46 protein-coding genes and 4 pseudogenes (1 of these 50 running past the window's edge) are annotated in these 52,078 nt (G+C 61.8%); 37 read left to right on the top strand and 13 right to left on the bottom strand.

Translation table 11 applies throughout. The features are described 5' to 3' along the window. Positions 1–417 precede the first annotated feature (417 nt). Together AB3X98_RS38190 and AB3X98_RS38185 are read left to right on the top strand one after the other, a co-directional pair. Positions 418–585, top strand: coding sequence for a hypothetical protein (locus AB3X98_RS38190; protein ID WP_176732991.1), 168 nt, complete (start codon positions 418–420; stop codon positions 583–585). Between the two features lie 178 nt (positions 586–763). After that, a complete protein-coding gene (locus AB3X98_RS38185) occupies positions 764–898 on the top strand; it encodes a metallophosphoesterase (RefSeq protein WP_176732992.1) in 135 nt (44 codons plus the stop codon). Positions 899–957: 59 nt separating this feature from the next. Here AB3X98_RS38185 and AB3X98_RS38180 read toward each other — a convergent pair whose 3' ends face one another. The 5 genes from AB3X98_RS38180 to AB3X98_RS38160 form a co-directional block, all read right to left on the bottom strand. Beyond that, positions 958–1,107, bottom strand: coding sequence for a hypothetical protein (locus AB3X98_RS38180; RefSeq protein ID WP_176732990.1), 150 nt, complete (start codon positions 1,105–1,107; stop codon positions 958–960). Between the two features lie 440 nt (positions 1,108–1,547). Continuing rightward, positions 1,548–2,549 (bottom strand): hypothetical protein, encoded by a 1,002-nt coding sequence (locus AB3X98_RS38175; protein ID WP_368605657.1) that lies wholly within the window; start codon positions 2,547–2,549, stop codon positions 1,548–1,550. A gap of 18 nt (positions 2,550–2,567) precedes the next feature. After that, positions 2,568–5,246 carry a DEAD/DEAH box helicase gene (locus tag AB3X98_RS38170; protein WP_368605656.1) on the bottom strand — a complete coding sequence of 893 codons (2,679 nt, stop codon included), beginning with the start codon at positions 5,244–5,246 and terminating at the stop codon, positions 2,568–2,570. Between the two features lie 187 nt (positions 5,247–5,433). Continuing rightward, positions 5,434–6,462 carry a UPF0149 family protein gene (locus AB3X98_RS38165; RefSeq protein WP_368605655.1) on the bottom strand — a complete coding sequence of 343 codons (1,029 nt, stop codon included), beginning with the start codon at positions 6,460–6,462 and terminating at the stop codon, positions 5,434–5,436. 754 nt (positions 6,463–7,216) lie between these two features. Beyond that, positions 7,217–8,020 (bottom strand): IclR family transcriptional regulator, encoded by an 804-nt coding sequence (locus AB3X98_RS38160; RefSeq protein ID WP_368605654.1) that lies wholly within the window; start codon positions 8,018–8,020, stop codon positions 7,217–7,219. Positions 8,021–8,159: 139 nt separating this feature from the next. On the opposite strand from AB3X98_RS38160, the gene AB3X98_RS38155 reads away from it, so the two are divergent. From AB3X98_RS38155 to AB3X98_RS38120, 8 genes and pseudogenes are all read left to right on the top strand, one after another. Next, positions 8,160–9,143, top strand: coding sequence for a hydroxymethylglutaryl-CoA lyase (locus AB3X98_RS38155; protein WP_368605653.1), 984 nt, complete (start codon positions 8,160–8,162; stop codon positions 9,141–9,143). Continuing rightward, positions 9,140–10,414, top strand: a complete 1,275-nt coding sequence (locus AB3X98_RS38150) for a CaiB/BaiF CoA transferase family protein (protein WP_368605652.1) — start codon at positions 9,140–9,142, stop codon at positions 10,412–10,414. Before AB3X98_RS38155 ends, AB3X98_RS38150 begins: the two co-directional genes overlap by 4 nt. An 81-nt stretch (positions 10,415–10,495) precedes the next feature. Continuing rightward, positions 10,496–11,809: an MFS transporter gene (locus AB3X98_RS38145; protein ID WP_368605651.1), complete on the top strand. Its 1,314-nt coding sequence runs from the start codon at positions 10,496–10,498 to the stop codon at positions 11,807–11,809. Beyond that, positions 11,806–12,936 carry an amidohydrolase gene (locus tag AB3X98_RS38140; RefSeq protein WP_368605650.1) on the top strand — a complete coding sequence of 377 codons (1,131 nt, stop codon included), beginning with the start codon at positions 11,806–11,808 and terminating at the stop codon, positions 12,934–12,936. The genes AB3X98_RS38145 and AB3X98_RS38140 overlap by 4 nt, the downstream gene beginning before the upstream one ends. 536 nt (positions 12,937–13,472) lie before the next feature. Further along, positions 13,473–14,253 (top strand): annotated as a pseudogene (locus AB3X98_RS38135) (hypothetical protein). 38 nt (positions 14,254–14,291) lie between these two features. Then, positions 14,292–14,738 carry a hypothetical protein gene (locus AB3X98_RS38130; RefSeq protein ID WP_342922176.1) on the top strand — a complete coding sequence of 149 codons (447 nt, stop codon included), beginning with the start codon at positions 14,292–14,294 and terminating at the stop codon, positions 14,736–14,738. Between the two features lie 54 nt (positions 14,739–14,792). Next, a pseudogene (locus AB3X98_RS38125) lies at positions 14,793–15,459 on the top strand (response regulator). Then, on the top strand, positions 15,435–16,793 hold the full coding sequence (locus tag AB3X98_RS38120) for a sensor histidine kinase (RefSeq protein WP_368605649.1): 1,359 nt from the start codon (positions 15,435–15,437) through the stop codon (positions 16,791–16,793). The pseudogene AB3X98_RS38125 and the gene AB3X98_RS38120 overlap by 25 nt, the downstream one beginning before the upstream one ends. A gap of 907 nt (positions 16,794–17,700) precedes the next feature. On the opposite strand, the gene AB3X98_RS38115 is transcribed toward AB3X98_RS38120, so the two are convergent. Next, positions 17,701–19,077, bottom strand: a complete 1,377-nt coding sequence (locus AB3X98_RS38115) for a hypothetical protein (RefSeq protein WP_069268395.1) — start codon at positions 19,075–19,077, stop codon at positions 17,701–17,703. After that, the gene (locus tag AB3X98_RS38110) at positions 19,041–19,697 is read right to left on the bottom strand and encodes a hypothetical protein (protein WP_368605648.1); all 657 of its coding nucleotides are present in this window, start codon (positions 19,695–19,697) and stop codon (positions 19,041–19,043) included. Before AB3X98_RS38110 ends, AB3X98_RS38115 begins: the two co-directional genes overlap by 37 nt. Positions 19,698–19,944: 247 nt before the next feature. Here AB3X98_RS38110 and AB3X98_RS38105 point away from each other — a divergent pair, with 247 nt between their 5' ends. After that, on the top strand, positions 19,945–20,532 hold the full coding sequence (locus tag AB3X98_RS38105; protein ID WP_368610409.1) for a hypothetical protein: 588 nt from the start codon (positions 19,945–19,947) through the stop codon (positions 20,530–20,532). 102 nt (positions 20,533–20,634) lie between these two features. On the opposite strand, the gene AB3X98_RS38100 is transcribed toward AB3X98_RS38105, so the two are convergent. Continuing rightward, positions 20,635–22,863, bottom strand: a complete 2,229-nt coding sequence (locus AB3X98_RS38100; RefSeq protein WP_368605646.1) for a ParB/RepB/Spo0J family partition protein — start codon at positions 22,861–22,863, stop codon at positions 20,635–20,637. 29 nt (positions 22,864–22,892) lie between these two features. On the opposite strand from AB3X98_RS38100, the gene AB3X98_RS38095 reads away from it, so the two are divergent. From AB3X98_RS38095 to AB3X98_RS38075, 5 genes are all read left to right on the top strand, one after another. Beyond that, complete coding sequence (locus AB3X98_RS38095; RefSeq protein ID WP_368605645.1) at positions 22,893–23,306, top strand: antirestriction protein; 414 nt, start codon at positions 22,893–22,895, stop codon at positions 23,304–23,306. A 44-nt stretch (positions 23,307–23,350) separates the two neighbouring features. Then, positions 23,351–24,178 carry a DUF932 domain-containing protein gene (locus tag AB3X98_RS38090; protein ID WP_368605644.1) on the top strand — a complete coding sequence of 276 codons (828 nt, stop codon included), beginning with the start codon at positions 23,351–23,353 and terminating at the stop codon, positions 24,176–24,178. Between the two features lie 50 nt (positions 24,179–24,228). Continuing rightward, positions 24,229–24,537 carry a hypothetical protein gene (locus AB3X98_RS38085; protein ID WP_254345480.1) on the top strand — a complete coding sequence of 103 codons (309 nt, stop codon included), beginning with the start codon at positions 24,229–24,231 and terminating at the stop codon, positions 24,535–24,537. A 63-nt stretch (positions 24,538–24,600) separates the two neighbouring features. Beyond that, a complete protein-coding gene (locus AB3X98_RS38080; RefSeq protein ID WP_368605643.1) occupies positions 24,601–24,831 on the top strand; it encodes a DUF3717 domain-containing protein in 231 nt (76 codons plus the stop codon). A gap of 701 nt (positions 24,832–25,532) precedes the next feature. Continuing rightward, positions 25,533–25,862, top strand: a complete 330-nt coding sequence (locus AB3X98_RS38075; protein WP_368605642.1) for an XRE family transcriptional regulator — start codon at positions 25,533–25,535, stop codon at positions 25,860–25,862. A gap of 45 nt (positions 25,863–25,907) precedes the next feature. Here the strand turns inward: AB3X98_RS38075 and AB3X98_RS38070 are convergent. Further along, a pseudogene (locus tag AB3X98_RS38070) lies at positions 25,908–26,422 on the bottom strand (transposase); the annotation flags it as partial. A gap of 26 nt (positions 26,423–26,448) precedes the next feature. Between AB3X98_RS38070 and AB3X98_RS38065 the strand changes: the two are divergent. From AB3X98_RS38065 to AB3X98_RS38050, 4 genes are all read left to right on the top strand, one after another. After that, the gene (locus AB3X98_RS38065) at positions 26,449–26,655 is read left to right on the top strand and encodes a hypothetical protein (protein WP_368605641.1); all 207 of its coding nucleotides are present in this window, start codon (positions 26,449–26,451) and stop codon (positions 26,653–26,655) included. 698 nt (positions 26,656–27,353) lie between these two features. After that, positions 27,354–28,577, top strand: coding sequence for a ParA family protein (locus tag AB3X98_RS38060; RefSeq protein ID WP_368605640.1), 1,224 nt, complete (start codon positions 27,354–27,356; stop codon positions 28,575–28,577). Then, a complete protein-coding gene (locus tag AB3X98_RS38055) occupies positions 28,561–29,571 on the top strand; it encodes a ParB/RepB/Spo0J family partition protein (RefSeq protein ID WP_368605639.1) in 1,011 nt (336 codons plus the stop codon). Before AB3X98_RS38060 ends, AB3X98_RS38055 begins: the two co-directional genes overlap by 17 nt. A 276-nt stretch (positions 29,572–29,847) precedes the next feature. Next, positions 29,848–31,005: a hypothetical protein gene (locus AB3X98_RS38050; protein ID WP_368605638.1), complete on the top strand. Its 1,158-nt coding sequence runs from the start codon at positions 29,848–29,850 to the stop codon at positions 31,003–31,005. 803 nt (positions 31,006–31,808) lie between these two features. Here AB3X98_RS38050 and AB3X98_RS38045 read toward each other — a convergent pair. Genes AB3X98_RS38045 through AB3X98_RS38035 form a run of 3 tightly spaced genes read right to left on the bottom strand, consistent with a single transcriptional unit; the run spans position 31,809 to position 33,558 of the window. Further along, positions 31,809–32,204, bottom strand: a complete 396-nt coding sequence (locus tag AB3X98_RS38045; RefSeq protein ID WP_368605637.1) for a hypothetical protein — start codon at positions 32,202–32,204, stop codon at positions 31,809–31,811. Then, positions 32,174–32,761: a hypothetical protein gene (locus AB3X98_RS38040; protein WP_368605636.1), complete on the bottom strand. Its 588-nt coding sequence runs from the start codon at positions 32,759–32,761 to the stop codon at positions 32,174–32,176. Before AB3X98_RS38040 ends, AB3X98_RS38045 begins: the two co-directional genes overlap by 31 nt. Next, positions 32,758–33,558 carry a hypothetical protein gene (locus AB3X98_RS38035; RefSeq protein WP_368605635.1) on the bottom strand — a complete coding sequence of 267 codons (801 nt, stop codon included), beginning with the start codon at positions 33,556–33,558 and terminating at the stop codon, positions 32,758–32,760. The genes AB3X98_RS38040 and AB3X98_RS38035 overlap by 4 nt, the downstream gene beginning before the upstream one ends. Before the next feature lie 293 nt (positions 33,559–33,851). Between AB3X98_RS38035 and AB3X98_RS38030 the strand changes: the two are divergent. Then, positions 33,852–34,076, top strand: a pseudogene (locus AB3X98_RS38030) (IS110 family transposase); the annotation flags it as partial. A gap of 333 nt (positions 34,077–34,409) precedes the next feature. Further along, the gene (locus AB3X98_RS38025; protein WP_368605634.1) at positions 34,410–35,084 is read left to right on the top strand and encodes a hypothetical protein; all 675 of its coding nucleotides are present in this window, start codon (positions 34,410–34,412) and stop codon (positions 35,082–35,084) included. 264 nt (positions 35,085–35,348) lie between these two features. On the opposite strand, the gene AB3X98_RS38020 is transcribed toward AB3X98_RS38025, so the two are convergent. Further along, a complete protein-coding gene (locus tag AB3X98_RS38020) occupies positions 35,349–35,747 on the bottom strand; it encodes a helix-turn-helix domain-containing protein (protein WP_368605633.1) in 399 nt (132 codons plus the stop codon). 613 nt (positions 35,748–36,360) lie between these two features. On the opposite strand from AB3X98_RS38020, the gene AB3X98_RS38015 reads away from it, so the two are divergent. The 15 genes from AB3X98_RS38015 to AB3X98_RS37945 form a co-directional block, all read left to right on the top strand. Further along, positions 36,361–36,573, top strand: a complete 213-nt coding sequence (locus AB3X98_RS38015; protein WP_368605632.1) for a hypothetical protein — start codon at positions 36,361–36,363, stop codon at positions 36,571–36,573. A 3-nt stretch (positions 36,574–36,576) separates the two neighbouring features. Then, a complete protein-coding gene (locus AB3X98_RS38010) occupies positions 36,577–36,870 on the top strand; it encodes a hypothetical protein (RefSeq protein ID WP_368605631.1) in 294 nt (97 codons plus the stop codon). Positions 36,871–36,907: 37 nt separating this feature from the next. After that, positions 36,908–37,579: a lytic transglycosylase domain-containing protein gene (locus tag AB3X98_RS38005; protein WP_368605630.1), complete on the top strand. Its 672-nt coding sequence runs from the start codon at positions 36,908–36,910 to the stop codon at positions 37,577–37,579. A gap of 12 nt (positions 37,580–37,591) precedes the next feature. After that, positions 37,592–37,936 (top strand): hypothetical protein, encoded by a 345-nt coding sequence (locus AB3X98_RS38000; protein WP_368605629.1) that lies wholly within the window; start codon positions 37,592–37,594, stop codon positions 37,934–37,936. Positions 37,937–37,942: 6 nt separating this feature from the next. Beyond that, positions 37,943–38,371: a VirB3 family type IV secretion system protein gene (locus AB3X98_RS37995; RefSeq protein WP_069268378.1), complete on the top strand. Its 429-nt coding sequence runs from the start codon at positions 37,943–37,945 to the stop codon at positions 38,369–38,371. Positions 38,372–38,563: 192 nt separating this feature from the next. Next, positions 38,564–40,963: a transporter gene (locus AB3X98_RS37990; RefSeq protein ID WP_368605628.1), complete on the top strand. Its 2,400-nt coding sequence runs from the start codon at positions 38,564–38,566 to the stop codon at positions 40,961–40,963. 242 nt (positions 40,964–41,205) lie between these two features. Continuing rightward, the gene (locus AB3X98_RS37985) at positions 41,206–41,823 is read left to right on the top strand and encodes a type IV secretion system protein (RefSeq protein ID WP_368605627.1); all 618 of its coding nucleotides are present in this window, start codon (positions 41,206–41,208) and stop codon (positions 41,821–41,823) included. 14 nt (positions 41,824–41,837) lie between these two features. Then, the gene (locus AB3X98_RS37980; protein WP_254320443.1) at positions 41,838–42,770 is read left to right on the top strand and encodes a type IV secretion system protein; all 933 of its coding nucleotides are present in this window, start codon (positions 41,838–41,840) and stop codon (positions 42,768–42,770) included. 22 nt (positions 42,771–42,792) lie between these two features. Beyond that, positions 42,793–43,152: a hypothetical protein gene (locus tag AB3X98_RS37975; RefSeq protein ID WP_254320442.1), complete on the top strand. Its 360-nt coding sequence runs from the start codon at positions 42,793–42,795 to the stop codon at positions 43,150–43,152. A 184-nt stretch (positions 43,153–43,336) separates the two neighbouring features. Beyond that, entirely contained in the window at positions 43,337–44,239 is a 903-nt protein-coding gene (locus AB3X98_RS37970) for a virB8 family protein (RefSeq protein ID WP_254320441.1), read from the top strand. After that, positions 44,236–45,072, top strand: coding sequence for a TrbG/VirB9 family P-type conjugative transfer protein (locus tag AB3X98_RS37965; protein ID WP_368605626.1), 837 nt, complete (start codon positions 44,236–44,238; stop codon positions 45,070–45,072). Before AB3X98_RS37970 ends, AB3X98_RS37965 begins: the two co-directional genes overlap by 4 nt. A 115-nt stretch (positions 45,073–45,187) precedes the next feature. Next, on the top strand, positions 45,188–46,273 hold the full coding sequence (virB10, locus tag AB3X98_RS37960) for a type IV secretion system protein VirB10 (protein ID WP_368605625.1): 1,086 nt from the start codon (positions 45,188–45,190) through the stop codon (positions 46,271–46,273). 21 nt (positions 46,274–46,294) lie between these two features. Then, on the top strand, positions 46,295–47,446 hold the full coding sequence (locus AB3X98_RS37955; RefSeq protein WP_368605624.1) for an ATPase, T2SS/T4P/T4SS family: 1,152 nt from the start codon (positions 46,295–46,297) through the stop codon (positions 47,444–47,446). Positions 47,447–47,543: 97 nt separating this feature from the next. Further along, positions 47,544–49,865 (top strand): type IV secretory system conjugative DNA transfer family protein, encoded by a 2,322-nt coding sequence (locus AB3X98_RS37950; protein ID WP_368605623.1) that lies wholly within the window; start codon positions 47,544–47,546, stop codon positions 49,863–49,865. After that, positions 49,858–52,078 carry the 5' portion of a DUF5710 domain-containing protein gene (locus tag AB3X98_RS37945; protein ID WP_368605622.1) on the top strand. 395 nt of this gene lie beyond the right edge of the window, so the window shows 2,221 of its 2,616 coding nt (coding positions 1–2,221); the start codon lies at positions 49,858–49,860; its stop codon lies off the right edge, out of view. Before AB3X98_RS37950 ends, AB3X98_RS37945 begins: the two co-directional genes overlap by 8 nt.

Below are 52,078 nucleotides of genomic sequence, written 5' to 3'. Positions count from 1 at the left end.
CATCCTATTGCCCCGCCGACGCGGCGCCGCCGGTGGTTCGTCGTCTCCGGCGGCTACGCCGCCTCCGACTCCTCACCACCGGCCAAAACAAACGTCAACGACCGGCCAAGATAATTGTCGCCGCCCATTGAGCCGCGCACCTGCATATGTCATATTGCGACATATTATTTATGGGAGCCTTACGGTGACCGGTACTGCGGTGGATGACAGTCTACGCAGAGACAGACGCGATTCACGTGGGCGGCGCATGGCCTTGAGGGAACTGCACCTAGCCCCGACCGACGCAATCCGGGCATCGTGAAGGCCTTGGCGGGGTCACGCGAGGGGATGGGACCGCGATCTCCGACGACAGTGAAACGCGATCGCACACGACCATCGCCGAACACATACCCGGTTCCAACATCCGGGAGCAATACGATGTTTGCCACACCGATGTTTCTCGTCGCCCTTTTCGCTTTAATTGTGGCCATGCACCGCGGCGTGACCCGCAAGGCAGACGCGAGCCTTCGCGCACAATTCGATGCGCAAGGCTCTGGCAGCGCAGTGTCGCGCCAGATGATGCGAGTTGCGGGATTTAGCGTCTGAGGACGGAAGCAGACCATCGCGTCCGGGTAGCTCACGCGAAAGGGAGAAAACGCGGGGCGCCTCGGCCCCGCGGTTGCGCTACTGGCGCGGCGCCAGCCATTTAGGTCCGCTCTAACATCTCTACTGCGAGCGCGGCGGTGGCGCGGCGTTCGCTACAGCGGCCACAGGATCGAACCGCCTGAATCCAGAGCCTCGGCTCGTCCTGATAACCGGAGATCTCACGGACGAGGGTCTCCCGGAAGAATACGAAATGCTGCAACTGCTGGCGCAGTTGACGCACCCCAATATGGTCTTACCCGGCAACCAACGATGACCGCAGATGTCTGCGCGGCGCGCTCGACAATCAACCGCGGCTAACATGCGCGGGTGGACTCAATTTTCGGCGTCGATGTCGGCTATGTGCGCATCCTTGCGATAGACACAAGAGTCCCAGGCTCCCGCCACGGTGAAACCGGTCCGGCGGCGCAGTTGTGGCTGGAACGCGAGCTCGTCGAATACGTGAACCGACCGGTTGTCATCCATGTGTCATCCGCCGTTTCGCACCGGCATCCCCCATCTCGAACTTTTCGGCATGCAGACGACTGACGCCTTGCGACTTCTTCTATCCGGACATCACAACGTTGAGCGCATCGTCACCGGGCACGTTCATCGCGCGTTGCACGCGCGTCCTGGCGCCGTACCCGTGTTGACCTGCCCAAGTTACGACAACGCAGATTGCATTGCGACTCCAGCCAAATGCGAATCCCGCGTCGTTGCTCGAACCTCCGGCCATCCAGTTGCACTGCTGGCAGGATGGCGCGAGTAGTGGTGCATCGCATCTTTGCCATATCGGCGAATTCGGTGAACAGTTTCCCTTCGCATGACTGAAGTTGCGCTGTTCGACACAGTGCTTTCCGTAACAGTTGCAAACTTCGAGAGCGCGATCAGTCGCCGGACCAGGCGGTGATGCGTCGCCGCAGACATCACCCGCGGCGTTTCGCGGTTTTCGATGCAGCGGGCGCACGCACAGTGGGCTTTGGGGATGCAGCCGAACGTGTCGCCTTCGAGACGCCGGGGTCGGTTTTACCCTTTGGCTTCTTCACGGCAGAAGCACTGGCTTTCACGTCTGGCGGCACGGCCTTGCCTTTCGGTGTCACTTTTGCGTTCGCAGACGCCTCCGATGCCGTCGATCTCGGCGTGCGTGCCTTTTGTGAAGCGGTTTCCTTGCGCGTGCGCTTGCTCCGGGCCGGGGGCGCATCGGCAAAGGGCTCCGTGTCGATATCGATTGCGAACACATCCCCCAGGTCCACGTTGTCGAGTACCTTGCCGGACGCCGGGCCGGCTCCTGCCCCGGAGAGGTTCGCACCGGTGCTGCTGACGAGATCGCCAGGATCAACGCCGCGTAGCGCAAAGAGCAACTCAGGCTGCTGGTCGAGCCGCGCGCCGACGCCGTAGAGTACGGCGGCGACGTGCTTGCACATCGTCGCCCCGTCCAGGCAGTTGCAGCCGAGTTTGATCTCCTTCGGCGCGGGCAAGAGCCCACTGCCCGGCTTGCAGATGCGGCCCATCACCGCGGCCGACAGCTTGCCCTGCAGCAGCTCGACCATGGAGTCAACCGACGACGCGCATTCGGCACTCAACGCCCGCCACTGTTTCTCCGGGCAGGCTGTGACATCAATTTCGATCTCGTACAGGCTGGACCCCATGACCTGAGCACGGATCCTGCCCGTCGAAATCTGCAGATCGATCACCGAACCATTGCGCACATAGGTACGACCGCGTGGCAGGCGACTGGCGTAGTCGCTGTAGTGCTCCAGGTTATCGCACCACGCCTTGCCCCAGAAGGTCTTCGCGATAGCTCCACGATAGGGCGCGATGGGCGACAGCATCTTGCCAGCCTTGAGAGCTTTCGCGACCAGTTGCTCCGCCTGCTTTCTGCGCTCGGCCACCGGGACGTAGGGGTTCCATCCGCCGTAGTCAGCCATCGGCGTTCCTCTCCTTGATCAGTTTTCCTGCGCGGAATGAATATCGAGCCTGACCAGATCGAGCAGCTCGCGGTCACTCATCTCGGTCAGCAGCAGCTCCGCGCCGCCCTCAAGCACATCCTTCACCAGTTGCTGCTTTGTTTCGATCAGCTGGTCAATCCGGTCCTCGACCGTACCGCGGCAAACGAACTTGTGTACCAGAACATTCCTGCACTGGCCAATGCGGAAAGCCCGGTCCGTCGCCTGATTCTCGACCGCCGGATTCCACCAGCGATCGAAGTGAATCACGTGGGACGCTGCAGTGAGATTCAACCCCGCGCCGCCCGCCTTGAGCGAGAGCACAAAGAACGGTACCGCTTCATCTTCCTGGAATTGCCGGACGAGTTCGCGGCGTTTGGCAACAGGCGTGCCGCCGTGGAGAATCAGGCCTTCCCGGCCAAAAAGCGAGCCGAGGTGGGCAGCCAGGGGCTCCGTGGTTTCGCGGAACTGCGTAAACACGAGCACCTTTTCCTGTTTCGCTGCGATCACGTCGACCAGTTCGCGCAGCCGCGCAAATTTGCCGCTGGCTTCCGGCTGCCACGCCGCGTCGCCAAGCCACTGGGACGGATGGTTGCAGATCTGCTTGAACCGCAACAGGTAGCTTAATACGGTCCTCTTGCGTTCAATGCCCTCGGTACCATCGAGCGCCGCAGCCAGGTCCTTGACCGCGCGTTCGTACAGGGCGGCCTGGATCGGGCTCAGGTGACACCACGCCTTGAGTTCGGTTTTTTCCGGGAGATCGGTAATGACACGCCGGTCCGTTTTCAGGCGACGAAGGATGTAGGGCCGCACAAGAGTGCGAAGCGGGCCGAAATGTTCGGCTTTTGCCAGACGCCGGGTCAGACCGGCAAAGTCCTTCGCCGAGCCCAGCAGGCCGGGATGCGTGAAATCGAATATGGACCACAGATCCGACAGGCGATTTTCCACCGGGGTGCCCGTCAGGGCGATGCGTGAGCGGGCCTGAAGCTTCTTGACCTGTTTCGTCTGCCGCGCGCCGGGGTTCTTGATCGCCTGGGCCTCGTCGACAATGGCGACGCGCCACTGCATCGTTTCCAGAACGGGCTGGCGCAGCAGCGAGCCGAAGCTGGTAATGACGAGGTCCGTCTGCGCGAGCCGCGCGCTGTCCAGGGCGCGCAGTTCGTCTGCAGGCGTCATGGACGGGTGCGCCACCAGCACGCGCAGGCCCGGCGCGAAACGCTCCGCTTCCGCGGCCCAGTTCGCCAGCAGGGACGCCGGGGCGACCAGCAGGCTCGGGCGCGGGTCGACCGCGTCGCGCCTGAGGATCAGTAGCAGGGAGAGGACCTGCATCGTCTTTCCGAGACCCATATCGTCGGCAAGACACGCTCCGAGCCCGAGCTGGCTGAGCAGGTAGAGCCAGCGCACACCGGCCTGCTGGTACGGTCGAAGCTGAGCTTTCAGATCGGGACCCGGATCGACCTGCGCCAGGCCTTCCGGCTGGCGCAACTGCTGCAGCATCTGTGAAAGCCAGTCGCCAGCCACGACCTGCGACCAGTCGCGCTCGCCGAACGCGTCATCTTCATCACCGGAGACGCCCGCCAGAAGACGCAGCGCATCGTTCAGCGGCAGTCCCGCCTGCGCGGCGTTTTCCAGACCTTCAAAGCGCTGAAGCAGGCGGCCCAGCCTCTTCGTGTCCACCTCGATCCAGCGCCCGCGAATCCACTGAAGGCCGTCGGCCCCCTTGAGCAGACTCCGGATCTCGGCCGGACTCAACGCTTCGCTATCGAGCGACACCTCCATCCTGAAGTCGAGCAGTGCTTCCCTGCCCAGGCGTGACGGAGGCCGCGTCCCGACGCTCGCCCTGACCGCGGGCCGCGCGGGGCGTCCCGCGGCCCAGCTCGCCGGTAGTCGAACCATGATGCCGGCCGATTCCAGGGCCGGCAAATCGGAGAGCAGGCGAAACGCGTCGGCCGGCATCCAGCGCAACGGGTGGTAGATTTCGCGCGATTCAACCATCGCGCGCAACCAGTCGCAGCGTTCAGCGGCACGCTGGACCGGCATCAGGAGGGAGAGAAGCTGTGCCTTGTTGCGCGCACCGGAGAACTCTTCGAGCGCCCGGGAAAGAGGTTGATGCTGCGTCTTGCCATGGGCCGACAGGCGCGCAGCGTATGTAGCCAGGAACGCGAAAGGTGCTTCGGGGTCCTTGCGGTTTTCGGCAAGGTTGAAGTGAACCCGGCCCACCAGATTCCATGCAGGATGACGCGACCTGAGGAATGCCTGAAGTGACTCTCCCGATTCAGCGAGCTCGTCGCGCAGGGCGCCATCGATTTCGCTCCACAGTGCCGCCAGAACATCCGGAGTGAGATATTCAGCACCCGTCATGGGTGGCGCGTCGTCGATCAGTGTGCCGAGCTCCGTTGGGTCTGGCTCTGCGACCGCGATTTCCCCACCTTCCGTCGTAGTGCACAGGGCCGTGACATAGCGGGCTCCCAGTTCTCGCCACCACGCCCAGGCGGGCGGCAATGCCCGCCCGATGGTCGAGCTTCCCAGATAGAGCAGCCCGTGACCGGCGCCGCGCGCGAAAACCGCGCCCAGCGCTACGTCATCGGGCAATGCAGGTGCCTCGACGTCGGGTGCGGCAAGCAAATGGCCGGCCGGGGTGATTCTTGGCGAGAGGCGATCGGTATCGGTCAAGGACATGAACAATTGATGGGGAAGAGTCCCGGTTTCAAATGTAGACGGAAACGATCACGTATCGCCTGCGCCGTGGAAAAAATGCCCGGTCCTGGTCGTGGGACGGATTGTTTCGCAGCACGTCACATGACATCGCCGGGCAACGCATCCGTTCACCGCGCGCAACGCCAGGCCCTTGCGGGTGCGGGCGCGCTCAGCATTGCGACGCGGGCGCCGGTCCGTTACCGGTTACCGGGGCGATGTCGCGCATGTTGACCGTGCTGAATGCTTCGGCCAGCGCAGCCCCATCGGTCGGGAACGGCTCGTCCCAGACGGTGGACGTCCCGGACGCGTCGATGATTTCCAGTATCCAGCCGTCGCGACCTTCATCGCCGGCGCGATAGATGTGCGCATCGACAGACGTGCCGCCACGCGTGATGCGCGTAGCCAGCGGGGACAATGCCAGCGGGTGAAACGCGTCGTCCGTCAGTCGACCGATCGAATCCACGAGGAACACATCTTTGGACACGCTCCCGTCCCGCGCGGCCCGATTCCTCGCGGTGATCTGCGTCGCCGGCTTGGCTTTCGACCACGAACCCGCCGGAATCGCACCTGGCTGCTCGCCCTGCTCCAGCGATCTCCGACATTCCTCACACACGTAGCGATGGATATTGAGTACCGATGCTGCGAGCTGGAGGACAAACGACCGGCGTTGCCCGACCGTGTAGTCCCGTCGCGCCAACTCCTCGTATCCGGAGGCGGTGCCGAACAGCAGGATGATATTGAACCACCAGGGGTGCCGTTCGATCAGCGGCTCCCAGGCCTCCCGGTCGATGTCGATGCCCTTGCAATACCCCTCGCACCATTCGTCGAGGACAGGAACCTCTTCGCCCTCGTATACGCTCGCGTGCAGCGGGAGTTCGAACAGGTCCGGGCATTGATTCAGGGTGTCGTTGATGTCGTTCCAGTATTGAAAAATCAGTCCTGTGACCTTGCGAGCCCGGCCTGCCGACAGGAATCTGGGTTGACGGGTTGCGTGCCTGGCATCCCAGATCCACGGAAGGATCGCGCCCGGCATGATCGCGTTCGGTCCGGAGATGACGGCAGTCAGAAATCCATGCAACATGACCGCACCCATCGCGTCGTCGCAGACGGCATTGCCCGAAAGAAAGCGTTCGAGGAATTCCAGTTCTTCGTCAGTCAACGGATTGTTGAGTTCGGGATCGGGATGATCGAATTTCATGGTATGTCCGTGCGGTATGCGGCAACCGCGATGCAGTTCTTCCGCGCCGCCGTTGCCGTCGACGTTCAGCGCTACGCCGCGCTCGTGAGGCATTTCGGCCAGTGTCGCAGTCCCGGCATTTTATCCGAGGCGCGATGCATGGACCGGACGCCGGGCGACACGCGATGAATGCTTTGGCTGCCCTGTCGGCAGTTTTTTTGCTAGGGTGTACCCGTCACCATGGCAGGCGCGCGCGGCTCAGTCCGAACCGCACGTGCTGGCTGGAACGCATCCACGCGGGCTAGGCATCGCGGATGCCCGCGGTGCGGCGGCGCATTGTCATCACGCCACCGGTCAGCCAACCAGGGCTGTTGGGGCGACGTCGTCGCAGCAGTGTCGGCCCGCGCCCGGTTCGCAGCGGTCGCGGGGTAGCCCCATTGCTTACCGACAGTCGTACGGCGAACTGCTGGTCTCGGCCAGAAACAGACCTTAGCTCTGCCTGCCTGACCGTCAGCTTTGGTAGCGTTCGCGGCCTTTCGACCCGAGGCCGCAAACAGTTACTCCGCCGCCTGGCGGCGAACGAGCGCGCAGGTAGCGTCCCGTTTCGTGCCACTAGGCCTGACCGGTCGGCCGGGAATCTGGACGAGCACTTGTGGGCGCGGGTCGCAGTACCAGTACCATCGTCCCCGAAATCGCGCCGGGCTTGACATGGCAGTTCGGCAATTCAATGCGAGCGGTCGACCATTCACGAGCGACCGCCGTGAGCGTCCCCACTTCAGCTTCTATTAGCAAATTCCGCGATGCTGGCATCGTATCGACCACCCTTGCCGCCGAGCGCAACGGTCGCGCGTTTTGCACTGACAAGTAAGGCCGCAACGGCCGCGTCGATGGTCGAAGGAGTACCAAATCTCTCTTTCGGTCCCGACAGCGTGAGCGCACCCACCAACTCGCCAGTCGAGTCGAACACGGGGACGGACGTCGAAGCGGTTTCGGGATCGCGTTCACCAAAAGACGCCGCCCAAAGAGCGTCGCGCAATTCGCTCCAGCGAGGATCCTGTGCCTCAGTGAAAGCGAGCAGCACCTTGCCGGAGGCACCTTTGTCGATCGGGAACTCTTCGCCGACGCGAATTGACACACGCACGCTCCTCGTCGGCTCGACACGATAGAGCACCAGTCGATGATCGCCCTGCCGCACATAGAACGACGCCGTTTCCCCCAGGTCGCGGCTCAATTGCTGAAGCAACGGCTCGATAACGGGACCGACCTGGAAGGATCGCTGATAGAGCGCGGCGAGCCGTAGTGGCTGGTGGCCGACGCCGTACTGCCCGTCACTCATTTTTCGGATGAAGCCTCCATGCTCCAGCGCGCCCAGCAGGCGCAAGGCCGTGCTTTTGTACAACCCCGTGCGCCGCGAGAGTTCGGTAAGCGTCAACTGGTCGTCGGTCGGCCCGAACGCGTTGAGGATGGCGAACGCACGGTCGAGCACAGCTACGCCGCTGGAACTGTCATTGGCAGTGTCGGATGGCTCAGGCGTTGAAAGGGCATCAGCGGTCACGGCGTGTGTGGTCGTCTTGATCATAATTGGCATCGTATCGTTCTATCTGACAGAACTCAAGTTCTATTTCCGTGGGTTTACCCCGCTTTCGCGGGTGTTTGGATGCGCCTATAGTTCTGTCTAATGCAACATTGGTCTGTCTGCCAGAACTAAGGAGCCAAATATGAGCACTTCAAGTCCGAAGGTGCTGATCAGCGAGGTCGGGCCGCGCGACGGTCTACAAAGCATCAAGAGCGTCATGCCCACTGCTGCGAAGCTGCGATGGATTTCCGCACTCGCGGCTGCGGGAATCAAGGAAATCGAAGTGGGATCGTTCGTGCCGGCGAAGTTGCTGCCGCAGATGGCTGACATCCGCGAAGTCGTGGTGCATGCCCTCTCAATCCCGGATCTGCACGTCGCGGTTCTCGCACCAAATCTTCGTGGAAGCCAGAGTGCCTTCGAAGCGGGTGTGCATAAGGTGACGCTTCCCGTTTCGGTGACCAACGAACATTCGCTGGCCAATATCCGGAAAACCAACGAGCAGATGATCGAAGAAGTCCGCAATATCGTCGCGCTTCGCAACGAACAGTTTCCGGGCGTGCAAATCGAGGCAAGCGTTTCCGTTGCCTTCGGCTGCACGATTGCGGGCACCGTGAGCGACGATCAAACGATGCGCATGTGCCAGGCAATGGCCGAGAGCGGCGTCGACGAAATTGGCCTCTCCGATACCAGCGGCTATGCGAATCCGGCACAGGTTCGCCGGCTGTTCCGTCGGTTGCAATCGGAATTCGGCGCGATGGCTGGCGGCGCACATTTCCATAACACGCGCGGACAGGGTTTAGCGAACGTCGTCGCCGCGCTCGAGGTCGGTGTGACGACAATTGATTCGAGTCAGGCCGGCCTGGGCGGCTGTCCTTATGCGCCAGGCGCGACCGGCAACATCGTGACCGAGGATCTGGCGTTTCTGCTCGAAGCGATGGGCTACGACACCGGTGTGGACATCGACAGGCTCATTGCCGCGCGCGCCATTCTCGCGGAGGCACTGCCTGGCGAAGCGTTATATGGACACGTGCAGGACGCGGGTCTTCCAAAGGGATTCGCGTATGCAGATGGCCGCGCGCCCAGCGCGCCGCAACCGGAAGGCTGCCTGATTGGAGTAGCGCAATGAGCGACGTGCAAGCAAACCAGAATCTGCCGTATAGCGGCGTACGCGTCGTCGAGATGACGCACATGGTGATGGGGCCGACATGCGGCATGGTGCTGGCGGACCTGGGCGCGGAAGTGATCAAGGTCGAGCCTGTTTCCGGCGACAGCACACGTGTTTTGCGCGGTTCCGGTGCGGGCTTCTTCAGCACGTTCAACCGCAACAAGAAGAGTATCGCGGTCGACGTAAAAGATCCCCGCGGCGTGGAGATCGTTCACAAGCTTCTTGCCGGGGCAGACGTGTTCAGCGAAAACTTCAAGAGCGGCACCATGGATAAGCTCGGCCTCGGTTACGCGGCGCTGTCCAGGCTCAATCCGCGTCTTGTCTACGTGTCGCATAAGGGCTTTCTGCCCGGCCCGTACGATCATCGCACCGCACTCGACGAGGTTGTGCAGATGATGGGCGGCCTCGCTTATATGACCGGACCCGACGGCAGACCGTTGCGAGCAGGGACGAGTGTCAACGACATCATGGGTGGAATGTTCGGCGCGATCGGTGCGATGGCAGCGCTGGCTCAACGCGAACGCACGGGACGTGGTCAGGAAGTACAGAGCGCATTGTTCGAAAACAATGTATTTCTCGTCGCCCAGCACATGATGCAGTACGCGGTGACCGGTAAGGCCGCGGCACCGATGCCGAGCCGGATTTCAGCATGGGCGGTCTATGACGTGTTCTCGGTCAAAAACGGCGAGCAGATCTTCCTCGCGGTTGTCTCGGATACGCAATGGCAACTGTTTTGCGACGCTTTCGGGCTTGCAGAACTCAAGGCTGACGAGCGGATCGCTTCCAACAATCAGCGTGTGCAGGCCCGTGAATGGTTGTTGCCGCAGCTTCGAAAACATATGGAAGCGTTCTCGGCTGCCGAGATCAGCACAATCTTCGAGCGCTGCGGACTGCCGTATGCGCCGATCACGAAACCGCAGGATCTGTTCGATGATCCGCACCTGCTCGCTACCGGCGGACTCGCCGAGGTGACTTTGCCGCCCGACGCAAGTGGCGCAGGGCAGGCAATTGCGACGCGGACTGCGCTGCTGCCCTTGACGCTTGGCGGTGAGCGCCTGCACCTGCGTGCGGCGCCGCCTTCGCTGGGTCAGGATACCCAAGCGCTGCTGACGGGTCTCGGATACACGCCGGAGGATCTCAGGCAGTTGACCGAGGCCGGGATCGTCAAGTGTCAGGACGCTCAGCCTGGCGATGCGTCGAACCCATCGGCGAACGAACTCGCCAGCGCCTGACGTTGCAACACCCACAAAGAATCACCGAGCCGCAGAGGCCACTGAGCCTTCTGCGCGCCTTGATTCGTCTGGAGACGAGACATGACATCCATTTCATCGAACACCACGACAGACAGCGTGGTGGGTTCCACCGTCGAGCAGTCTGCGGTTAGAAAAGCCGCGTGGCGGTTCATTCCGCTACTCGCGCTTGCGTATTTCTTCAATTATCTTGATCGCACCAGCGTCGGTTTCGCGGCGTTGACGATGAATCACGATCTTGGCTTGAGCGCCACGCAATTCGGCTGGGGTGCGGGCATCATGTTCGCCGGGTACTGTGTGTTCGAGGTTCCGAGCAACCTGGCGCTATACCGCTTCGGCGCGCGACGCTGGCTTGCCCGCATCATGATCACGTGGGGCTTTTTCGCAGCGGCAACCGCGCTCGCCGTGGGGCCAAAAAGCTTCTACGTGATCCGGCTGCTGCTCGGTATCGGTGAGGCCGGCTTCTTTCCGGGTGTGATCTTTTTTCTCGCGGTCTGGTTTCCGGCTAGCTATCGCACTCGCGTGCTCGCATGGTTCACCGTCTCCACGCCGCTGTCGTCGCTCGTCGGTGGTCCGCTGTCCGCGGGACTGCTCCATATGGACGGTGTCCTGGGACTGGCGGGCTGGCGGTGGATGTTCATCGTTCAAGGACTGCCCGCGTGTGTCCTCGGTTTTCTGGTACTGAAAATGTTGGCGGACAAACCCGCCGATGCGAAGTGGTTGTCCCAGGAGGAACGGCAAGCTCTTCAAGGCGCGTTCGATCGGGAAGACGCGTCCGGTCAGAAAAAGAAAAATTTCGTCGCAGCGTTGAAGGACGTACGCACCTACATTCTTGCGATGATCTCCTTCGGCTTCACGATGGGCTCTTACGGCATCGGTATCTGGCTGCCTCAGATGCTGAGGGCTCACGGGATGAGCGTGACGCAGACCGGCTGGATGTCGGCCGTGCCTTATTTCTTTGCCACAATCGCATTGCTCTGGTGGGCAAAGCGGGTCGATCGTCGCGGCGGCCCGATCGCCAATCTCGCCGCAGGGCTTTTGATTGGTGCGATTGCGCTGGGTGTCTCGACGTATTTCCATCAACTGGTTCCGGCCATGACCGGCATTACGCTGGCGTTGATCGGTACGATTGCGGGCCGCACGATCTTCTATACGCTCCCGGCCCGGTTCCTTTCCGGACAGGCGGCTGCGGGTGGCCTCGCCTTCATTAACTCCATTGGTGCGCTCGGCGGATTTGCGGGACCGTACCTGCTGGGTTATCTGAAGGACAGTTTCGGTACGTTCTCGGCCGGCATGATTGGTCTTTCGATCGTGCTAGGCATCACGACTTTGCTGACCTTGTCGCTTTATGCCTTTGGCCGCGGGGAACAGGAATGAACAAATGCCCTTCGCCGCGGCGCCGGCAGCTGATTGGCGCTGCCGCAGCATCATTGATTTTCCCCGCTGTCACTCTGCGTCAGGCATTTGCAAGAGAGGAAACGCATCCCGTGAGTACAACCAGCAACTATCTTTCCGTTCGGGCTGACTGGCTCGCTTCCGGCACCGAAGCGGCGCTTGAACCCGACCTGCCGATCGTCGACGCGCATCATCACTTTTATGATCGTCCGGGCTGGACCTATCTTCTCGATGAGTATCTTCAGGACGCGCAAGCGGGCCATAACCTCACCGCGTCGGTGTTCATGCAGGGGCTGACACGATATCGCCCGTCTGGTCCTGAGTCGCTGCGCCCGGTCGGAGAAATCGAGTATGTTGCTGGCGTCACGGCACCTTTGCAAAAAAACAAGCCGGAGGTTGCGAAGGGTATGGTCGGCTATGCAGATCTTCGCAGGGGAGCGGCGGTTCGCGATGTTCTCGAAGCAGAACTGCATGCCGGAGATGGTCGGTTCCGTGGCGTTCGACATCTCGTTACCTGGGATGCTGACCAGACGCTCGTCAATCCATTGTCGGCGGCGCCTCGAGGGCTGCTGCTCGACTCCGGCTACCGGGCAGGCGTCGCACAACTGGCTCCGCTGGGCCTGTCGTACGACGCATGGCTATTCTTCCCGCAGTTGCCGGAGCTGTTCGACCTGGCGAAGGCCTATCCTGATACGCCTTTCATCATCAACCATTGCGGAGGCGTGGTCCGGATTGCCAGCTATGCAAATCAGCGCGCAGAAGTGTTTGATGCCTGGTCCCGCTCGATGCGTATGCTCGCCCAGTTGCCGAATGTCTATGTGAAGGTGGGCGGCCTCGGCATGCGCATTAATGGCTTCGAGTTTGAAAAGGGCGAACGTCCGCCGTCCTCGGACGATTTGGCCAAAGCATGGAAGCCATGGATGTACACATGTATCGAGGCGTTCGGTGCAGAGCGCTGCATGTTCGAGAGCAACTTCCCAGTGGACAAGGGTTCCTATCCATTCAGCAACGGTTGGAACGCCTTCAAGAAGTTGACTGCGCACGCTAGCGCTGGCGAACGCGAGGCTTTGTTCCGCGGGACCGCGCGCAAGGTTTATCGCCTTACGTGAGCGCGTCGCATGGAGCGGCGGCAGGCGGCAAGCCTGGAATGACCGCTGTCCTTCCGACAGCTGCCTTCGGGCAATCCGTTGCGTATGACCGGATGGGGTCGGCTGCTGCCGAACGTCTGGACTTCGTCAAACGCTGAACTCCTATACCTTTTCCCAAATTCGGCGTAAGCCGCCGACGAACGACCCTGGCGAAGTGTGCCCACACGTCGTCAACGCTTACGTCGGGGGCAACAGATCAGAAAACCGCATCCGTTGTCATTGCTCGCCAGACCGCCACGCGGCGACGTGACCTGCCCGAGGAAAAGCCCTTTGTCGGACGTGCCGTCGCCGAAGTTCGGCGCTGGCGATTAAGCGCCCGTTCGCAGCGGCCCACCGGAAAGTGACGAACCGGCCCAAGTCGATATGCCCCCTGTTTAACGCCCACCTGCCGTAAATGTATGAGCGGGGAAGCGGCTCCCGAAGAACCCGGCTAAGGATCTGCTAAGTCTGAGTGTTCAGACTGCAGGTCTGTCACCCGATTTCCGAGGAGCCACCGTATGACCTACACGTCCGATCGACCGGCGACACGCTGGCTCAACAAGGTGCCCGCGATCACTTTCGCGTTCTGGATCATCAAGATCATGTCGACCACGGTCGGCGAGACTGGTGCCGACTTTCTCGCGGTCAACGCGGGATGGGGACAAGGCGCAACGCGCGCGCTGATGACGTCGCTGCTTGCGATCGCGCTCATTCTGCAGATGCGCACGCGCAGGTACACACCATGGATCTACTGGCTTACGGTCGTGCTCGTGAGCGTCGTCGGCACGCAGATTACCGATTTGCTCACCGACGGCCTCGGTGTCAGCCTCTACATCAGCACGGGCGTATTCGCCATTGTGCTCGCGGCATTCTTCGCGATCTGGTATCGCGTCGAGGGCACCCTGGCGATCGACGCGATCGACACGGCGCGTCGCGAAGGGTTCTACTGGGCCGCGATCCTCTGCACGTTCGCGCTCGGCACGGCCGCCGGGGATCTCGCGACCGAAGCGCTGGGTCGGCTTCTCGCTCGGCGCGATGTCGTTCGGCATCCTGCTGGCTGCGGTCTACACAGCATGGCGAATCGGCGCGAACGCGGTTCTCACGTTCTGGATCGCGTACATCCTGACGCGACCATTCGGGGCCTCGCTCGGCGACCTGCTCGCGCAGTCGCGCAGCTACGGCGGGTTCGGCATGGGGGCCGCTTCGACGAGCCTGCTGTTCCTCACCGTGATCGTCGTGCTCGTCGCCGTCGCGCAGATCGGCGCGAGTAGCCGCGCGCGCGTCGAGAGCGCCGAGTGACCGTCACGTTTCTTTCAACATCGAATCGAGGATTTTTCATGCGTTATCCCACCACGCTTTCGCGTCTGCTCGTTGCCGTTTCCGTGTGCGCTGCGCTCGGCCTCGCGGCCGGTTGCTCCAAACAGGTCGGCAGCGCCGCCGCATCGACCACGGCGTCCGCCGCTGCGCAGGGCGGTTCGCCTGCGAGCGCGTCGAAGCTCGGCGACCTCTCCCAGTTCCGCAGGATTGCGGCCGACGTGTCCGCTGTCGTTGCCAGGGGCGACCTGCCTGGCGGCAAGGCACGCATCAAGGATCTCGAGGTCGCGTGGGACGAGGCCGAAGCTGGCCTGAAGCCACGTGCGGCCGACGACTGGCACGTGCTCGACAAGGCGATCGACCGCGCGCTCGAAGCACTGCGCACCGACCACCCGAAGCAGAGCGACTGCACGGCAGCGATCACCGACCTCCTGCACACGTTCGACAGGCTCGCCGGCAAGGTCTCGTGACGCGCATGCGGAAGTCGCCGGCGCTGATTCCGGCTATCGCCCGTGGAGTGGAGTATGCGAATACTGCTTGTCGAAGACGACCCGATGATTGGCGAAGCTGTCCAGGCTGCGCTGAAGGACGCCTCGTACGCGGCAGATCGCGTCACGGACGGCGCGCTCGCGCTGACCGCGTTCGCCGCGCAGCGCTATGACCTGATCCTGCTCGACCTCGGCCTGCCCGCCCGGGACGGCCTCGATATGCTGGCCGGCATCCGCGCGAACGGCAGCGCGGTGCCGGTCATCATCATCACCGCGCGCGACGGCCTCGACGACCGCCTGCGCGGGCTCGACGGCGGCGCCGACGATTACATCCTCAAACCGTTTGAAATGGCCGAACTGCTCGCGCGGATTCGCGTGGCGATCCGGCGTCAGGTCGGCTCGGCGGCACCCCGTGCTGAGCAACGGCATCGTGTCGCTTGACCCGGCGACACGCGAAGTCGCGGTCGGCGAGTGCACGCCGATACAGTTGTCGAACCGCGAGTTTTCGTTGCTACGCGCGCTGCTCGTACGGCCCGGCGCGATCCTGTCGCGAAGCGAGCTCGAGGACCGCATCTACGGCTGGGGCGAGGAAGTCGAAAGCAACGCAGTCGAAGTCCTGATCCACTCGCTGCGCCGCAAGCTCGGCAGCAGTGTGATCAAGAACGTCAGAGGTGTCGGATGGATGGTGTCAAGAAACGGCTGAAAGAATCGATCCAGTTCCGTCTGTCAGTCGCGCTCTCGGTTGCGATCCTGGTCGTCGCGACCGCGGCGGCGGCCTTTTCGTTCTCGTCGGCGTACGTCGAGGCACATGAATTCCAGGACGACGTGCTGCGTCAGATTGCGACGCTGCTCGATCGCCAGAGCGCGCCGATGCCTGCTTCGCCGACCGGCAGTGCCATACACACGCCGGAGAGCGACGAAGCGCCGCGCGTGATCGTCGAACCGCTGAAACGCGACGGGGCGCCGCTTGCTGCCGGCGACTGGCGACTCGCCGGTGCAGCGACGCTGCCGGACGGTTTCCATACGCTCGATGCGGACGGACGGGCGGTGCGCGTGCTGATTCACACGCTCGCGAACGGCGAGCGTATCGCAGTCGCCCAGGATGCGGGCGTGCGGGATGACACCGCGCGCGAAGGCGCAGGGCGGACAGCGATGCCCCTAATCATCCTGCTGCCGATTCTGCTGCTGGTCGTCGCCGATCTCGTACGCAAGATGCTGCGGCCGGTCGCGTCGCTGTCGGCCGAAATCGACGCGCGCAGCGAGCACGACCTGCAGCCAGTCGAGACCGGTCAACTGCCGGTCGAGGTGCGGCCGTTCGTCGTGGCAATCAACCGGATGCTCGGACGTGTGGCGCAGTCTGTCGATGCGCAGCGCCGCTTCGTCGCCGACGCAGCGCACGAGCTTCGCTCACCACTCACGGCGATGTCGCTGCAGGCGGAGCGGCTCAGCGAGACGGATCTACCGGTTGACGCACGCGCGCGCCTGACCACGCTGCGTGGCGGCCTGGAGCGCAGCCGCAAGCTGATCGAGCAGTTGCTCGCACTCGCACGGATACAGGCGAAGACAGCGCGGCCCATGGAACCGGTGTCGGTCCACGCGACCTGGCGGCGTGTGCTCGAAGACCTGATGCCACTTGCTGAAGCGAGGCATATTGATATCGGCGTCGAAGATGGGCCGGATGTGCGAGTGAGCGTCGACAGCATCGAGCTGACGACACTGATCAAGAATCTCGTCGACAACGCGATTCGCTACACGCCAGACGGCGGACGGGTCAATCTGGCCGTCCGGGAGACAGGAACTCAGGCGCTGTTGACCGTTACCGACAACGGCCCGGGCATCGCGCCGCACGAGCGTGCTCGTGTGTTCGATCCGTTTTATCGCATTCCGGGTAACGAGCAGATCGGCTCAGGGCTCGGACTGGCAATCGTCCGGACGATTGCCGACCGGATGGGTGCCGAAGTGAGTCTGGCGCCCACCGACACGCATACGCAACGCGGCTTGCGCGTGTCGGTGCGGATTCCACCGCACTCTCGCTGATCTCGCTGCGAGCGCACATCTTCCAGTATCCATCAGTCCGTACCCGGGGTGTCGTCAAGTTTCGGAAGTTCAAATTGACCCGGGCGGCGAGCGCTGATGGTCGCAAAGCCACGGACTTGATGAGCGGCCAATCAGCGATCTGACGTCCTCGAACAGGGAGCCGGGAAGTAACTGTGTTATGGATGAAGCCCGGTATGGGTGCCTTGGGTCGGCACACACGGCACGTTACCGGGAAACGCCGGCCGGGCGGAACACCCCGGTCCGCGGCCGCCGGATTCTCTCCGCGCCGCGGCCGCCGGATTCTCTCCGCGCCGCGGAGAGAATTCACGGCCACCACCACCGGTCACTCCGCAAGCGCGCCATCCTGATCAGAAAAGGCCGCCCTGCCGCGTGTCCCGCACCGGGGACAGCGACGCCCGGGCGCGCCGAGCCGCCGCACGTTCGCGACCGGTTTCGCCTTCACCGCTCAGGAAGCCCGTCTCGCTGACGGCATCAAGCCAACGGTTACATACGATCCCGACACGTCAGGAGGTACACTACTCCCGCAGTTACGTCACTTGCTGAAGACGGGTTTTTGCACCGTCTGCCTATGTTGGGGGGTTGGGCGCTGCAAGACCGTTAGTCGCATTTATCGGCTGGACGACCATCGCGGTTGGCAGCAGACGGATTTGACAGTTGGCCAGGTAATGTTGAAAAAGGCGCATTCGGTAATGGGCGCCCCGCAGCCGTCAACCATTGCGCACGGCCGCAACGATATTCACAACGGTCGGCAAGCTGTGACGCCCCCCAGCATGGCCGCTACCCAGGCGTCGTGGTCGGCGTCGCGCTGGTGATGGCGCGTGAGTCGCCGGCAAGAAGCGGAGCATCCATCAGAAAGATGAGCGGCTGACGGGGCACCGTGAATCGTTCAGACTGGCCTGGTCTGCGAAACACCGGCGAGATGCAGGATCTTTGCTGCGACCCTGCGGAAAAACGCGTCGTCCCGTTCCTTCTGGGCAGCATCATCAGCGACGCGATGCTCGATCAGAATGCCGCGGCGCTTCATGATTTCCTGAGTACGCAACTTGCGCTCGAGGTAGTCAGGATCGTCGGCGCCCATCGTCTCGATGACGATACGGTGCAGCCGTGCCGCAACGCCAACCGCTGCCACCGATCGGAACGTCAGTTCAAAGTCGGGGCGGCACCACTGGCTCGGCGCGTCGGTCCGCCTCACCTCCCGGTCAAAGAGCGGTTTCCAGAGCGTCACGTCAACGCCGTGCTTTTTGACCCACGCCATGACGTCGAACAGCAATTTCAGCGTGACTCGCTCATACCGGCTGTCCAGAGGTACGGGGCGCGCAAACGAATACGCATGCTGCGCGAACGCTTCCCGAACGCGCGCGTTGCCGTCGCGATCGCGGTCTACCACGCCGAGCACCCAGTAAGGGGGCTGCGTCAGTCGCTGATCGCGGCCTCCGGCGCGGATACCCTTTTCCGGGCGAAGAATGCACTCGCCCATGCTCGTTTTCTTGATTGCAGCGCCTGCGCGAAGCTCGTCGGCGACGAACAGCAGTAGCGCACTGCGTGCCTTCTTTTTCGGCCATACCAGGGCGTCGACCTCTGTCATCTTCTCGTTGAGATGTGTCCATGGCTTGAAATAGAGTATCTGCGAGAGTGATAGCTGCGGGCTCAGCGCCTGATCTGCTGCATATGCCTCGAGCCGCTCCCACGTTCTGGACTTGTCATTTAACGCGTCGACGTGCAGCCGTGCGAACCCGGCGTCGTCAAGAAGCGTGTGCAGGATGCGTCCGAGCCGCGGCAGGCGGCGCCCCCTTTCGCCAACGCCGCCCCCTGATCCCGTCGAGCCGCCCGGTCGTGCCGCGCCTTCATTCAGATCATCCAGGTAGTCAAGCGCGTCGCCCACTGGTCTGAGCGGATTGTGCTGGCCAGGGCGCGCGCAATCATCGTCCGGCTCAACGTCTTCCGGCTCCGGTGTCTGCCGGAACGACGCCAGGGCGCAGTGGTGCTCGCCGTATTGATGCATGCGCACGAAATGACGCGGGCCGTCTTCACGCATCCGAGCGGTCAACCGCGGCCGGCCACCGGGTGCTCTGACGCAGTCGCACTCGAGCCACAGACGCACATGTCGTCCGTCGTGCATCTCTTCGAGCACGGCTTCCACGAGTCTGACGTCCTCAGGCCGCACTTGCTGTCCGTCGCCGCAGAACCGCCGCACAGCTGCAGCTTCTTCAGCACTCAGATGTCGCCTCACCGTCCCGGGGTGATCCCGCTCGACAAGTTCCATGTTGCGCTCAGTGTGAGAGTCGGACGAGCATTGCGAGGCTGTGCACGCGCAGGAGCGAAGCCTTGTAGTCCAGAAACCCGCCATGCATCTGGCGGGCGAACGGTGGGATGGATACAGCTGCGCGTGTAGCCGTGTCTGATACAAGCGGTGCCAATGGTTCGGGGCGCGAACGACAGCCGTTGAAGGCGGACGATGCGTGATGACTGACTGCTCATGCGCACAAGACCGTCTTCGGCAAGAGTGCAAAGCATGTCGTTGATCTGCACCATCGACGTATCGAATCGCCTGGCCAGCTCGCCCGCAAGGTACTCGCGGCTCGACTCCATGATCTCAAGCATTCTTGCAGAATTGAGTTTCATCGGACTCCCCAGGAACAATGCTGAGAATATACTGCCGTCGCCAGGGTCCCGTCGCCGCCCGCGCATGAAAAGCTTGAAGTGCACAGCTGGGAGCACGCCAATTTCGTGCTCACGGACATCGCGCACGCCGACGCCTTTGCGAAGATGCGCATGCAATTCCTTTGGTGAAAAACTCCTGGTGCGCCCAGACGCACGTGCCACCGGTCTGTCTGCAAAGCAGCGCCGAGCGCGCTCGTTGGCGGCGGCTGCCGGGTTCTCCAAGGGGTATCCCCTTGGAGCACGCTATATGTAGACGGAAATGCGTCAGCATTTCCGTCTACATATACGTCGTGCCTCGCCCCGCAGCCAAGCGCCGGTCGATAGATCACGCATGGATCATAATGAATCGACGCTCAATCATTTCTGGACGGCCTGCGGATCATGAAAGATCGCATACCTAACAGATAGGATGCACCTTTCGATCATTCGCGGCATACTGTGTCCGTTCCCCCTGACGTGAGCGCTCAAAATGGACGCCCTGATTGCGGTACAACGCGCGCAACGCCTCGACACCCTCGCGGCTTCGTCCGATGGCCGGTCCAAGACCGCCCAGCTTCGCGACGTGTTCGAGAGCGTTGAACGTGCCATTCGCTCGGGCGTCCGGTACGCCGCGATCATCCAGGAACTCGCCGCAACCGGACCCGTCTTCACCTATCAGACCTTTGCTCTGACACTCAAAAGAATCCGGCGCGAACGGGGCATCGTGTCCCGCCTCACGCGCGCGTCACAGGCGGAAACTGGCCCGGCAGTCAGTCGCGCTCCCGCAGACGTGCCAAGGCAGGCGGCTAACCCGGTAGCAGCCGAACGCGGTGTGCCCGACAGTGAAACTGGCGTGGCCCCGGCTGTGGCGGCCGCGCGCCCCGCGGTGCGTGAGCGGCGCCCGATTGCGCCTGTCGGTGCAAAGCTGCCCGACGACTGGCTCACCGCAGAACTGACGCTTGAGCAGAAACACCTGTTGACGCACGAACAACGCATAGCACGCGCAGATGCCAAGGTCAAACAGTACTGGCCCAACCCGTTCGACCCGGTGCCCCCCGAAAAAGACCAACCGGCATGAGCGCCGGTAATTTGACCCTGCATTCGCACGTGCAATGAAAAACCGCCCGGACTTCCATCCGGACGGCTTCGTGTGGACTACTCGAATGCGCGCGACGCGCGCTCAGTACGGCGCGTCTTCCTCCTCGCCAGGCGAGGCCTGCGCTTCGGACACTCCGTCCGCTTCGGCTGCAGCGGCGTCGCCGTTTTCGTCGTATTCCTCCTCGTCATCCTCGTGGTAGCCGTACGTGACGCGCTCCGGTACCTCCCGGTTACGCAGCACTTCCGGCAGCCAGCCCGAGTCCGTCATGCGAAGTTCCGCCGTCGTCGCTGCAGCGTCCTTCTTCATGCCGCGCACTTCGCTTGCCGCCTGGGGCGATACGCTTTCGCCCACAACGGCAGCAATCCGGTCTTTCGCCACGTGTTCGAAATACCCCGAGCGCGTCGGCTTCCAGTAGCGCGAAAGATCCACCGCAAGCGTGTTCGAGATCTCGTTCACCGCGTGCGGGCGGTCTGCGCTGCTGATCCCGTCCACCGTCGCCGCCACGCAGAACGCGAAGAGATTCGACAGCACGTCCTCGCCCTGTTCCAGCAGCCATGGCAGCAGGTCTGCCGCGCGCCTGGGCAGCATGCGTGACCACTTCCCGCGTTCGCCTTCCAGTGCCTTCCAGGCCACGCTCTCGCCCATGTCGTCGGCATTCGATACCAGCGCCTCGCGCGTCGTGTGCACGTCGATCCTGACCGCGTAGTCCAAATACGCGCGCCCGTACACGTCATCGAAAACGACCGGAATCATGCGCTGCATCAGCACAGCAAGGGCTACGGTCGGTTGCTGCGCAAGCTCGATCTGGACGGCGGCGGTACGGTGCGCGGTCAATCGTTTGCACAGCTTCTCTCCGTGCAACGGACGCTCCTTCGGTGCGCGCGCCGCACCTGCGCTCACCGCGTGCGTTGCGCGTGCCTGCGCAGTCGGTGCCTCCTCGCGTCGCACCAGCCCCCGCTCAATACAGACTCGGCCCTCGTCATCGAGATAGACATATGCGCCTGCCTGCTTCATCTCTTCCGGGTCGAACGCCTCGAAGCGCTCCGCGTACTGGTCCACGGCAAACGTCGCCGCCGTGGCCTCAGCCTCCAGACGCTCGCCCCGTTCTTCGTCCGGCTCACCGTCCTCGTCGTTGTAAGCGTTTAGCGCGGCCTGAGCGGCGTCGGTCGTTGCGGTGAGCGCGGCCAGTTCGGCTTTCTCGTCCTTCGTCGGCTTGCGGGTGGTCGAGCCGATCCGGCCACAACGCAGGATCTCCATCGCCGGGTATTGCGTCCGTGCCTCGATCCATTGCCAGCCTTCCCTTCCGACCGCCTGGGATAGCTCGATCAGCCGTTCCGTTGCGAGCCGGTGCAACAGTTCGGCATCTTCCAGGTATCCCGCGTTTGCGTCGTCGCTGAACAGGTCGCGCCTCACGCGTCCGCCTGCCGCCTCGTAGGCGTCCAGGCCAACAAACCGCGCCAGGGCGCTTTCGCGTGCATCGATTGCCGCGAGCGTGATGGCCTTGCGCAACTCGTCCGGTCGGCGCTGCCAGCTATTGACGGCTTCGCCCCATACGCGTTCCTGCGTCGCGCGGTCATCAGCCAGGGCCAGCACCTTCGCCTGTTCGTAGTCGAGCCTGTCATTACGCAACAGGTCGAGCAGTGACGGCGAAAGGTTGGCGATTTTCAGCGCGCGGCGTACCGCAACATCCGGCACCGCGAACAGCGCTGCGATATGCGCCACGCTCTTTCCTTCCTCCGTCAGCAGCCGGAATGCCACGCACTCATCCGCCAGATGCATAGCCTCACGTTCGCGGTTTTCGATTAGCGACGCGGCGACGGCTTCGCCCTCGCTGACGATCAGGACAGGTACTTCGTAGTCTTTAGTAATCCGCCCCTGCTCAACCAAAAGGTCGAGTGCAGCCAGGCGGCGCTGGCCCGCGCATACGCCAAGTTTCGGCGGTTTCGCGCTGCCCTTCGTTTCATGTACTACCAGGTTCTGGATCAAGCCGTTTTTGGCGATGGTGGCGGCCATGGCGTCGATGCCGGTCGGCGCTTTCTTGCGCACGTTCAACTGCGAGAGCGTGAGCCGCGAAAGGGCGACGTATTCGATCCGCTGCGCGGCGTTTTCGGTTGCTTCAATCTTTCCCATGAAAGATTCTCCGGGTTTCGGCCTCGGCGGGATGCCTGGCCACCCCTCAATAATAGGACATAACAACCGTAATAATGATGAAATTAACTGCAAAATAAAAATTACCCATACTGAATTAAATTCGCGTCTTTTCTTGATATAAAGGACAAAACCGCCTATTGTAGAAACGTGGCCAGGCATCCTGCCGAGGCCGGAAACGGAGGCAACCCGTGAGTACTACTGATTGCAAGATCAGCTCTACTGTCATCCCCGGTAAACTGAAACTGAATGTCCTGCCGCGCTATCTGGGCCGCCATTACATCGCTGGCGAATCACTTGTCTATGACTGGGCAGCACGCCTGTGCAGCAGCTACGACCACGGCGAGTGGCATTACTTCACGCTGTCAAATGGTGGTTTCTACATGGCTCCGGCCAACATGGGCCGCGTGCATGTGCGCTGGCATATGAACGGCTACAGCGACATGATGGGCGCGGATGCCTTCGGCATTACCGTCACCCTCTTCGCCCTCTGTCACCTCGCGGAAAAGACCCTTGATGACACGATCATCGAGCGTTACCACCAGTTGCGTGAGTTCGCCACGCAGCACGTGGAAGCGGCCAACATCCTGCGCGCCATCGACTAACAGACCGGCCCCGGGCCGGGTTAGCTCCTTCATTGGGGAATCAAATGAACAAGCTTGCAACCCGTTTTAGCGGAAATGCCATCGCACTGCGTTCGCAGCATCCTTTGACAAATGACCAGATTGCAGAAGTCGCGCCTTCCATTCTTGCCCACACCGCGCACGAAAGCCGCTCGGCGCGCTACAGCTACATTCCGACAGTCGATGTACTCGACGCCCTGCGCAAGGAAGGGTTTCAGCCTTTCATGGTCTGCCAGACCCGTGTGCGCAATGAGGACATGCGCGATTTCACCAAGCACATGATCCGCCTGCGCCACGCCGACCAGATCGGCGGTCGCGAAGCCAACGAGGTTATCCTGGTCAACTCGCACAATGGCGCATCGAGCTACCAGATGATCGCCGGAATGATTCGCTGGGCCTGCCAGAACGGCATCGTATGCGGCAACGTAACGAACGATATCCGCATCCCGCACAAGGGTGATGTGATTGGCGAGGTCATCGAAGGCGCATTCAAGGTGGTGAAAAGCTTTGATGAGACGGCAGAGCAACGCGAAGGGATGGCGGCAACGGTGCTCGATGAGGGCGAACAGGTCGCCTTCGCCCGCGCAGCGCTCGCGTTGCGCTACGACGAGGGCGCGCCTGTGCCAGTGACGGAACGGCAGATTCTTGCGCCGCGTCGTGTCGAGGATCAGGGCTCCGATATCTGGACCACCTTCAACCGTGTGCAGGAAAACATGATTCGCGGTGGGCTGCGCGGTCGGAACTCGAAGGGCAAGGCGACCACGACCCGAGCGGTCGCGGGCATCGATCAAAACATCCGTCTGAATCGTGCCTTGTGGGTGCTGGCTGACGAACTGCGCCGCCTGCGTGGCTAACCGGACCGCCCCCGCCTCCCGGTCGGGGCGCACCCATAAGGGGAATTCACATGGATCCGCTCAATACCCGTCCTACGTGGCTGTCCGCCCTGCTGCCGCTCCTGGCTGTCTGGCAGTACGGAGACCGTGGCATCGTTCGCGGCGAACTGTACCGCATGGCCCTGTCCGCTGACGCGGCGGCACAATCCGCCGATGCGCTCCGGCGCATTGCCAGCATGCTCGATCACAACGGCAATCCGGTAGAGATGCGTCGCGAGGAGTTGCGCGCCATCGCCCGCGTGGCCCTGGCTGGTTTCGAGCGCGTGCCGCCCTGCGCACCTGTTGCCATGCTCATGGAGCACGACGGGAATCTGCATTAAACTTTGGCATCCTTAGTAATATTCAACGCCCGCGTAGAAGTCGCGCGGGCCTGTGAGGCAACCATGACTGCCGCCTTAACCATTGCTGAAATCGAACAGGCAATCAACTACTGGTGCGCACAGGAATCGCGTGGCCAGGGCGGCGCGCTGTGTGCGAAGGCGCGCCCCCTGGCTCACGTGTACGGCCTGATGATCTACGAGCGCGCCACGTCTGTAGCGGTGTCGCGACTAACGCCCGAACAGGTGGACGCCATCCGCACGGCGCTTGGAAACCAGCAACCGCCACCGCATTAGCTTCGCGATCTGTCGCGAAGCTAATCGGACGGCCGCGCGCTGGCGCCCCTCCCCTTGCATGCCAGGAGGTTGGATAATTGCGGGAGTGTCGCGCGCGCCGCGCGCCCGGATCGAGGCGCACGGGGTCCCCCATGGCCGCATCGTCGGACATGGGGAGAGCGCCGGCGCGCCGCGTCAGCGGCGGGACGATCCGGGTCAGCCCGGGCTGACCACCAACCGGGTCGTCAAGCGCCCACAGGGCGCGTGTATCCCCCGCGGCGTAAGCCGTGGGGGCTGGATAATTGCGGGAGTGTCGCGCGCGCCGCGCGCCCGGATCGAGGCGCACGGGATCCCCCATGGCCGCATCGTCGGACATGGGGAGAGCGCCGGCGCGCCGCGTCAGCGGCGGGACGATCCGGTATAGCCCAGGCAGACCACCAGCCGGGGTCGTCAAGCGCCCACAGGGCGCGTGTATCCCCCGCGGCGTAAGCCGTGGGGGCTGGATAATGACGGGAGCATCGCGCGCGCCGCGCGCCCGGATCGAGGCGCACGGGGTCCCCCATGGCCGCATCGTCGGACATGGGGAGAGCGCCGGCGCGCCGCGTCAGCGGCGGGACGATCCGGTATAGCCCAGGCAGACCACGGGCCGGGGCCGTCAAGCGACCGAAGGGAGCGTGTATCCCCCGCGGCGAAGCCGTGGGGGCTGATTCCATGGACCACAAATGACTACCAAGAATACTTACCTCATCATCCGCCGCGAATGCCTGCAACCCGGCATTTACTGGGCGAAGCCAACAGGTGCAGAAATTCAGGAGATTCTGCGGCAGTCTGGAATGACAGACCGTTCCGCGGCTGCATATCTTGGATTAAAGGACAAAACCGGGCGTCATATCCGACGCTGGACAAGCGCCGAGAATGACATTCCTTATTCTGCCTGGGCACTATTATGTTACGCCGCTGGATACGGGCTCATCTGGGAAATTGATCCTTCGAAGATGCGGACGACGCACGGATCAAACGACATGGAAGACAGCGGCACACCGTCGGACTGAATGGTCTGCGACGACGCTCAAAAAGAGGACCATCTGTATTTCGTGGGCCATTTCGACCAGTAACGCGCGTACTCTCCGGTTACCCTGCCTGCTAATGCCCCTGGTCGGTATGGCTCTGGCCGCTCTCATAGAGCTGCGGCACCAACCCTACGCAGGCGCCCACCTGACGACGGTTGCAGCTCGAGCGCGAGGCGCGACGCGCCTACGTCGCCTATCCCCTTCAGGCGCGCAAGGGCATTGCTTCGCTGGCGCGCGAGAGCCGGCACGTTCGCCTGGCGTGTCTTCTCCAGCGTCGCGAGTTGCTGCTCGGCCAGCGCCAGTCGTTGGCACTCGCGCAGCAGCCGCTCCCGCAACTCGGGCGGGAGCGGCGCACCGTCGTGGCACCGCACCTCGTCACGCGCGAGCCGGCCGGCGAACTGTTTGTGATCGACCTCATTCCAGCAGCCGAGCGTGACCAGCAGTTTGCGCATGCGGTCGCGATGCTGCAGTATTTCCTTCTGCAGTTCCCCTCGATCGCACATCAGATGGCGCGACGCCTCGTCCTGCGGCGACGGTACGTGACCGTATCAAGCAATTTATCGACGAAATGTATTCCACCGGCGTCAAGTCCAACCGACGCGTGCTAATCGAACTGGACAAGATCCGGAACATCGCGGTGGTAACGGCAAGCATCGGACGCTACACCGAGATCCGTCACTACCTGGACGGCCACGAAATCGTCACAGCGTGGCTCACGAAGGAAGAACGCATGCGTTGGATCGCCCGCATGCGCGCCGAAGGATTCACCGGCTGACGGATGGCGACTTTCTTCGGCGTCTGTGAAGGAACCATCTACAACGATCAGCGGTACCTGCGGGAAGAGAAGCCGAACTGGCTGATCAGCCTCGCCTCTGTCCAACGCCTTAGCTACTCGAACATTCGGGTTCAGCGTACGCGCTCCGCGGCTCGGCACGCCCACTGAACATCCCACAAGCTCCCTCCTCCGGGAGGGGGCTTATGCCACGCCTACTTTTTTGGTCTCCGACCACCGGAAGCAGAGTTAATTTTTTACGGGGTCCCCAAACGGCAGAGCTTTGATCCAGTCTATCGGCTCCTGTCACCAAGACGGGACCAACCCAAGCGAAGACCCCGCGGTGCGACTGATCGCCCACCAACTTGGCCATCTCTGCGGAACGTGGGAGATTTTTCACGACCTAGAGGTCCGCGCAAACCTCATCGCTCGCCGCGAGGAGAACAGTGCTGCACTGCAAATCCAACGCGCCGCCACCTGAGTGGACAAGAAATTCCATTTGTCCAGGTGGGATTTCCTGATCCAAATTCGAGGATTTTCCGCCACAGCCAAGTCCGGTGCGGCTTTCCCTGGGGTACGACCCAGGAAAGTTAACTTGCAAGGGCGTTGTTAACCCGCTACATTTCGCCTAAACGATTACGTCGCCGGATTTCGACGAATCTGGCTTTTTTCGATGACGGACGTGAAACGAGGTTACAGACATGGCAATTAAAGACCTCTCGCCCCCAAGAATCACGATTGGGGTGAACGAGCTCAACGCGATCGCCGATCGCGCCGAGGGCACGCTCGCTAAGCTCCGCGACGATCTGCTCGAACCGTGGCCGCGCAAGCAAGCGCCCACGGTGACGGGCGCTCGCCTCGCGAAGATCTGCAAGCTCGAACGGGCACAGATCAATTATCTCTGTACTCGCGGCCACAGAGAAGGCCTTCCTGTTGGGACGATGCGCGGACGCAATCGTGAGTTTACGCTCGCTGAAGCCCAACAGTTCGTGCGACTGGCTGGCCCCTACGAGCCGCGCCCCGAGGGCGCTAAGGGCATTGTCATCTCCGTCGGCAACTTCAAAGGTGGCGTCGGAAAGACGACGAACGCCGTTGCGCTCGCCCAGGGGTTAACCCTGCACGGACATAAGGTGCTGTTGATTGACCTCGATCCGCAGGCGTCGTCCACGACGCTCATGGGTTATGTCCCGACGCCGGAAGTCACCGAAGAGATGACGGTGATGCCGGTTGTCTACGGTGAAGCTGCCGATCTTATCGACGTCGCGATCCCCTCGTACTGGGACGGTCTGGACATCATCCCGTCGTCGTCTGCGCTGTTCGGTGCTGACTACTATCTGCCGAACAAGCAGGCTTCGGAACCGGACTACGAGTTCTGGAAGGTCTTGGACAGCGCGATGGATACGATCCGCGAGCGTTACGACGTGGTGGTGATTGATACGCCGCCGACGCTCTCGTATCTCGCGATCGGCTGTTTCATGGCGACGGACGGGATGGTGATCCCCCTGCCCCCGGAAACCCTCGACTACGCGTCGAGCACCCAGTTCTTCCGGCAGTTCGCCGAACTCTTCCGCTCGCTGTCCGATGGGCGGTCGGTGGAGAAGACCTTTGCATTCATCAAGGTCGTGCTCTCAAAAGTGAAGCCGGGTGTTTCGACCACCGATGTCGTGAAGTCTTGGATCCAGCAGACCTACGCGGAACTGCTTGCTCGCTCCGAGGTACTGGAGAGCGATCTGGTCAAGAACGCGACAGCCGAGTTCAAAACGATCTACGACCTCTCGAAGTACGACGGCTCGACCGCGACGTACAACCGGGCGCTCGAGTCGTTCGACGGCGTGATCGATGAGTTGGAAGCTGAACTGCAGCACGCGTGGCGTCTGCAGATTGCGGCTCAAGGTAGCGAGGTGGCAGATGTCGAGCAAACTTAAAGACCGGTTGATGGCGCGGACGGCGAATCTCGCCGACAAGGTTGCAGAGGGCGCCACGGAACGTACGCCAATCGCGGAACAGCGTCCGATGACGATGCCTGGTCAGCTTGGCGCTTTCCGTCTTGAGGCCCAACGCTACCAAAGGAAGATCGAGGAGCTGACCGCCGAGCTCGAAGCGGCGCGCAATACCGACGGCGCAGTTGAACTGCCGGTGGACAAGCTGCACGAGGTTCCGGGTCGCCGGCGGTTCAAGCCGCGCGAGAAGTACGTCGAGTTGCTTGAGAACGTTCGCCACAACGGACTCATCGAGCCGGTCGTTGTTCTCACGCGCCCCGACGGCGAGTGGGATATCTGGTCGGGCCACCATCGCGTGGACACGCACAGGGACCTCTCCCTACCCACGATTCGTTGTGTGTTGGGCACCGCCAAAGACGAGGTCGAAGCGACCGACGGCGCGTTCTTCGCGAACCTGATGCAGTCGGATCTGACCGACTACGAGAAATTCATCGGGCTCAAGCGCTTCCAGGAAGGTCACCCCGAGTTCACACAAACCGATGTTGCCGAGCGTTCCGGTCTCTCGAAGCAGGCCGTGAGTGATCTGTTCGCGTTCGGCCGGCTCCCCGATGAAGTGCTGGAGATCGTCGACACGAACAAGACGATCCTCGGAGCCGGAGCAGCAGCGGACTTGGCCAGCCTCGCAGAGGCAGGGAAAGCGGCTCGGGTGATCGAGGCAGTCAAGCAGTTGGCCGACAAAAAACTCGATCAGAAGCAGGCGCTGAAGTTTGCGCGGGCGGTTGACGCACCGACGAGGGCTCCCGCGGCAGCAGAGAAATTCAAGGTCAAAGCAGGGAAGGCGACTTGGTGCGACGTGCGCCGTGTGGGCAACGTCATGCGCATCGAGTTCAAGTCGGAAGAGCAGGCGAGTGCGGCTCAAGAGGCGATTCGCTTGCATCTCGAGCGGATGGCACAAGACAGCAGCCACCATCCAGAATGACTAAGTGATTGATTTTTAAGGAGTCGGCAATACCGACTAACCTCTAGGAGCGTTGACGTGAGCTAAGCACGACACATAAACAAAAGCCCTCGGCTGGAACCGAAGGCTTTTGACCAGCAGCTTGAGGACTGGGTCCTAAGCTACCTACCCGATATCTGGCGCCAACCAGTCATCGAGTTCTGTACATAACCGGGCAGGCTTTGTACAGCACCGAGTGTAGCCGATCCCCCTGGTCAGTCAAGCGTTTTCGAATCCATTCTTGAAAATGGACTGGCTATGGCTATCGCGCGCGTACTCGGTACGGCTGGCGAGGGACAAACACACCCTTCGCAAGCAGATCTCTCCACTGACAACGTCAACCTCCCTTGGGTCATCCTCCGGGCGACGCATCGGGCCGCTCGGCTCGACGGCGTCCCGGCGCGCGCACGCGCGGTTCTGGCCGCCCTCGCCCGCACCGTCGATGCCGACAAACCCTTCGGTGAGATCTTTGCTCGTCGCACGCTCCTGACCGAACGCGCAATGCAATCCGAGCGCACGTTTTATCGCAGCCTCACGGACCTGGAGACCGCTGGGCTGATCGACCGTCGACCGCAGCGCCGTTACGTCGAAGCGGGGCTGTTCGGACGCGCGTATCTGCATCTGACGGAAAAAGCTGCGGTGTTGCTCGGACTCGTGGACGCACCCGCCGCTGAAGCCGAAACACAGCCTACCGAAGCAACTGCCCAGTCCGAGAAAGAATTTAAGCAGCCGTATGACAGTGTGGCAGACGGTGCTAATACTAAGGATCTTATCCCTACGTCTTTTCAAAAGAGACAACCGGGGGAGTTTTCCACAAACAAGGCCGGACAACCGCCGCAAGACCTGCAGCGTTTGCGGTCGCTCGGCTTCACGGATTTCCTGATCTTCAAGCTCATGCGCCAAGCCCGTGAAGCTGGGAAACTGCTTTCCGAGGTCGTCGAGGTTTGCTGGGAACCGCTGCGCAAAGCAACGTACCCGATCAGCTACCTGCGAGCACTGCTCGCAAGCCCGACCGACTTCGGCCACCAACTGCGCGCCCGTTCCGCCGAACAAGCCGCTGTCCGAGATGCCGCCCAGGCGAAGCAAGGCGCTGCACGCGAACTCACGCAACTCGATGGCCAGACGTTCGAGGACGCTAGCGGCATGCAACGCTACGTCGTCAGCGAGGGTGGGGCATGTTTGACCGTCTATCGCTCAGGTGAGGACGTCGCCCGGCGCGTCGGCGGAGAATGGGCTGTAGAGTTCGTGGATTTGATTAAACGGGGCCATATCAAACGAATTGGCTTTGCTTCTCCGGCTCCGAGCGCTCAGGTCTCCGCAAAATCCGTCGAGTCGCCGCGGCAGCTCACGCGCGACGTGGCGACGCATCTCGCCGCTCTCAAAGCGCTCTGTGGCTCGCGCGTGAAACACGACTAAGATTTTTTACACATCGATCTAACCCTTGCCGGATAGGCGTTTCAGCGGATTCCATCGGCATTGTTTCACGGGATGTGTGTCGTTTTGGAGGTCACGACCCCACGCCCCCGTAAACGGGAACGTGCTGGAGGTAGCAAACAGCCGCCGAAGTGCGCTTCTGTAGTACGCATCACGTATTTCGTAATAAACGACACCAATAGATGATCAAAATCGACGAGAGCGCGGAGGGTCTGTGGCCAAAGACCGGACTTTGATACTGGAGGAAGTCCGCATACGGTTCGATCGAGCCTCGCGCAGCGACTACCGAGCAGTGGCCGATTGGGTTTCGCGGGCACCGGATCTTTTACCGACGACCGATTTCAAGCGCTCCACGGATCTCATCGCAGAAGCCTTCGCCACACGGCCAAGCCCAAACAACGTCGTGCGACTCGCAATCAATCAAAGCCCGCGCCGCTGGCACCAACCCCCGACATCACAACCATGGTTCTCAGCAGAGGAAGACACCTCGGTGCGAGAGCCAGAAGTCGCGACGGTGTTGCGCACTGGAGAGCGCAGCTTATTACTGAGTTTCGTTGAGTTACTCCGCGCACGCATCAGCGAGCCAGCCAACCTCTATTCGCAGAGTTACCCATCGTTCTGCCGACGCGCGAGGACGGCTCAGCAGTGATGACATGCACCATCGCATTGGACGACGACTCGTCGGATTGAACGCATAGCACTGGATTTTGAAAATGCGGTCTAACGTGGCTGAGGGACTGGCTGCGTCCGGCATTCTTTGACGACTCGATCTATGGAGCGATGCGTCACCGTTCCCGACTCACGCCTTGGAGGAATGACTTATCGAGCGTCCTCGCTCGGATCACGGCCTCGACTTTACTCTGATCGAGTTTCGCCTTTTCCAGCGCCTCGCTTAGCGCCTTTAATTTGGCCGTGTCAGCGGCGGGATCGGGTTTCTTCTTGCCGATGACCAGTCCCGTGATGTAGCCGACGGCTTTGCGAATCAGACTGAGCAAGAATTCAAGGGTTTTCGTGATACGCGCACCGATCGCATTGAAGATGTTCTCGGTGGCGATTCGCAAGTGCGCGGACTCGGTGCCGGCAGCATAGTACGCCTCCAACAAACGGTTGTGGCCCAACGGCGCGTAAGCCTCGGCGGCGGTCTGAAGCGTCAGGCGGACATCCGCATGCAAAAGAGACACGAGGCGATGAAGGTGTGCGAGATTATCGGAGAGTAGTTCCAGTGCCAAACAATCATTGGCGAGATCAAACGTGGGTTGCATGGTGTTACCAAAGGAGGCTTGGTGGAAGTGAAAGCATGTCGGCGCTTGCTGCTTTGGCCGAGTAGTACTCGGCACGCGTGAGCGCCCGCGCGGTCGGACTTCCAGGACGAGTCGTGGTTTTCGGTAGGACCTTCGAGCGCCCAATACCCCGAGTCGAGAAAGATGATCTTGGAGAAGCGGATGCCGCCGGGATGGGTGACCTCGGCGTACAGTTCCTTCTGCCGCTCCACCAGCTGGTTGCGAATGCGCTGCTGTCGGATCTTCGAACGGTCGTAGGTCGCGTCGAGATGACTGTCCGAAGCGATTATGATCAGACTCAGAAAACCCGCATAGAGCGAAAACGCGGGAAGCGTGCCGAGCAGTGCAACGCTCAGGGTCAGCGTGCCGAGCTTGAGGCCTTCGACCATCACAAAGCTCGGCAACGACCGGGTACTTATGCCCCACGACGACTTGTAGAGCTTGTCCAGCGAGGTCACGAGATAGCGCCCCGCGCCATGACGCGTCGCGTACTGTTCGGCGAGGAACTAGTAGCTGTTTTCGTCGTAGATGTCACTCCCCAGCTCCGAGCGGCTCTCGCGCACAACGTTCGACAAGAGGACGGCTTCGATGACCCGTTTATCAGCGAAGTTCTCCAACTCCTCGCAGCGAAGTCCTTGAGTTTGAGTGCTTCACGGGCCGCGAGCAGGATCACCGCACGATCCTTCTGTGTGTCAGCGGTGTCCAGTGCCCGCGCAATGCCAGCCAGCACCTGGTTGGTCGTAGCGGTGCGGGAGATGAACTCAAAATAGACAAACACGCGACCGATCTCGTGCAGCGTGATCGACGCGAGCTCTTCAGCGGAGAATCCGCGGTCCACCAATAGATCGACCGGCATGTAGATCGTCGGTTCGATCTCAGCGAATGCGCCCGACACCATACCGGTCGCGATAGTCACGGTACCCGCACCACGGGAGCCGGCGCCCTTGATGATCTTCAGGCCATCCTTCGACATGGTCCACTGGCGCCGCATTGCGTTGAGCATGGGGTGGTTGCGATCGACCTTGGGGAAGCTGACCGACGGACCCTCGAATCCAAGATCAAACGAGATCTTCAGTTTCGTGTGGGTCTCGACGATCTTCGAGAGCATCTGTTGTGGAGACTCTGGATCGGTCCCGTCCGCCCATCGTTTTGTACCCCATCTTGCGATGGTCGCGTACGCTCCGGTCAGGGCGTCAGACAAAAAAGGGTCTTGGAAGTCGTTATAATCCAGGCGAGCGTGGCGTGTCGAGCGCATTTTATTTTTCCTAACCGGGTCCTAAGACGAATAGAAAACCCACGCGTGGGCAATAGTTTGAAAGTCATATGATCGACCAACCCACACACAGGAACCGGCATGCAAAACGAAACGACGACAAAAGAGGTGCGTGGGTTGAGTGCAAATTCGTCGTGTAGCGATGGATGTGGCGACGCTCTTCATATTCTCTTATTCCTTGCTTTCTTTGGAAATGAATTAAGGAATACTAAATAAATGCGACTTCAACCCAGCGGAAACTTACTGCGATTGCGGCCGATCGATTCGTTATCTGTTTTGCGAAACTTAAACCGTGTCTCGTTGCAATGGATGCCTGCGGCGCCGCGCACTACTGGGCACGCGAACTCCGCGCTCTCGGACATGACGTGCGCCTGATTTCACCCCAATTGTCGCCCCGTACCGCAAGGGCGGCGCTCATGTAAAAAAACGACGCCCTCGATGCCGATGCGATCTGCGAAGCCGCAAGTAGCCCCTCCATGCGTTTCGTGCCGTTAAGGTCACGCGTGGGCTTTCACATGGGACGAGCTGGCTGAGTTCGGAAAATTTAGAATTGCTCGCACTCCTAATGGTTGCGCATTACGATCCGAGCCATGCACGCTCGGACAAAACGCGTCTATCAGTCGCTTACTATGCGCCGTGCATTGATCTAGTCGATTTGCCGCCCGCCACTCTGAACCAGACCGCAAGGAAACTTCTTGCCGACTGACTACCGAACGACTGTCATCAATGTTTCCGAGTGTAACCGAGATGGCATGCTCAGAGGGAGGTGCAGTATTTTCATACGAAATGTCGTGGCGTAACAGGACAAGTCACCGGATCAGGATATTCTGGACATGTCTACAACGATTGAAGATCGCCTTATCGTGCTTCTAAATAAGCAAGCACGGCTTGGGCAAACGGAAGGTGGCCTGCGGCGCGGAGCGCTCCGGCGAATCGTCGATTCGTTTACCGAATTGATTCAAATTCCGGAGCTAGGGCGAGGCCCTTTTGAGCGGCTGACTGAGTACACTGGAGTTTCCACGCAACGGTGGCGCAAGGTATTTCATCGACGCCAACGACCAACGCCGGATATGATCGAGGCACTGGCGCGCCTTCTCCCACACTATGCATTCTGGTTGGCGAGGGGAATTACGGATGCCACTAACGGCCATGTCACGCCGGAGAATGCGCAAACGTTCCCGGAGCGCCTGCATGTCGAGTCAGACGCTGCCAATCAACACTTCCGTCGCTCGCTTGTCCTGTTTCGTCGCTTGTTTCAGGAAGCGGGAGTCGATCCGCAAAGCGATCGCTCCCGCATGTATGCGGCAGAACGTACAAGACGTGAAAAACCTGCGGCCGACCTCTGCAAAAAGGGGGGCGGGCAGACCCGTCGCGCAGCATCCGGGCACTTAGAAGCCAGGGCAGCGGGACGTAGCACAGGTTCCCATAAAAAACTAGAGTATTTGGGCATCTTGAAGTTGTCACGGTGTTTCGGCGAAAGTGTCACTGCAGTGCCAGTTGATCGCTAGGCCGCCCGAGTGAAGCGAGAAATTCTGAAGAGGGGCGGATGAATAGCATTGTTGGCTCGCAGTTCCGACTTCCGCGCGAGCCAAACGACTGGCGGACTGAGCACGCGCGGTATGAGTCGCGTTCCAAAAACGCGCAATTAATTGTCGAGCGGCGGGAACGGCGTGCGGAGATGACAGAGAGCGGGGCCTGCACGCGGTATCGCAGGCGCCTGTGGATGCAATAAAGCGGGCAGCAGTGTTGAATCACGCAACCGGTTGAGATAGTCAGGAAATGAGGCTGATTGCCTTTCGCACGATCAGCGGATCTACCTCCCCAGTTTCTGAGGACGCTTGATAGACGAGTGCGAACAGCTTGGCCTTCTTCTCAACATCCACAGGAATACCTGTGGCAGAGATGCTGGCTTCGATGGTCGCAAACACCTTTTGTAGCAATTGCTCATCCACCGCTCCGTAGCGCGCAGCTCGTTTCCCGGTTAGCAAATAGGCGACATCCACGCCGTGCTCGATTAGCGTCATCAGATAGCCAGCATCCGGATAGCGCTGTTCTTTTTCGTAGGCAGATTGAGTCTTGCGGTTGATGCCAGTCCACTCGGCGATGTTTCCCTGAGTGAATCCGAGCCGATCACGCTCTTCGGCTAGGCGCGAACCAAACGTTAATGGCATTTAAATTGGTCTTTTGTGTTGTGTATGGGACAAAAATGTCCCATACTGGAAGAAATTCATCTCATCGGACCAGTATACGGGCCACCCATGGTACTGAAAACAGTGGAAGACGAACAATCTGGCAAGGAATTCCGGGCTTAGCGGCCCAGCTCGAAACGGAAAGACCACACGTAACTCAACGCTGCGGTCTTGCTAGATCTCAAGGACGGCGTTGTGACGTCTAAAGGAGATAGCTAACGGGCTGAGCGTACTAACGATTTTTGTGGGAGGTTTCATCAAATCAATAAGCATAACTAAGTTATATGCATTGCATTGAATGGTTTGCCAAATCGGTCAGTTTCCGCATTAGCAATAGCGAAAACGCGCTCATCTGGACCTGTTACACGAGGCTTTGATCAGAACCATATTATTCAACGGTGTATAACGTTAGCATTCCTGAATGATTAATGAGAGAGGTGGACGCTGTTGATGCTCAAATTGAGATCCTGCGCGCAGCGAGACACCGTGCGGCAGCTTCGTTTGCGCGCGTGGGGCGGGGTCGGAGGGATAGCCACATGGGCACGACGGGCTCGCAGCATGCAAGTGGGGACTGGCCACATCGGAGGGCATCGTAATGGGCAGGGTTTTCGGGTGGATCCGAAAGGGTGCGTGCGCACTGCTGTTGTTCGTGGGTGCAACATCGTTACTTGGCACAGCGTACTGGATGATGGAGCGGCACTCGTCGTTGGGCGAGCTCATGGCGGTGGCCATCGTGGGTCTGGGCTGGACCGCGATCGGCTGCGTGGCGTACAGACGCGGCTGGCCGCGTGACAACCGGGAGTGGTGAACCATGCGCGGCCTCTTTAGACATCCCCTTGCGAAACCCGTTGAAATGGGCCTGTTGCAGCTGGGCGTGCTCGCCGATTGGGGCTGCCGCGGTCTGGGACGGCTTCTCGAACACTACGTACGCTGGGGCGACCAGCGGATGCAGGGGCTGTCGCTATCGGCCATTGTTCCGGCCGCTCTCGACTCGGGCATGGGCGGTACGGCTGCAAAGCGGGTGACGCCCCAACTGCCTGCGGTCGCGGTTGCCGTCGCTGAAGGCGTCGCGCGTCGGCTCAGGCGCGACCGAGGCGCCACATGAAAGCCCGCCTCGTGTTTGGGCCCGCAACGGAGCGGTCATGATGCCAGTCGACTTCGCGATGCTCGCGCAGCAATGCGCCCCGGCCGTCTATCCGACCACCCTGCAGGCGCTCGTCAGAGCCGAATCCGGCTTCAATCCCTTCGCCATCGGCGTGGTCGGCGGCCACCTGGTGCGCCAACCGCGCAACCGCGACGAGGCGGTGGCGACCGTGCGCGCGCTTGAGGCGGCTGGCTGGAACTACAGCATGGGCCTGGCCCAGGTCAATCGCGCGAACCTGCGGATCTATGGCCTTACCCCTGAAACCGCGTTCGATCCGTGCGCGAACCTGCGCGCGGGCGGCGCCATCCTCGCCGAATGCTACACCCGCGCGGCCGCCGGCGGACGCGTGCCGCAGGATGCCGTGCGCGCGGCGCTTAGCTGTTACTACAGCGGCAATTTCACGCGCGGCTTCAAACCGGATGTGGGTGGCACGAGTTATGTCCAGCGCGTGGCTGCGAACGTCCCCGATAGCGAAGCCAGCGCTGCTGTCGTGTCGCCGATCGCTGTCGTACCGGAGGGCAAGGCACCCGTTGTGCATACAGCATCGCGCGCAGTAGTGCACCCGGCCCGTGTGCGGCGGGCCGATGACTCAGTGAGCACCGACACCGGGGCCGAGCACGCCCAACAGGTCAATCACCATCCAGCCTGGGACGCCCTGGGCGATTTTTGACGGAGCAGGCAGATGAAGAAGATTCTTCTCGAACCCTTGACCGGCCGTGCCGCGGCTTTGGTGCGTTTGCGTGGCAGGAATGCCGGGCGCATCGGCGCCGTGGTCATGGCGATGGCCGCCCGCGGAGCCCGGGCGGGCGGTGGCCTGGCAGCGGGCACGTCGGCGGCCAACACCTTCACGCTATGGTTTTACGGATTCTGTGGCGTGATGGCTGGTTCGTATCTGCTGTGGGTTGGGGTCCAGTGCTGGTCCAACAAGGCCGACTGGATTCATGACTTCGGCGGCGGCATCGCGAAGGTGGCCGGCGTGGGTTCGGCACTCGTGCTCGCCGGCTGGGCTTTCGGACTCTTCGCCTGAATCACCATGGAAGACGAACGCACGCTGTACCCCTCCTACGCGGGTCTTAACCGTACCGCGATGATCGGCGGCGTCCCGATGTTTCCGGCGCTGATCATCGGCTGTACATCGCTGATCACCAGTATGGTCGGTGGGTTCGTGCTCGGTCCCGGTGGTCTGTTGATAGGCTCGGCTGGTGTGCCCGTCTTCCTGTTTTTCCGGCATGTCTGCGAGACAGATGACCAGGCACTGCGCCTGACGTGGCTGGAATTTCGTTGCTGGCTGGACCGCCGTCGTGTGTCGGTATTCGGCAGGACATACACGCTCGCACCGATGCGGTATGGCCGCGACCTGAACGTGTACACCCGCTCGTTTTCGCGCGGCCGGGACCTTGAGCGCTTCGAGGCGCTGCGTCAGCGCCTTCTTGCGCAGGCAGAGGAGGACGAAGATGAATGACCGCAAGCCTGCGCACAATCCTGGGCTGTCAACAGATGGCGCTGCCAGTGCGTGCACGCCTATTGTGGGCTACGCCATGACGGCTGGTGCTCCCGCTTCGGGCAAGACAATGTATGACGTGTTTCGCCGGCTCGCGGAGGAGCGCCGTCGCATTTGCGGCGCGGACGACATGCCGTACGCGGGAGACGAAGCATGCGCGTGACCAACGAACTGAACCGGCTTGTTACGTCCGCGGAGGACAAGCTGCCGCGCATCGGCCGTCCGGTGTCGGAAACGGTGACAAGCGTCGACAACGGCGGCGCCTTCCTGGTGATGCGCGTGAACGGCGTGCCGTTCGAATCGGTGAGCCGTGGCGAGATCGAAGCACGCTACGACGGCTGGAACCGTCAGCTGGCCGCGATGACGCTGGAGAAAGGCAATCGCCTGTCGCTGTGGACCACGTTTCGTCGGCGCAGCATCTCGTTCGGCGACGAGTACCGCTTCTACAATCCGTTCATCCAGCAGGCCGTCGACAAATACCTGCGGCGTTTCCGCAGGCACGATCACTTCGAGAACAGTTTCTACATCACCGCGATCCTGCAGGGCGACGACCTGGACGAGACGGTGCGCGAGCTCGAGGAGCTGGGCGAGGGACTGATGAAGGCTATCGTTGCCTACGATCCTCAACTGCTCGAAGCATACGGGCACAACGGCATCCTGTTCTCGGAGGCGTATCAGTTCATTGGCGAACTCGTGAATGGCGTCGACGAGCGCGTGCCGGTCACGCAGGCCACCGGACGCGACCTGATCCCGACGTCGCACCTGCACTTCCACTACGACACGGTTGAGATCCGCACCGATCGCTCAACCCGGTTCGCGGTCTGCTACGACCTGAAGGATTTTCCGAAGGCCGGCTGGGGGCAGACGAATCCGCTGCTGTCGCTGCCCGTCGAATTCACCTTCACGCAGAGCCTGGGCTGTCTGAGCACTGCCGAAGCGATGAAGGCGATCGAAGACCAGATCAATCACCTGAGGTCGGTCGAGGACAAGGCGAAACACCAGATCAAGGAACTGGAGGATGCGGTGGCGCTGATCGCCGGTCGGGATCTCGCATTCGGCGACTATCACGGGGCGCTCGTCGTGTACGGCGACACGCCGGAGAAGGCCATCAGCAACGGCGCGTACGTAACCAGTCGGGCGCTGAACGATTGCGGTTTCAAGTTCGTGAAGGCGACGGCATCGGCACCGTTCACGTACATGAGCCAGGTGCCGGGATTCAGGACGAAGCCGCGGCCGATGCCGAAATCGACCCGCAGTCTCGCGTCGTCGTTTTCGATGCATACCTATTCGGCCGGCAAGGCACGCGGCAATCCGCTCGGCGATGGCTCGGCCCTCATGCCGGTGCAGACCGTTGCGAAAAGCCTGTTCAGCCTGAACTGTCACGCTTCGCGCCTGGATGAGGACAGCGTGGGCGAGAAGGTTGCCGGCCACACGCTTATTCTCGGCTCGACCGGCACGGGCAAGACCACCCTCGAGACGATGCTGCTCGCCTTCCTCGAGCGGTTCGACCCGAAGATCTTCGCGCTCGATCTCGATCAGGGTCTGCGGATCTTCCTCGAGGAGATGGGCGCTGTCTACTACACGCTGCGCGAAGGCGAGCCGACCGGTCTTGCGCCGTTTGGCCTGCCCGAGACGAAGCGCAACCTCGCGCACCTTTACGACCTGGTGGGTGCCTGCTGCCGCGACGAGAACGGCAAGCTCAGTGCTGACGACCAGCGGCAGATCAAGCACGCGGTCGACACGGTCATGAAGCTCGAGAACATCGAGCACAGAACCTTCAGCCGCCTGCTGGAGTCGATCCCGGATACGGGCGACGAGAACGGCCTGTGTGTCCGTCTTAGCCAGTGGTGTGGTGCAACTAACGGTCGATTCTCGTGGGCGCTGGACAACATACCGGATGCGTTGACGAACATTGCCGAGGTGCGCCGGATCGGTTTCGACGTCACTGACTTCCTGAAGAAAGACTATGCCGCCACGGAGCCGGTGCTTGCACACCTGCTGTACCTCAAGGACCAGATGCAGAAGAGGGGCGGACTGCTCGCAACGGTGATTGCCGAATTCTGGCTGCCGGCCAGCTACCCCACCACGCAGGAGCTGATCCGCAAGTCGCTCAAGACGGGCCGCAAGGCAGACGAATTCCTGATCCTGGATTCGCAGTCGCCGGAGGACGCAATCCAGTGTCCGGTGTTCGCCGAGATCCGCGACCTGACGGCGACAAAGATCTATCTGCCGAACCCGGACGCGACGCGCGACGGTTACAAGCTCCTGAACCTGACCGACCGCGAATTCGACACGCTCAAGAGGCTGTCGAAAGAGTCCCGCACGTTCCTGATCAAGCAGAGCAACCAGTCGGCGTTTGCAACACTGGACCTGGGCGGCATGAACGACGAGATCGCGGTGCTTTCCAGCAGTCTCGACAACGTTGCGATCTGGGAAGAATGCACGGGCGACGCACATGGCGACACGGACCTGCGAATGCGGCTGTTCCAGGCACGCCGCAAGGGCAAACGCGATCGCAAGCACGAGGCCGAACTTGTTGAGGAAGCCGAATGACGACGACTACGCTCTTCACCTTTCGTCGGCGATCGAGCCAGCGACGCGCGAACAGCTCAAGGAGCGGCTGGACGAGCACGACCGGCGCTGGCCTCAGAGAGTGGGCGCCGAGCGCGTTTTGCTTGTGGTTTGCTCGACTGGCTGCGTGGGACTGAAGACTGTATTGCGATGGTTTGCCGACAACTGCAGTTCAGCTTGGGAGCGTGACGATGAAAAGCATTCGCAATCTGACAAGCGCCGCGTTGATCGCGGGCACGTTCTCGATGCAGGCAGCGCACGCGCAGGGTGTCCCGGTGATCGACCTGCAGGCGATCGCGCAGGCGATCTCGACCGTCAAGCAGCTGGAGCAGCAGTACAGCCTGCTCTCGGACCAGTACCAGTCGACGATCGGCAATCGTGGCCTCGGAAACATCTTCAATGACCCGTCGCTGCGCAACTACCTGCCGGATCAGTGGCAGTCGGTCTACGACGAGGTGAAGAGCGGGCAGTTGAACGGAATCAGCGGCCTCGCCAGCACTATCGAGAGCCAGGAGGGGATGACCGCGTACACGCCCGGGCAGCAACGTCTGAACGATACTCTGGCCGCCAACAAGGCAATGGCGATGCGCTCGTATCAGGCGTCAATCGACCGTCTGACGAACATCCAGCAGCTGATGCAGCAGTCGAACCTCACACAGGATCCGGCGGCGAAGGCCGATTTGCAAAACCGGTGGGCGGCAGAGAACTCGTCGATCAACGCAGAAAAGATGCGCCTCGATCTCGCGGCGCGACTTCAGGATGCAGAGAAAGATTTCGCGCAACAGGCCGCCCATAACGACATGCAGCAACGGCTGAACGGCGACGACAACGCTGATCAATAACGGGGAGTGCGACCATGCAACTGCAGATCTTTAGCGACATGTTCAACTCGTTCGACCAGAACGTGCTGAACACGATCAATACCGGCTCGGCCCGGATGATCTCACTGATCAGTCCGCTGGTCGCTGCCTGCTTTAGTCTCTACGTCCTGCTCGTACTCGTGTCGTACTGGCGTGGCCACAACGACAGTCCGATATCCGACTTCCTGCTGAAGATGGCAGGGTGGGCGGCTGTGCTCACGCTCGGGATGAATATCAGCTACTACAGCGAATACGTCGTGCCATTCTTCAATGGCCTCGGGGACGATCTGAGTAGTGCCTTGATGGGTGGCAACAGCCTGAGTAGTGGGCTCGATACTCTGTTGAATCTCTATATCTCCGCAATCAAGGCAATGTACGCGGGACTGACGTGGAGCGATGTCGGCCTCTATATCGAAGTTTCAGTACTTGCAATCTGCATCCTGCTGGTCGGCGTGCCGTTTCTCGCGATTGCAGCGGCATACATCATCCTCGCGAAGTTCGCTCTTGGATTGCTGCTCGCGCTCGGGCCGGCCTTCGTTGTAGCGGCACTTTTCCCGGCGACGCGCCAGTTCTTCCAGAACTGGGTCGGACAGTGTCTGAACTATGGCCTGCTCGTCGCACTATTCGGTGCAACAGGCGCGATCGAGGTGGGTTTCATGACCTCTGTACTGCCGAAGACATTCGACGTGCATAACGTGATGCTGACCTATGCAATTGAAGGAAAGATCATCGGGGCGGGGCTTGTGTTCATCGTGGTGTCGTTGAGCATGCCGTCACTCGCATCGCAACTTGCCGGTGGCGTGGGCATCTCCTCGATGGTTGGTAAGCTCGGTAACGCGGCCAGCGCAGCCATGAGGGCGATGAGGCTGACAGGCGGGCGCGCAAGTGGGGCATCATCGGCGCCTACCAACTCTATTGGCCGCGTGTGATCTTACATACCAGGAGATGTCCATGAGGGAATTTCGATCTGCGAAGGCGGCAGTAGTGGTCGTCGTGGCGTTGGCGCAATTTGGATGCGGCAAGGGCAATGATGGTGATCAGTACATCGGCAAGTGGGCGCGCGTTAGTGGTCAGGACTATAAAGATATCGTCATTAGCAGAAATGGGAGCGGAAATGATTTTTATGTTTCGCATCGGGAAGATCAGTACAACGACGATGGAAACAAGGTCGGAACGGTAATGCGCCAACAACCGGCCACGATTGTAGACGGGAAGATGATTGTTAGTTCCAGCATTCAATATGCAATGACGATCGATAGGTCGAATGGACATCTCGTTACACCTGGCTCCGAATTCGAGCGCGAGAAATAAGCGGCAGTCTATCCGCCGGAGCGATCAGAGACGGCGGACAGTCCACCCGATCGGAGATTGACGTGAAATTAATCGTCCTGCTTTGCTGCGCCGCGCTCCTTGCTGCGTGCTCGTCGGCACCAAAGCCAACGCAACCGGAGGGGCCGTGGATGCCTGTCAACCATGCGACACAGGGGAGTGCGCCATGAAATGGATGCCATGGAAGCCGGCGCGGGTGCAGGCTGAGCCAGTCGCGGTTGCCGTCGACGGCAATTGCGCGGCCGCGCTGCAGCACATTGCGGCGAAACTCGCCGACGCCGATCCGCGCGAGATGGCGCGGATGTATTTCAGGGAAGCGCTCTCGTTCGAGAAGTCCCGGCAGCAGCTGCAGGAAAACATGACGAAGATTGCATGGCGCGTTGCGGGCGGGGCCATGTTCATCGCGCTTATCTCTATTCTTGGCTCGTCAGCCTTAGTACAACTAAAGAGACCGTCACCACCCGTGATTATTAAGGATAACACCGCGACCGGCGACGTGCAGGTGATTGATGTCGCGCACAGCGGATCCGTGACGTTCGGTGAACTCGAGGTGCGGGCAGCACTGCGCACGTATGTGAAGCTGCGTGAGAAATACGACTGGTACACGATCCAGGATGCGTACGATACCGTGACGCTGATGAACTCGCCACGCGAGCAGGCGTTGTACGCGGCGCTCTACAACCGCAAGAACTCGCCGCAAAACGTGCTCACCGACAAATATCGCGTGATCGTGCGCCCAGGTGCAATTACGTTCGTCGGATCCACCGCACAGGTGTTCTTCTCGAAGACGATGCTTTCGCTGCCGTCGCAGGGCGGCTCGACGTCACCGCCGCCTAAAACCGAATACTGGGTCGCGACGATCACCTACGAGATAGGCGATCTGCCGACCCGCAGCGACGAACAGGAGCTCAATCCAACGGGCTTTCGTGTCACCAGCTACTCGGTCGACCGCGACTGGACGCGCAGCACCGCAGACGGCGCGACACCGATGCCGTCGGCGGCCACATCGTCCCAGTCGGCACCGTCGAGTATGTCGTTGAGCGCACCGGCCGGAGGGGCCAACCCATGACCATCCGGTTCCCGAAAGCGCTTGCTGCAGCGTCGATCGCTGCCGCGCTATTCGGTATGTCGCTACCGGCTGTCGCCGAAGTCGTGCCCGGTGCGTGCGGCAGTGACCGGCACATTGCGTGCGCCGTGTATGACCCGAATGAGACGTACCGGATCGCCTATCGCCCGGGCGAGGCGACTGTCCTCGTCTTCGAGAAAGGCGAAAAAATTGACGGCGGCGGCATGGGCGACGGTAAGGCATGGACGGCTGGCCCAGCCGGCAACGGCTTCTTCTTCAAGCCGAAGGCACCGCAGGCGGCCACCAACCTGATTCTGCTCACGAACAGACGTCGCTATGTGCTCAAGCTGGTCCCGGTCAGGAGGCACGAGGAGGCAGTCTGGTCGCTGACCTTCGATTATCCGGACACGCGTGCAAAGGCGTCGGCGGCCGCCGCGGTGCGCTCGGCCGAAGCGCGGGCATTGCTCGCACAGACCGTCAGCGCGTCTGGCGTGGGCAACTTCAATTACGACATGCATGGGGACACGACACTCGCACCAACGGCGCTGTGGGATGACGGCCGCTTTACCTACTTCGAGTTCAGAACGAGCCGTGATCTGCCGCAGATCTATCGGGTGTACGGGGACGGCAAGGAAGCGCTCGTCAATCCTGACGACATGCGCGGCCCCGTGCTCGTCGTGCACGACACGGCGGAGCGTTTCAACCTGCGCGTGGGGGACGCCGTGCTCGGCATCCGCAACAACGCTTACCGGCCAGACGGCCAGCTGAACCCGACAGGCACGACGATTCCGGGCACAGTGCGGCTCGTGAAGCAAAAGGAGGCGGGCGGTGAGTGACGATATCAATCTGAACGGTCCGAACCTGGCGAACCCGACACCGGTCGAGCCCGCCGGCATAGGCGAGCGCGGGGTGCCGGGTGTTGGCCGCACGAAGCGCAAGAGCCCGTTCCGGATGCTTCCGATCGTCATTGGGATGGTGCTGATCCTGCTGTTCGGCGCGATCGCTCTGGGAGTCGCGATCAAACGGTGGTCGGCGCAGCATCACGCCGAGTCCGAGGCGGCAAGGGCGGAAGCGGCAAAGGACAAGCCGTCAGATGACCGGCACGACTTTGCGCGCGACAAGGCAAAGATCGAAAAGCAGCGGGCAGAGGAAGCGGCGATGGCGTCGGAAGCGGCTGCAGCTAGCGCGGCGCTTGCTACACCTGCGCATGCGAACGCAGCCAGTGCGGTGAATGGAAGCGGTGCTACGGCAGCGACGGCGGCCAGCGCGGTGGAGACGCCGGCGCAACGCAAGCTCGATGGCGACGTGCTGCTCACATCAAAGGATGAGAGGACGACCGACGCGGCAGCCCCTGGTGGCACGCCCGGGTTGACCGGTTCGCATGCCGGATTCGCGAAGGATGGACTGGACAGCAAGCTGCAGCCATCGAAGCTGGAAACGGTGAAGGCGGAACTGATGCCGTCGCGTGACTACCTGCTGATCGCGGGCACCACGATCCCGTGCGTGCAGGGTGCGGAGATCGTGACCGACTACCCGGGCATGACCACCTGCCATGTGGCGAAAGACGTGTACTCGGCGAACGGCAAGGTGTTGCTGGTCGAGCGTGGCTCCGAGGTCGTGGGCGAGCAGCGGCAGGCGCTGATGCAGGGTCAGGCGCGGATCTTCGTGATCTGGACGCGGCTGACGACGCCTGACGGCGTAAAGGTGCAACTCGATTCGCCGGCGGCCGATGCGCTCGGCGGCAGTGGTCTGCCGGCCTACGTCGACAACCACTTCTGGACGCGGTTTGGCGGCGCCATGATGGTCAGCCTGATCAGCGATGCCGGTCAGGCGCTGTCGACACTGGTCGCGAACTCAGGCAGTAGCGGCATCCAGTTTAACAACACCACGAATGCCGGTGGTGAGGTAGCGGCCGAAGCGCTGCGCAACACCATCAACGTGCCGCCGACCGCGTACTCGCAGTACGGATCGATGACGACGATCTTCGTTGCGCGCGATGTGGACTTCTCCGACGTGTACGAACTGGCGACGCCTTGATTCATTAAATTCGGGGTGCTTATGAGTAAGCAATACGACGACAGTCTTACGGTACGCAGTCACCTCAAGACACTCGGCATCGCCGCAATGCTTGCGATGCCTGGCGTCACCGAGTTTGCGATTAACCGTCCTTATGAAGGCTGGACCGAAACGCGCGACGGCTGGCAGCGCCATGATCTTCCGAATGCGTCGCTGGAAATGCTGAACCAGTTCGCACCGGCGCTGGCCATCTACAACAAGGCGAAGCCGCCGCTTTCGGCGGCCGAGCCGGAAAAGCCGGTGCGCCTGCCCGACGGCGAGCGTGGCCAGATCGTGATTCCACCGGCGTGCGAGCCGGGTACGGTGTCGCTGACGATCCGCGTGCCGAATTCAACGCGCCTTTCGGTACAGCAGTGGTCGGACGCCGGGCGGTTCGCCAGGTTCCGTGATGTGGTCCGGGGCGGACCCGGCGGTAGTAGCGCAATGACGCCGGGCGAGATCGACGCTGCGGCGGCACGGTCAGGCTCAGAGGGCATGGACGTCAGTCGTGCCACTGCGGTGTTCAATCCGTCCCGGGCGCTGGGCGCCTATGGCCTGGCGCGCTTCCAGCATGAGATGCTCGACGCGCTCGCGCAGCGCGATGTCGTGCGGTTTCTGAAGCTGGCCATCCTGAACCGGCTGAACATCGTGCTCGTGGGCGGCACGGGCTCCGGCAAGACCACGCTGATGAAGGCGCTGGCCGACCTGATCCCGATCATTCCGCGCGAGGCGCGTCTGGCGACGATCGAGGATACTCACGAGCTGCCGTTGCCACTGCATCGAAATCACGTTCACCTCTTCTACAGCGAGGCGATTCCAGCGCGACGCCTGGTGAAGGCGACGTTGCGCATGAAATGCGATCGCGTGCTGCTTGCGGAGTTGCGCGGCGACGAAACCTGGGACTACCTGACGCTGCTCAACACCGGACACCAGGGCGGGTTGACGACGGTGCACGCGAACGACTCGATCGCGACGCTCACGCGCATCGCCACGCTGGTCAAGCAAAGCCCGGTCGGCCAGACGCTCCCGTTCGATTACCTGATGCGCGAGATCCGCATGACGGTCGACGTGGTGCTGTTTATGGAGAACCGGGACCTGACAGAAATCTGGTTCGATCCGGTCAGTAAAAACAGGCTGCTGCGAGGTGATGCATGAGATCGCGATCGAACGATTCCGGCATTGGTGACAGTGGCGGGCACACCGGCCGGGAACCCCTGGAGCGGCAGACGCACGCGGCAGCGGGAGCGTCAGCATGAAAGCCCGTCTCCTTGTTGGCGGCTTGCTTGGCCTTGTGTCCGGCGCAGTCGTTTTCGCCGTCGGCCGTCTGCTTCATCTCGACGCGATCAGCGATCCTGTCGAAATGGGGGCCGTGATTGCTCTCGTCGTCGTGACGTGCGCGTTGTGGGGCGTGTGTGCGAGCGCCGTGCTGGTAAAAGCCGCGACGCTTGCCGACCGGATCATCGCGGCCGGTCTGCTTGCACCGGTGGTTCTGATCGGTCTCGCTGCGGCCGGCCAGTACGTCGGCGCGATGCTGTTTGCGAAGCTGGAAAAGTTGCCGGACTCCGCAATCGGGCTGTGGACGCTGCACGACTACTGGCGCGCCTTTGGCGGCGTGAAGGCGGTGAAACGCTCGCTGCAGATGGCGACAGCGGCATCGGTCATCGTACCGCTTGTGCCGGTAGCGGCGATCGTCGCGGCGCTGGTCATGAAGCCGAAGCGCGAACTGCATGGCGATGCTCGCTTCGCCTACAGCTACGAGGTTCGGCGGTACGGCCTGCTCGATGAGGCTAACGGGCGCGGTCGAAACAGGGGCGGCCGCAAGGGCGATCACCGCGACCCGTCGATCATCGTCGGGCGGTACAAGGGCAAGTACCTGACGTTCCGCGGAACGGAGTTCGTGATGGTTGCTGCGCGAACGCGTTCACGCAAAGGTGCAGCCATTGTGATCCCGAATCTGCTCACCTTTCCGGATTCGGTGGTCGTACTCGATGTGAAGGGAGAGAACTACGACCTGACGTCGCGGTACCGGCAGGCCTGCGGCCAGCAGGTGTTTCGCTGGGCGCCATTTGATCAGACTGGCTACACGCACCGCTGGAATCCGCTTTTCAGGATTGCGAAGAGTGCGTCCTTCGTGCGGGTGGGTCGCCTGCAGGCGATCGCAGCGCGCCTGTATCACACGACCGACGGTCGCAACAAGTTCTTCTATGAGCAGGCGAGTGACCTGTTCATGGGCCTCGCGCTCTACCTGATGGAGATGACGGGTGACTGTACGTTCGGACAGGTGTTGCGGCTCGCGACCACGCCCGACAGGAAAGTGCGTGAGCACCTTTCGGATCTGATGCAGCACGAGCCGCAGAAGGGGGGGCCGCTGTCGGGCGATTGCCTGGGCGCGCTCTCGCGCGTGCTGGCCTCGCCCGACGAGACGATGCTGAACATTGTTGCGACGTTTAACGCCGGTCTGCGCCTGTTCAGCAACCCGATCGTCGACCAGGCGACGAGCGCATGCGACTTCGAGCTCGACCGCGTGCGGCGCGAGCTGATGTCGATCTACGTTGTGCTGCCGGTGCGTGAGCTTGCCGTCGCGAGCCTGCTCGGCAACCTGTTCTACACGCAGTGGATCGAGGACAACCTCGACGTGCTGCCAGGCGACGATCCGGCCATCAAATATCAGTGTCTTGGCGTGGGGGACGAATTTACTGCGCTCGGTCGCATCGAGGTACTCGACAAGGGCAACGCGTTCATCGCGGGCTACTGGATTCGCCTGCTCACGATCCTGCAGTCGAAGGCGCAGCTGGAGCCGAACGATCTGTACGGGCCGGCCGGGGCGCGCACACTGATCACCAACCACGCAGTGCTGGTGGCGTACGCGCCTGGCAACCAGCAGGATGCAAAGGAACTGTCCGAGACGCTGGGGACGTTCACCGAGAAGGCAACCTCGAAAAGCCGTAATCACGGCCGCAACACGTCGACCGGCACGAACACGTCAGATCAGGGCCGCGCGTTGATGCTCGATCAGGAACTGAAGCGCATGGAGCAGGACGAGGAAATCGTGCTTGGTTTCCAGCGTCCGATCCTGTGCGAGAAGGCGACCTATTACGAGGATGACCTGTTTATCGACCGCATGCGCTCGGTCAGTCCGATGCTCGCTGCAATCAACAAGCGCCTGCCCACCGAAGACGAAATCAAGGCGGCCTGGCGTGCCGGTGAGCTGCGAGCGAACGCCATCCCGACGCACAACCCAGAGACGTATCACGCGGCGCTGTCCGCGAGGGCTGCTGGCGAAATCCGACTTGCACGTCAGGCCGGTGCGAAGCCGCTGACCGCGGCCGAGCTTCTCGCGCTCGACCAGCGCGCGCCCGGGCCACTCGCGACCGGCATGGCGCTCGCGGGCTTCGAAGCTGACCTGGCCGAGCTTGGCGTCGCGATGCGCGAGGACGTGCGCGAAATGCTCGCGGGCATCCGCATCGATTTCAACGTGGCAGGCGGGGATGACGCTGTCCAGGACCGGATTGAACCGGCGCTCGCGTCTGTCGCGCCGGCGGACAACGAGGCAAAGGAGGTATCACATGGCTGACCCGAACAGGCCGAAAGGCAAACGGACGTATCTGGACGTCCCGTTCAGGGAGAAGGACGCGGCGCACGATCTGGGCGCCAGGTTCGACCGGCGATCGAAAAAATGGTACGTGCCGCGCGGCACTAACGTGGCGCCCTTTGCGCGGTGGATGCCAGCGCAAGACCCGCAGGCAGGGCAGGCACCGGGAGCCGTGCGCGGGCAGCCGCAGACGCTGTTCGGCAGTGAAGCCGACATCGAGCGGGAAGCCGTGCGGCTGAGCGAGCTAATGGGTCAACCGCTCGATGAGTCCCGCGCCTTCGTGCGGGACTCCCTTCAGGCCGCCGCGGAAAGGGCGGGACTGGAGGCGCGGGACCGGTTGCGCGCGCAGGGTGCCTCTGCATTCGAGATGATTGACGGAGTGCGGGAAGCCGGTGTCCAGGCGCGGCACCAGTATTTCGCCGACCGGCAGCATCTGTATGGACGGGGCGCGCGCGTTGGCCAGCAGGCTGCACAGCCGAAGCTCGACGACGCGGCGCTCGGCCGGCGCTTTCGCGAAATGATCCAGTCGATTACGACAGCGGTCACGCTGCGTGGCAACGAGGTCAACCATACGCTTGCACTTGAGCAGCGGCTGGAGTCGATCCATCGTGAAGCGTGGCGCAAGTCCGGCAACGCTGTTGATGGCGAGCGCGCGATTGGCGAGCAGATCCGCAACCGCACTGGTTTTGCGGCGGAGACCCTGCCGCCACGGGCAGCCAAAGCGCTGGCCAAACTTCGCGATGAAGCGGGCTTGAGTCCGATGGAAATCGACGAGCGCACGCCTGCGCGCGACGTGACGGATTCCGACCCGGTGGACGACGCGCTTCCGGTTGACGGGGCAAGCGTCGCGCCGCAAAACCGGCATCGCCATCGCGAGCCAGAGCGCAGCGACGGCATTGCCACCTTCGCGGACATCGCCGAAGCGTTCGAACCGGTGGCGGCGATGCCTGCGACCGGTAGTGAGCAGGAGGACAGAGCGGACTGGTCGATGGTGGCGAAAGACCTGGCGGACTTTCGGGGGATGACGGGGCGTATCAGGGAGGAGTTCGGGAAAGGCAAGACCGCGCCTGAAGTTGCCGCCGCACTTGATCAAGAGCTTGCGTTTCTGTCGCCGGCCGCCCGCGAGCCGTTCGTGACCTACGTGCGCGAAGCACTCGACAGGCAGGTCGATGCATCACTGGCGCAATCTCCAGCCTCGCAGGCGCAGCCGGACGTCAAGACCGATGGCGATTTGGTGACCTTTGCCGACGTCGGCGATGCAGCGGCAATCAACGACGCAATGCGCCGCCGTGGCATCACAGGAAATGCCGTGCCCGGCAACGAGGACGTCGCTCGCCCGACTGTCGACGCGGCGGCGGCGAACGAACCCGTTGTTCAGCCCGGCCGCGCTGCGAACGATACGTCGATGGACACACCGGCGGTGTCGGGCATGATCGACACGCAGATCGGGCGCACGCAGACGCCCGCGCAGAATGAAACGGACGCAAGAAATCCGGCGAACGATCCAGAGCGCCCGGCGTTTGACTCCGTGTCGACTCAGGATCTGGAGCGCGTGCGCACGGTGCGCGAGGGCGAGCGAGTGGCCGCCGAGCGGTTGCTTCGCGAACAGGGCAAGCCGATGCCAGGGCTGCACGCGGGCGACGCCGGTGCAGCGGCAGACGCGCACGAGGCTGGCGTTGCGGGTATCGCCGACAGCAGCGACAACCAGATCGGCGTCGATCCTGCCTCACGCAAGCCGGTCGTGACGAAAGACGGCTACCACGTGCCCGCCCATATCGCGGCGCGCTACATGGTGAAGGATGGCCGGTTCTGGAAGCTCGATGGCATGGAGGCCGGGTTGGGTACGTCGGGCGCGCAGCGGGATCCGACAGCGATCACGCAGCCGCACTTCGAGGATGTCGGGGCACGCCTGTACTCCCGGCAGAACGATCGCTCAACGATTGCCGACATGATGGCAGTAGCGAAGGCCAAGAACTGGGATTCGATCGTGGTGCGCGGCAGCGAAACGTTCCGCCGCAACGCGTGGATCGAAGCGTCCCTCGCGGGTGTGGATGTAAAGGGCTTCAGGCCCGCCGAGAGCGACGAGGCATTGCTCGAGGCCGTGAAGCGTGAACGTGCGGCGCTGACGATCAAGGCCGGAACGTCGCCGACGCCGGATGTCGCGCAGAAGACGAACCCGGCGAAGGAGAATCCAG

Source organism: Paraburkholderia sp. BR14312, assembly GCF_040948675.1.
GTDB lineage: Bacteria > Pseudomonadota > Gammaproteobacteria > Burkholderiales > Burkholderiaceae > Paraburkholderia > Paraburkholderia nodosa_A.
The sequence above is the reverse complement of the archived record's forward strand: the minus strand, read 5'-3'. Positions and strand labels throughout refer to the sequence as shown.

Bases quoted from the DNA above. Each gene is read 5' to 3' on its own strand.
- AB3X98_RS38080 (WP_368605643.1), top strand. From the start codon at position 24,601: ATGACTGCCGCCTTAACCATTGCTGAAATCGAACAGGCAATCAACTAC.
- AB3X98_RS38140 (WP_368605650.1), top strand. From the start codon at position 11,806: ATGAACAAATGCCCTTCGCCGCGGCGCCGGCAGCTGATTGGCGCTGCC.
- AB3X98_RS37995 (WP_069268378.1), top strand. From the start codon at position 37,943: ATGGAAGACGAACGCACGCTGTACCCCTCCTACGCGGGTCTTAACCGT.
- AB3X98_RS38020 (WP_368605633.1), bottom strand. From the start codon at position 35,747: ATGCCATTAACGTTTGGTTCGCGCCTAGCCGAAGAGCGTGATCGGCTC.
- AB3X98_RS38025 (WP_368605634.1), top strand. From the start codon at position 34,410: ATGTCTACAACGATTGAAGATCGCCTTATCGTGCTTCTAAATAAGCAA.
- AB3X98_RS37975 (WP_254320442.1), top strand. From the start codon at position 42,793: ATGAGGGAATTTCGATCTGCGAAGGCGGCAGTAGTGGTCGTCGTGGCG.
- AB3X98_RS37950 (WP_368605623.1), top strand. From the start codon at position 47,544: ATGAAAGCCCGTCTCCTTGTTGGCGGCTTGCTTGGCCTTGTGTCCGGC.
- virB10 (WP_368605625.1), top strand. From the start codon at position 45,188: ATGCTTCCGATCGTCATTGGGATGGTGCTGATCCTGCTGTTCGGCGCG.
- AB3X98_RS38065 (WP_368605641.1), top strand. From the start codon at position 26,449: ATGTATTCCACCGGCGTCAAGTCCAACCGACGCGTGCTAATCGAACTG.
- AB3X98_RS38160 (WP_368605654.1), bottom strand. From the start codon at position 8,020: ATGATCAAGACGACCACACACGCCGTGACCGCTGATGCCCTTTCAACG.
- AB3X98_RS38115 (WP_069268395.1), bottom strand. From the start codon at position 19,077: ATGGAACTTGTCGAGCGGGATCACCCCGGGACGGTGAGGCGACATCTG.
- AB3X98_RS37970 (WP_254320441.1), top strand. From the start codon at position 43,337: ATGAAATGGATGCCATGGAAGCCGGCGCGGGTGCAGGCTGAGCCAGTC.
- AB3X98_RS38010 (WP_368605631.1), top strand. From the start codon at position 36,577: ATGCGCGGCCTCTTTAGACATCCCCTTGCGAAACCCGTTGAAATGGGC.
- AB3X98_RS38015 (WP_368605632.1), top strand. From the start codon at position 36,361: ATGGGCAGGGTTTTCGGGTGGATCCGAAAGGGTGCGTGCGCACTGCTG.
- AB3X98_RS38085 (WP_254345480.1), top strand. From the start codon at position 24,229: ATGGATCCGCTCAATACCCGTCCTACGTGGCTGTCCGCCCTGCTGCCG.
- AB3X98_RS38180 (WP_176732990.1), bottom strand. From the start codon at position 1,107: ATGGATGACAACCGGTCGGTTCACGTATTCGACGAGCTCGCGTTCCAG.
- AB3X98_RS38155 (WP_368605653.1), top strand. From the start codon at position 8,160: ATGAGCACTTCAAGTCCGAAGGTGCTGATCAGCGAGGTCGGGCCGCGC.
- AB3X98_RS38165 (WP_368605655.1), bottom strand. From the start codon at position 6,462: ATGAAATTCGATCATCCCGATCCCGAACTCAACAATCCGTTGACTGAC.
- AB3X98_RS38130 (WP_342922176.1), top strand. From the start codon at position 14,292: ATGCGTTATCCCACCACGCTTTCGCGTCTGCTCGTTGCCGTTTCCGTG.
- AB3X98_RS38100 (WP_368605646.1), bottom strand. From the start codon at position 22,863: ATGCCTGGCCACGTTTCTACAATAGGCGGTTTTGTCCTTTATATCAAG.
- AB3X98_RS37980 (WP_254320443.1), top strand. From the start codon at position 41,838: ATGCAACTGCAGATCTTTAGCGACATGTTCAACTCGTTCGACCAGAAC.
- AB3X98_RS37955 (WP_368605624.1), top strand. From the start codon at position 46,295: ATGAGTAAGCAATACGACGACAGTCTTACGGTACGCAGTCACCTCAAG.
- AB3X98_RS38075 (WP_368605642.1), top strand. From the start codon at position 25,533: ATGACTACCAAGAATACTTACCTCATCATCCGCCGCGAATGCCTGCAA.
- AB3X98_RS38105 (WP_368610409.1), top strand. From the start codon at position 19,945: ATGGACGCCCTGATTGCGGTACAACGCGCGCAACGCCTCGACACCCTC.
- AB3X98_RS38035 (WP_368605635.1), bottom strand. From the start codon at position 33,558: ATGCGCTCGACACGCCACGCTCGCCTGGATTATAACGACTTCCAAGAC.
- AB3X98_RS38120 (WP_368605649.1), top strand. From the start codon at position 15,435: ATGGATGGTGTCAAGAAACGGCTGAAAGAATCGATCCAGTTCCGTCTG.
- AB3X98_RS38005 (WP_368605630.1), top strand. From the start codon at position 36,908: ATGATGCCAGTCGACTTCGCGATGCTCGCGCAGCAATGCGCCCCGGCC.
- AB3X98_RS38055 (WP_368605639.1), top strand. From the start codon at position 28,561: ATGTCGAGCAAACTTAAAGACCGGTTGATGGCGCGGACGGCGAATCTC.
- AB3X98_RS38170 (WP_368605656.1), bottom strand. From the start codon at position 5,246: ATGTCCTTGACCGATACCGATCGCCTCTCGCCAAGAATCACCCCGGCC.
- AB3X98_RS37965 (WP_368605626.1), top strand. From the start codon at position 44,236: ATGACCATCCGGTTCCCGAAAGCGCTTGCTGCAGCGTCGATCGCTGCC.
- AB3X98_RS38060 (WP_368605640.1), top strand. From the start codon at position 27,354: ATGGCAATTAAAGACCTCTCGCCCCCAAGAATCACGATTGGGGTGAAC.
- AB3X98_RS38175 (WP_368605657.1), bottom strand. From the start codon at position 2,549: ATGGCTGACTACGGCGGATGGAACCCCTACGTCCCGGTGGCCGAGCGC.
- AB3X98_RS38150 (WP_368605652.1), top strand. From the start codon at position 9,140: ATGAGCGACGTGCAAGCAAACCAGAATCTGCCGTATAGCGGCGTACGC.
- AB3X98_RS37990 (WP_368605628.1), top strand. From the start codon at position 38,564: ATGCGCGTGACCAACGAACTGAACCGGCTTGTTACGTCCGCGGAGGAC.
- AB3X98_RS38190 (WP_176732991.1), top strand. From the start codon at position 418: ATGTTTGCCACACCGATGTTTCTCGTCGCCCTTTTCGCTTTAATTGTG.
- AB3X98_RS38000 (WP_368605629.1), top strand. From the start codon at position 37,592: ATGAAGAAGATTCTTCTCGAACCCTTGACCGGCCGTGCCGCGGCTTTG.
- AB3X98_RS38145 (WP_368605651.1), top strand. From the start codon at position 10,496: ATGACATCCATTTCATCGAACACCACGACAGACAGCGTGGTGGGTTCC.
- AB3X98_RS38090 (WP_368605644.1), top strand. From the start codon at position 23,351: ATGAACAAGCTTGCAACCCGTTTTAGCGGAAATGCCATCGCACTGCGT.
- AB3X98_RS38050 (WP_368605638.1), top strand. From the start codon at position 29,848: ATGGCTATCGCGCGCGTACTCGGTACGGCTGGCGAGGGACAAACACAC.